Source organism: Sphingobium sp. ZW T5_29, from assembly GCF_044987515.1.
Classification (GTDB): Bacteria; Pseudomonadota; Alphaproteobacteria; order Sphingomonadales; family Sphingomonadaceae; genus Sphingobium.
On sequence record NZ_JBJDRM010000006.1, the window covers coordinates 167,067 to 211,346 of the forward strand.

Annotated in this window: 37 protein-coding genes and 2 tRNA genes; 28 read left to right on the plus strand and 11 right to left on the minus strand. The window is 62.2% G+C overall.

What is annotated here, in order from left to right:
• Positions 1 to 73 precede the first annotated feature (73 nt).
• Positions 74 to 1,120 (plus strand): alanine racemase, encoded by a 1,047-nt coding sequence (gene alr / locus ACI3KQ_RS07120; protein ID WP_404956123.1) that lies wholly within the window; start codon positions 74 to 76, stop codon positions 1,118 to 1,120.
• A 70-nt stretch (positions 1,121 to 1,190) separates the two neighbouring features.
• On the opposite strand, the gene ACI3KQ_RS07125 is transcribed toward alr, so the two are convergent.
• Positions 1,191 to 2,363: an acetyl-CoA C-acetyltransferase gene (locus ACI3KQ_RS07125; protein WP_404956125.1), complete on the minus strand. Its 1,173-nt coding sequence runs from the start codon at positions 2,361 to 2,363 to the stop codon at positions 1,191 to 1,193.
• Positions 2,364 to 2,408: 45 nt separating this feature from the next.
• Positions 2,409 to 3,497, minus strand: coding sequence for an alpha/beta hydrolase (locus ACI3KQ_RS07130; protein WP_404956126.1), 1,089 nt, complete (start codon positions 3,495 to 3,497; stop codon positions 2,409 to 2,411).
• Between ACI3KQ_RS07130 and phaR the strand changes: the two genes are divergently transcribed.
• Together phaR and proS are read left to right on the plus strand one after the other, a co-directional pair.
• On the plus strand, positions 3,496 to 4,086 hold the full coding sequence (gene phaR, locus ACI3KQ_RS07135; protein WP_404956128.1) for a polyhydroxyalkanoate synthesis repressor PhaR: 591 nt from the start codon (positions 3,496 to 3,498) through the stop codon (positions 4,084 to 4,086). The two genes, ACI3KQ_RS07130 and phaR, sit on opposite strands and share 2 nt — an antisense overlap.
• 82 nt (positions 4,087 to 4,168) lie before the next feature.
• Positions 4,169 to 5,695: a proline--tRNA ligase gene (gene proS / locus ACI3KQ_RS07140; RefSeq protein ID WP_404956129.1), complete on the plus strand. Its 1,527-nt coding sequence runs from the start codon at positions 4,169 to 4,171 to the stop codon at positions 5,693 to 5,695.
• Between the two features lie 183 nt (positions 5,696 to 5,878).
• Here proS and hslU read toward each other — a convergent pair whose 3' ends face one another.
• Together hslU and hslV are read right to left on the minus strand one after the other, a co-directional pair.
• Complete coding sequence (gene hslU / locus ACI3KQ_RS07145; protein ID WP_404956131.1) at positions 5,879 to 7,180, minus strand: ATP-dependent protease ATPase subunit HslU; 1,302 nt, start codon at positions 7,178 to 7,180, stop codon at positions 5,879 to 5,881.
• A gap of 81 nt (positions 7,181 to 7,261) precedes the next feature.
• Entirely contained in the window at positions 7,262 to 7,828 is a 567-nt protein-coding gene (gene hslV, locus ACI3KQ_RS07150) for an ATP-dependent protease subunit HslV (protein ID WP_404956132.1), read from the minus strand.
• A gap of 170 nt (positions 7,829 to 7,998) precedes the next feature.
• Here hslV and ACI3KQ_RS07155 point away from each other — a divergent pair, with 170 nt between their 5' ends.
• Entirely contained in the window at positions 7,999 to 8,187 is a 189-nt protein-coding gene (locus ACI3KQ_RS07155) for a hypothetical protein (protein WP_404956134.1), read from the plus strand.
• A 31-nt stretch (positions 8,188 to 8,218) separates the two neighbouring features.
• On the opposite strand, the gene ACI3KQ_RS07160 is transcribed toward ACI3KQ_RS07155, so the two are convergent.
• On the minus strand, positions 8,219 to 8,347 hold the full coding sequence (locus ACI3KQ_RS07160) for an entericidin A/B family lipoprotein (RefSeq protein ID WP_167303222.1): 129 nt from the start codon (positions 8,345 to 8,347) through the stop codon (positions 8,219 to 8,221).
• A gap of 155 nt (positions 8,348 to 8,502) precedes the next feature.
• Between ACI3KQ_RS07160 and ACI3KQ_RS07165 the strand changes: the two genes are divergently transcribed.
• The 5 genes from ACI3KQ_RS07165 (at position 8,503) to ACI3KQ_RS07185 (ending at position 13,532) form a co-directional block, all read left to right on the plus strand.
• Positions 8,503 to 8,577: transfer RNA gene (locus ACI3KQ_RS07165), tRNA-Val, on the plus strand.
• A 121-nt stretch (positions 8,578 to 8,698) separates the two neighbouring features.
• Positions 8,699 to 10,927: a DPP IV N-terminal domain-containing protein gene (locus ACI3KQ_RS07170; protein WP_404956198.1), complete on the plus strand. Its 2,229-nt coding sequence runs from the start codon at positions 8,699 to 8,701 to the stop codon at positions 10,925 to 10,927.
• 116 nt (positions 10,928 to 11,043) lie between these two features.
• On the plus strand, positions 11,044 to 12,069 hold the full coding sequence (locus tag ACI3KQ_RS07175; RefSeq protein ID WP_404956135.1) for an aspartate-semialdehyde dehydrogenase: 1,026 nt from the start codon (positions 11,044 to 11,046) through the stop codon (positions 12,067 to 12,069).
• Positions 12,070 to 12,078: 9 nt separating this feature from the next.
• Positions 12,079 to 12,774 carry a DUF2238 domain-containing protein gene (locus ACI3KQ_RS07180; RefSeq protein WP_404956137.1) on the plus strand — a complete coding sequence of 232 codons (696 nt, stop codon included), beginning with the start codon at positions 12,079 to 12,081 and terminating at the stop codon, positions 12,772 to 12,774.
• Positions 12,771 to 13,532 (plus strand): alpha/beta fold hydrolase, encoded by a 762-nt coding sequence (locus tag ACI3KQ_RS07185; protein WP_404956139.1) that lies wholly within the window; start codon positions 12,771 to 12,773, stop codon positions 13,530 to 13,532. Before ACI3KQ_RS07180 ends, ACI3KQ_RS07185 begins: the two co-directional genes overlap by 4 nt.
• 7 nt (positions 13,533 to 13,539) lie before the next feature.
• Here ACI3KQ_RS07185 and ACI3KQ_RS07190 read toward each other — a convergent pair whose 3' ends face one another.
• Entirely contained in the window at positions 13,540 to 14,994 is a 1,455-nt protein-coding gene (locus ACI3KQ_RS07190; RefSeq protein WP_404956140.1) for an AMP nucleosidase, read from the minus strand.
• Positions 14,995 to 15,147: 153 nt separating this feature from the next.
• Here ACI3KQ_RS07190 and ACI3KQ_RS07195 point away from each other — a divergent pair, with 153 nt between their 5' ends.
• The 9 genes from ACI3KQ_RS07195 (at position 15,148) to trxA (ending at position 28,700) form a co-directional block, all read left to right on the plus strand.
• Positions 15,148 to 15,708 carry a YqgE/AlgH family protein gene (locus ACI3KQ_RS07195; RefSeq protein ID WP_404956142.1) on the plus strand — a complete coding sequence of 187 codons (561 nt, stop codon included), beginning with the start codon at positions 15,148 to 15,150 and terminating at the stop codon, positions 15,706 to 15,708.
• Between the two features lie 165 nt (positions 15,709 to 15,873).
• Positions 15,874 to 17,283, plus strand: a complete 1,410-nt coding sequence (gene ahcY / locus ACI3KQ_RS07200) for an adenosylhomocysteinase (protein WP_404956144.1) — start codon at positions 15,874 to 15,876, stop codon at positions 17,281 to 17,283.
• Between the two features lie 184 nt (positions 17,284 to 17,467).
• Positions 17,468 to 19,816 carry a PAS-domain containing protein gene (locus ACI3KQ_RS07205; protein WP_404956146.1) on the plus strand — a complete coding sequence of 783 codons (2,349 nt, stop codon included), beginning with the start codon at positions 17,468 to 17,470 and terminating at the stop codon, positions 19,814 to 19,816.
• Entirely contained in the window at positions 19,809 to 20,267 is a 459-nt protein-coding gene (gene tsaE / locus ACI3KQ_RS07210; protein ID WP_404956147.1) for a tRNA (adenosine(37)-N6)-threonylcarbamoyltransferase complex ATPase subunit type 1 TsaE, read from the plus strand. The genes ACI3KQ_RS07205 and tsaE overlap by 8 nt, the downstream gene beginning before the upstream one ends.
• Positions 20,264 to 21,253: an aminoglycoside phosphotransferase family protein gene (locus ACI3KQ_RS07215; protein WP_404956149.1), complete on the plus strand. Its 990-nt coding sequence runs from the start codon at positions 20,264 to 20,266 to the stop codon at positions 21,251 to 21,253. The genes tsaE and ACI3KQ_RS07215 overlap by 4 nt, the downstream gene beginning before the upstream one ends.
• Positions 21,250 to 21,960 (plus strand): nucleotidyltransferase family protein, encoded by a 711-nt coding sequence (locus ACI3KQ_RS07220; protein ID WP_404956152.1) that lies wholly within the window; start codon positions 21,250 to 21,252, stop codon positions 21,958 to 21,960. Before ACI3KQ_RS07215 ends, ACI3KQ_RS07220 begins: the two co-directional genes overlap by 4 nt.
• The gene (addB, locus tag ACI3KQ_RS07225) at positions 21,953 to 24,928 is read left to right on the plus strand and encodes a double-strand break repair protein AddB (protein ID WP_404956153.1); all 2,976 of its coding nucleotides are present in this window, start codon (positions 21,953 to 21,955) and stop codon (positions 24,926 to 24,928) included. The genes ACI3KQ_RS07220 and addB overlap by 8 nt, the downstream gene beginning before the upstream one ends.
• Positions 24,909 to 28,349 carry a double-strand break repair helicase AddA gene (gene addA, locus ACI3KQ_RS07230; RefSeq protein WP_404956154.1) on the plus strand — a complete coding sequence of 1,147 codons (3,441 nt, stop codon included), beginning with the start codon at positions 24,909 to 24,911 and terminating at the stop codon, positions 28,347 to 28,349. The genes addB and addA overlap by 20 nt, the downstream gene beginning before the upstream one ends.
• Positions 28,350 to 28,379: 30 nt before the next feature.
• Positions 28,380 to 28,700, plus strand: coding sequence for a thioredoxin TrxA (trxA, locus tag ACI3KQ_RS07235; RefSeq protein WP_167303208.1), 321 nt, complete (start codon positions 28,380 to 28,382; stop codon positions 28,698 to 28,700).
• Between the two features lie 52 nt (positions 28,701 to 28,752).
• Here trxA and ACI3KQ_RS07240 read toward each other — a convergent pair whose 3' ends face one another.
• Together ACI3KQ_RS07240 and argJ are read right to left on the minus strand one after the other, a co-directional pair.
• Positions 28,753 to 29,550, minus strand: coding sequence for an inositol monophosphatase family protein (locus ACI3KQ_RS07240; protein WP_404956156.1), 798 nt, complete (start codon positions 29,548 to 29,550; stop codon positions 28,753 to 28,755).
• The gene (gene argJ, locus ACI3KQ_RS07245; protein WP_404956158.1) at positions 29,550 to 30,776 is read right to left on the minus strand and encodes a bifunctional glutamate N-acetyltransferase/amino-acid acetyltransferase ArgJ; all 1,227 of its coding nucleotides are present in this window, start codon (positions 30,774 to 30,776) and stop codon (positions 29,550 to 29,552) included. Before argJ ends, ACI3KQ_RS07240 begins: the two co-directional genes overlap by 1 nt.
• 151 nt (positions 30,777 to 30,927) lie before the next feature.
• Between argJ and secA the strand changes: the two genes are divergently transcribed.
• Positions 30,928 to 33,660, plus strand: coding sequence for a preprotein translocase subunit SecA (gene secA, locus ACI3KQ_RS07250; RefSeq protein WP_404956160.1), 2,733 nt, complete (start codon positions 30,928 to 30,930; stop codon positions 33,658 to 33,660).
• Between the two features lie 122 nt (positions 33,661 to 33,782).
• Here secA and ACI3KQ_RS07255 read toward each other — a convergent pair whose 3' ends face one another.
• The 3 genes from ACI3KQ_RS07255 to ACI3KQ_RS07265 all read right to left on the minus strand — a co-directional run bounded on the left by ACI3KQ_RS07255 (position 33,783) and on the right by ACI3KQ_RS07265 (position 34,906).
• Entirely contained in the window at positions 33,783 to 34,235 is a 453-nt protein-coding gene (locus ACI3KQ_RS07255; protein ID WP_404956162.1) for a DUF983 domain-containing protein, read from the minus strand.
• A 266-nt stretch (positions 34,236 to 34,501) separates the two neighbouring features.
• Positions 34,502 to 34,738, minus strand: a complete 237-nt coding sequence (locus ACI3KQ_RS07260; protein WP_404956164.1) for a hypothetical protein — start codon at positions 34,736 to 34,738, stop codon at positions 34,502 to 34,504.
• 78 nt (positions 34,739 to 34,816) lie between these two features.
• Positions 34,817 to 34,906, minus strand: a tRNA-Ser gene (locus ACI3KQ_RS07265).
• A gap of 141 nt (positions 34,907 to 35,047) precedes the next feature.
• Between ACI3KQ_RS07265 and ACI3KQ_RS07270 the strand changes: the two genes are divergently transcribed.
• From ACI3KQ_RS07270 to ACI3KQ_RS07310, 9 genes are all read left to right on the plus strand, one after another.
• Positions 35,048 to 36,085 carry a lytic transglycosylase domain-containing protein gene (locus ACI3KQ_RS07270; RefSeq protein ID WP_404956165.1) on the plus strand — a complete coding sequence of 346 codons (1,038 nt, stop codon included), beginning with the start codon at positions 35,048 to 35,050 and terminating at the stop codon, positions 36,083 to 36,085.
• Positions 36,086 to 36,202: 117 nt separating this feature from the next.
• Entirely contained in the window at positions 36,203 to 37,366 is a 1,164-nt protein-coding gene (locus ACI3KQ_RS07275; RefSeq protein ID WP_404956167.1) for a D-alanyl-D-alanine carboxypeptidase family protein, read from the plus strand.
• Positions 37,363 to 37,989: a dTMP kinase gene (gene tmk / locus ACI3KQ_RS07280; RefSeq protein ID WP_404956169.1), complete on the plus strand. Its 627-nt coding sequence runs from the start codon at positions 37,363 to 37,365 to the stop codon at positions 37,987 to 37,989. Before ACI3KQ_RS07275 ends, tmk begins: the two co-directional genes overlap by 4 nt.
• Positions 37,986 to 38,957, plus strand: a complete 972-nt coding sequence (locus ACI3KQ_RS07285) for an AAA family ATPase (RefSeq protein WP_404956170.1) — start codon at positions 37,986 to 37,988, stop codon at positions 38,955 to 38,957. Before tmk ends, ACI3KQ_RS07285 begins: the two co-directional genes overlap by 4 nt.
• Positions 38,958 to 39,012: 55 nt before the next feature.
• Complete coding sequence (gene metG, locus ACI3KQ_RS07290) at positions 39,013 to 40,575, plus strand: methionine--tRNA ligase (RefSeq protein ID WP_404956172.1); 1,563 nt, start codon at positions 39,013 to 39,015, stop codon at positions 40,573 to 40,575.
• A 3-nt stretch (positions 40,576 to 40,578) separates the two neighbouring features.
• Positions 40,579 to 41,361, plus strand: coding sequence for a TatD family hydrolase (locus ACI3KQ_RS07295; RefSeq protein WP_404956174.1), 783 nt, complete (start codon positions 40,579 to 40,581; stop codon positions 41,359 to 41,361).
• Between the two features lie 3 nt (positions 41,362 to 41,364).
• Positions 41,365 to 42,156, plus strand: coding sequence for an MBL fold metallo-hydrolase (locus tag ACI3KQ_RS07300; RefSeq protein WP_404956176.1), 792 nt, complete (start codon positions 41,365 to 41,367; stop codon positions 42,154 to 42,156).
• A gap of 5 nt (positions 42,157 to 42,161) precedes the next feature.
• Positions 42,162 to 42,797, plus strand: a complete 636-nt coding sequence (locus ACI3KQ_RS07305; RefSeq protein ID WP_404956177.1) for a TIGR02281 family clan AA aspartic protease — start codon at positions 42,162 to 42,164, stop codon at positions 42,795 to 42,797.
• Positions 42,794 to 44,095, plus strand: a complete 1,302-nt coding sequence (locus tag ACI3KQ_RS07310; RefSeq protein ID WP_404956179.1) for an MFS transporter — start codon at positions 42,794 to 42,796, stop codon at positions 44,093 to 44,095. The genes ACI3KQ_RS07305 and ACI3KQ_RS07310 overlap by 4 nt, the downstream gene beginning before the upstream one ends.
• Positions 44,096 to 44,280 lie beyond the last annotated feature (185 nt).

Sequence of the window (44,280 nt, forward strand, 5' to 3'; positions counted from 1 at the left end):
TTGCTGTTTGCCCTGCCGCTGGTTCGAGAATGGATGGCTCGACGGGCGGAATGGATAGGGCTATCGCGGCGCGATGACCGTTTTTACTGCTCCGTTGCGCCTCCGTCTGGATGGCGATGCGCTCATATCCAACTGGGCATGGTTGAAACGCCGCAGCGGAGCCGCTGCCTGTGGCGCGGCAATCAAGGCGGACGGCTATGGCGCAGGCGCCGTGGAAGTGATGCGTCGCCTGGTCAAAGCGGGCTGTCGCGATTTTTTCGTGTCCAACTGGGCAGAGGCGGCCATTGTCGAACCGCTGCTGGAACAGGGCATCGCACTGTCGGTGCTGCACGGCGTGCGGGAAGAGGACATGCCCGTGGCGCTACGTTCGCGGGCGCGTCCCGTGCTGAACACGCCGGTCCAGATCGCGCGATGGAAAGCCGCAGGCGGCGGCTCATGCGATGTGATGGTCGATACCGGGATGAACCGGCTTGGTCTCGATTGGCGGGCCGATGTCGCAGCGCAGACTGCGGGGCTGAATGTGGAAACACTCCTCAGCCATCTCGCCTCGGCGGACGATGACACGCCGCTGACCGCCACTCAATTGATCCGGTTCAGGGCGCTGAAAGAGCATGTTCCTGCCGCACGCTACAGCTTGGCCAATAGTGCGGGCATATGTTTGGGCGACAGTTACGCATTCGACCTCACCCGGCCCGGCCTCGCGCTGTATGGCGGCATCCCCCGTCCCGAAGCGCAAGATGCTGTCGCGCAGGTCGTATTTCCCCAGGCGCAGATATTGCAAAGGCGGCGCGTGCTGGCTGGTGACACGATCGGCTACAACGCCACCCACTTGGCCGGGCGTGATATGGAGATCGCTGTGCTGAACCTTGGCTATGCGGATGGATATCTGCGCGGCTTTTCGGCGGGGGGACGAGCGTCATTTGAAGGGGCCGACATGCCAGTCGTGGGGCGAGTGTCGATGGACCTGATCGCCGTGGATGTGAGCGGATCGCCCCATGCCGCAGAGGGGGACTGGATGGAAATCGACTATGCGCTGCCGAAGGCCGCCGCTATTTCCAACCTGTCGCAATATGAGTTGCTGACGGGCCTTGGGTCGCGCTTTGACCGGGTCTGGAGCTAGGCCGAGCGAAAAAGAAAGGCCGCCGATCCCACGGGTGAGAGCGGCGGCCCATTATGCTTAGATAGCAGGATCAGCGCTCAACGCACATGGATACGCCCATGCCGCCGCCGACGCACAGGGTCGCAAGGCCTTTTTTCGCGTCGCGCTTCTGCATTTCATAAAGCAAGGTGGTCAGCACGCGCGCGCCCGATGCGCCCACAGGATGCCCGATGGCGATGGCCCCGCCGTTCACATTGACCTTGTCCGGGTCCCAGCCCAGTTCCTGACCAACCGCCAGTGCCTGCGCCGCGAACGCTTCATTGGCTTCGATAAGGTCAAGGTCGGCGAGTGACCAGCCAGCCTTCGCCAGCGCGTTGCGCGTAGCCGGGGCCGGACCGATGCCCATGATGGCAGGATCGACGCCGCAGGTGGCGAAGCTGGCGATGCGCGCCAGCACAGGCGCGCCGCGCCGGGCCGCTTCTTCCGCGCTCATCACGACCAGCGCAGCGGCCCCGTCGTTGATCCCGCTGGCATTGCCGGCCGTCACGGTGCCATCCTTCTTGAACGCCGGGCGCAGGGCCTGCATCGCGTCATAGGTGGCCCCGGCGCGAATATATTCGTCCGCGTCGACGATGGTGTCGCCCTTGCGACCCTTGACCGTGACGGGCACGATTTCATCTTTGAACCGGCCAGATGCACGGGCGGCTTCGGCCTTGTTCTGGCTGCCGGTAGCGAAACGGTCCTGCGCTTCGCGGCTGATCTGGTATTTTTCCGCCAGATTTTCAGCGGTCACGCCCATATGATAATTGTGGAAGGCGTCGGTCAGGCCATCATGCGTCATTGTGTCGATCAGGGTGATCGGCCCCATTTTCGCGCCGGCGCGCATATATTGGGCGTGCGGGGCCAGCGACATGTTTTCCTGACCGCCTGCAACCATGATGCGCGCGTCGCCAGCCTTGATCGCCTGCGCGGCAAGAGCGACGGCACGCAGGCCCGAACCGCACAACTGATTAAGGCCCATGGCGGTCCGTTCAACGGGAATGCCAGCGTTCACCGCCGCCTGACGCGCGGGGTTCTGACCTTGGCCAGCGGTCAGGATCTGGCCCAGAAGAACTTCGTCCACTTCGTCCGGCGACACACCTGCCTGAGCGAGCGCCGCAACGATGGCGACCCGGCCCAGTTCGTGGGCGGGAGTGGAGCCGAAGGCCCCCATGAAGCTACCTACAGCGGTGCGCTTTGCGGCGGTGATGACGATGTCTGACAAAGTCTCAATCCTTGTTAATGATCCAATTTTGGGGTCGCCTTATCATCATCCCCCATGGGTGGAAAGCCACTCGGAAAGGGGATCCCACAACAGGTTGCGTGCTTTGCTTCCCACGATCATGCCCACATGGCCAAGGTCCAGCGTGAACCCGCCATCAAGAGCCGGAGCGGCGCTGGCAGGCACGATTCGGTCCGTGGATGACCGGATCGAAAGGGTGGGGCAGGCAAGCGCGCCGGGGTCCACGCGCGTGCCGCCGACTCGCCAGTCCAGGCGACCGGGCTGGTTCGCGCCATAGAAGCCTTCAAACAAATCCTGGCCTGCGGCGAAGCTGAGCGGCGCGCCGCCATTGGCCCAATCTTCCACGGCAAGAAACGCATGTTCAGCGTCCGAACCCGCCTCCATTGCGGTAAAGGCGGCATATTTCTGAATTGTGCGTGCTGGGTCGAGCGCCCAAAATCCCGATTGGAGGACTTCCATCGGAACATAACCCAGCCTTTCGCACGTCGGCTTGGCGCTGTTCCAAAGCGAAGCGATCAACTCCCGGTCGGCCGCGGGAAAGCCGTCAAACTGCCATGGCGCGGCAATGGTCGCTACGCCCCGCACCTCCATGACCGCCGCTGCGCCAAGCGCCAGGCTGCCGCCCAGGCAGTAGCCAACCAGGATAGGCGGGCGGGGCAGGGCGGCGAACATGGGGAGCAACCGTTCGGTGATGTGCCCATCTAGTCCCAGAAGCCTGTCGTCCTTCCCCGGACGCCCCCAATCCACCAGATAGGCGTCATGTTTTGCTGCGGCCATATGGCGCAGCATGGACTGCTGCTTCGACAGGTTGAGCACTTGCGGCGGATTGATCAGTGACGGCACGAAAACGACCGGCGCACGGCCATTATCCCGGCCAAAGCGCAGCAATCTGGCACTCCCCGCAGTTGCGAAAGGCGGCGGCGCAGGGGAAGGCGGAGGACGGACTGCCTCCTGATATTTGCGCAGTCCCTGGAACGCCGCACGTCTCAATTCGGGACTCCCCTCGGTTTCGCGCCATAAAATACTGAGAAACAGGGGCAATGGCCGCGGCCCATGTTGCGGCGCGGCAAGGCTATGTGCTAATGCGGAAAGTACAGGTGTGGGAGAGGAATCCATGGCCAAAACCAAGACCGCAAATCTATCAGATCCGGTCATTATCAAGAAATATGCGAACCGACGGCTCTATAACACGGAAACGTCGAGTTACATCACGCTCGATCTGTTGTCACAAATGACTCGTGAGGGGCGCGAGTTCGTGGTCGTGGATGCGAAGAGCGGAGAAGATATTACGCATAATGTCCTGACCCAAATCATCATGGAGGAAGAACAGCGGGGCACGAACATGCTGCCGGTAAATTTCCTGCGCCAGCTGATTTCCATGTATGGCGATTCGATGCAGTCGATGGTGCCGCAATATCTGGAATCGTCGATGGACGCGTTTCGCAAGAACCAGATGCAGTTTCAGGAGGCGATGAAAGGCGCTTTTGGCGGTGGTCCGCTGGCGGAGATTGCAAAGCGGAACATGCAGATGTTCGAAGCGGCGGCGAATGCCTTTGGAAACGCGCCCGGCATGCCCGGCGTTCCGGGCGCTGCCCCTGCGCCAACCCCGGAAGCGACGGCATCGGAAGAGAGCAAGGATGATGAGATCGCTCTGTTGAAAGCACAGCTCGCCGCTCTCAACGCCAAGATCGACAAGCTGAGCTGAGGCGCGCGTTCGGGGTCGACGGGACGGCGCGCTTCGCTTATGGCGCGCCATCCTTTAGAATGAAGATCAAGGTCGGTCCCCATTGAAGCACGCCCTTTCCGTTACCCGCGAACAGGATTTCGCCGCCTGGTATCAGGCCGTTATTTCCGAAGCCGACATGGCGGAGGAAAGCGGCGTGCGCGGGTGCATGGTCATTCGCCCCTGGGGCTATGGCATATGGGAACGCATTCAAAAGCTGCTGGACGATCGCATCAAGGCGACCGGCCATGAAAACTGCTATTTCCCGCTCTTCATCCCGCTTTCCTATTTTGAAAAAGAGGCGGAGCATGTCGATGGCTTTGCCAAGGAAATGGCGGTCGTCACACACCACCGTCTGATCCAGAAGGATGGCAAGCTGGTGCCCGACCCGGACGCCAGGCTGGAAGAACCGCTGGTCGTGCGTCCCACGTCCGAAACGGTCATCGGCGCGGCCTTTTCCCGCTGGGTGCAGAGCTGGCGCGACCTCCCTGTCCTGATCAACCAGTGGGCCAATGTTGTCCGTTGGGAAATGCGCACGCGCATGTTCCTGCGCACCGCCGAGTTCCTCTGGCAGGAAGGGCACACCGCTCATTCCAGCGTCGAAGAGGCGGTGGAAGAGACGATGAAGATGCTGGAAGTCTATCGCAGCTTTGCCGAAGAATGCGTGGCCATGCCTGTCATCGCAGGCGAAAAGCCGGAGAATGAGCGCTTCCCTGGCGCGGTGGCGACCTATTCCATTGAAGCGATGATGCAGGACGGCAAGGCGTTGCAGGCAGGCACGTCCCACTTCCTGGGCACGACCTTTTCATCTGCGCAGAACATCAAGTTCCAGAATGCCGAAGGCGCCCAGGAACTTGCGCAGACGACCAGCTGGGGCATGTCGACCCGCATGATCGGGGGTCTGATCATGGTGCATGGCGATGATGACGGATTGCGCGTGCCGCCGCGTCTGGCGCCCTATCAGATCGTTGTCGTCCCGATGCTGCGCGACAATGACGAAGATGCGGCGATTATCGCCTATTGCCACGATCTGGTCACCGCGCTCAACCAGCAGGATGTGTTTCGCGAACCCGTGCGCGCGCTGCTCGACCGACGCCCGGCCAAGGCTGCGAACAAGCGCTGGGGCTGGGTGAAGAAGGGCGCGCCGATCGTGATCGAAGTGGGTGGTCGGGATGTTGCTGGCGGCAATGTCTCGGTCATCCGGCGCGACCGCCTGTATCGTGAGGACGGCAAGCTCGACAGCCAGGTGGTGGGGAAAGACGCCTTTATCGGTCAGGCTGCATCCATGCTGGAGGAAATCCAGCAGGCGCTTTTTGCCGACGCTCAGGCACGGCTGCATGGCAGCATCGATCGGTCGATCACGTCACTCGATGCGCTCAAAGCCTATTTCGCGGCCAGCAAGAAACAGGGCTGGGCGCTGGTGCAATGGGCAAAACCGACCGGCCCCGCGCTCGACAAGGTCATCGAATGGCTGAAGGGCGAAAAGCTGACGCTGCGTAACGTGCCGGTCGATGCTGAAGCTGCCGATGGCGCATGCATCTTTACAGGTGAGAAGGCGGTGGAACGCGTGCTGGTTGGGCGTTCGTACTGAATTTCGATCGCGGGACGGGAACTGTTAGAGCAACGAGCGCCGGATCGTGATCACTGTTCTCGTTCGCCCTGAGCTTGTCGAAGGGCTCTACTTCTCCAGGTGCTTCGCGTTGGAAGCAAAGAGAAGGACTTCGACAAACTCAGCCCGAACGAGGTGATTCCGGTTAAGCGCACTCCGTCTTAGCTACAGCACATATTTGCTAAGGTCCGTGTTGCGCGCCACGTCGCCCAGCTGCTTTTCGACATAGGCCGGGTCGATGACCAGAGTTTCGCCTGCGCGATCCTCTGCGTCGAAGCTGACATCTTCCAGCAGCTTTTCCATCACGGTCTGAAGCCGCCGGGCGCCGATATTTTCCACTTCCCCATTCACCTCGGCGGCGATCCGGGCGACGGCGCGGATGCCTTCGGGTGTCAGGTCGATGGTGACGCCTTCGGTCGCGAGCAATGCGCGATATTGCGCGACCAGGCTCGCCTTCGTGTCGGACAGGATCGCGACGAAGTCATCTTCGGTCAGCGCCTTTAGTTCCACCCGGATCGGCAATCGCCCCTGAAGCTCTGGCAGCAGGTCGCTAGGCTTTGCCACATGAAATGCGCCTGACGCGATGAACAGGATATGGTCGGTCTTCAACGGGCCATATTTGGTCGAAACCGTCGTCCCTTCGATCAGCGGCAGCAGGTCGCGCTGCACGCCTTCACGGCTGACGGACCCGCCGCGCACGTCGCTGACGGCGATCTTGTCGATTTCGTCCAGGAACACGATGCCATTCTGTTCGGCGCTGGCGATGGCGACGCGGGCGACATCGTCCTGATCCAGGCGCTTGTCCTGCTCCTCCTCGACCAGCTTGTCCCATGCTTCGGCGACGCGCAGTTTGCGACGCTTCTTCTGGGTCTGGCCGAACGCCTTGGACATCATGTCGGACAGGTTGATCATGCCGACCTGACCGCCCATGCCGGGAATTTCCATCGGCATGGAAGGGCTGTCGGCGACCTCCACTTCCACCTCGACATCGTTCATCTGGTTGCCTTCGATCCGCTGGCGGAAGGACAGGCGGGTGGCCTCGCTCGCTTCCTTGCCGGTGAGCGCGTCGAGCAGGCGGCCCATGGCAGCTTCGGACGCGGCTTCGCGCACGGCCTCACGACGGCGATCCTTTTCCAGGCGGACCGCTTCCTCGACCAGATCGCGCACAATCTGTTCCACGTCGCGGCCCACATAGCCGACTTCGGTGAATTTGGTCGCTTCCACCTTCACGAACGGCGCATCCGCCAGCTTGGCCAGACGGCGACTGATTTCGGTCTTGCCGCACCCCGTGGGGCCGATCATCAGGATATTCTTTGGCGTGACCTCATCTCGCAAATCGGGCGAGAGGCGCAGGCGTCGCCAGCGGTTGCGCAGGGCAACGGCGACGGCGCGCTTTGCATCGGCCTGGCCGATGATGTGCGCGTCCAGCGCGGCGACGATGGCTTTCGGGGTCAGATTGTCGTTCATATCTCTGGAAATCCGTTCGCCCTGTGATTGTCGAAGGGCATGGCTTTATTTGAAGAACGGGGGCGCAGCCCCAACCGGGGATCAGGATGCCGATGGCAATTCTTCGACCACCAGCTGGTCGTTGGTGTAGACGCAGATGTCCGCCGCCACCGCCATCGCCTTGCGCGCCAGGGTTTCGGCGTCTTCCTCATATTCCACAAGAGCGCGCGCGGCAGCCAGGGCGAAGTTACCGCCGGACCCAATCGCCGCGACCCCGCCGATCGGTTCCAGCACGTCGCCATTGCCGGTCAGGATCAACGTCACATCCTTGTCAGCGACGATCATCATCGCTTCCAGATTGCGCAGATATTTGTCCGTGCGCCAATCCTTGGCCAGTTCGACGGCGGCGCGCATGAGCTGGCCATTATGCCGCTCCAGCTTCGCTTCCAGCCGTTCAAACAGGGTGAACGCATCGGCGGTTGCGCCCGCGAATCCGCCGATGACCGATCCGTCATGCAGGCGGCGGACCTTCCGCGCGTTGGGCTTCATCACGGTCTGGCCCATGGAAACCTGCCCGTCGCCCGCGACGATCACTTTCCCATTTTTGCGTACCGACATGATGGTGGTCCCGTGCCAGACGGGAAAGCTGCTCGATTGTTGATCGTTCATGGCGCGGCATATGGTGGCGAAGGAGCCGCCGCGCAAGCGTCAGGCGATAGCGCGCCAGGACGTTTCATTTGGCCGATGGAATATGACATTCCATCCAGGAACCAACCCCGGTTAATTGACATTGTGCGATGCGAAACGGATCATGCCCGGGCAATGAAAAGAGGTTGCATATGTCTCTCAAGACCAGAGCCAGGGAGAAGGTCGAGCGGGCGGGGATCTCCAACTATTCTTTTGACCATGACGTGCTGGTGATGTGCGGCACGCGCTATACCCTCGCTCCGTGCCAGTGTGGAGAACCGGACTGCGACGGCGTTCGCCTGGAACGAAGCGCCGGGTTGTCAAACCCTGTGCTTCAATAAAATGATGAGCAGGGCGGGCTGAGCCGCGCCTTTAATGCATCGCGTCTTTACCCGCGCGACCGACCGATTCGATGTCGCGACCGGCGCCCTGCACCATGTTGCAGGCGGTGACTGAGGATAGGATCAACCCTGCGAGCAGCAGGGCAATGGTCTGACGCATGGGTGAAAGCTCCTGTGGGACGCGCCTTCTATAGACAGTGCATAAATGACGAGCAAAGCCATTTTTGCCAGCGGTCCCGGTCGAACTTTGACAGAAACAGAGCTGGGCTTGACAGGAACAAAGCCGGGTGCCAATGGCCGCATCCTCCTTTCAGGGGGCGCGTAGCTCAGCGGTAGAGCACACCCTTCACACGGGTGGGGTCACAGGTTCAATCCCTGTCGCGCCCACCATGGCATGACCGCCATGGCAGGAAATATAATTTCCCCGCATTGATCTTTTCATCCCCGCCGCGTTAATCCTTCACGTCTGGATTTCGGGCTGCCGCCGTGCGGCCAAGGCGAAAGGATGACGATGTCCGCGACTATAAAGAGCGGCGTTGCGGCGGGGGCGATGCTGGCGCTGACCCCGATGTCGGCGCATGCGGATGAAGCGCTGACCTTGGAGCGCGTTTTTGCGAGCCCTGACTTGTCCGGCCCTCAACCCCGTGCCCTGAAGATATCGCCCGATGGCAGTCTTATCACCCTGCTAAAGCCCCGCGTGGATGACAAGGAGCGGCTCGACCTCTGGGCAATCGACAGCAGGACTGGCGCGGAACGGATGCTCGTCGATTCCCGAAAGACGGGCAGCGGCGCCGATCTGTCCGAAGCGGAAAAGATGCAGCGCGAACGCGACCGTTCCGTCGCGGGCAGCACCGGGATCGTCAGTTACGATTGGTCGCCCGACGGAAAGTCGATCCTGGTTCCGGTGGATGGCGATCTGTACCTGGCGGGACTGGATGGCAATGTCACCCGCCTGACCCATACGTCCGACGGGGAACTGAACGGCGTTGTCAGCCCCAAGGGCGGCTTTGTGTCGTTCGTGCGCGGCGGCAACTTGTTCGTCCAGCCAGTCGGCGGACAGGAACGGCAGTTGACGCAAGGCGCCAGCGACACGGTCAGCTGGGGCGTGGCAGAGTTTGTCGCGCAGGAGGAAATGGATCGCCGCACCGGCTATTGGTGGTCACCCGACGACCGGATGATCGCCGTGGCCCGCGTCGATGAAAGCCCGGTCGGCATCGTCACCCGCACCGCCATCGGCGGCGAAGGGACCAGAGTCTATCAGCAACGCTATCCCGCTGCCGGTTCGCCCAACGCATTGGTCGATCTGTATGTGATGAGGCCTGATGGGTCCGGCCAGGTAAAGGTCGACCTGGGCAAGGATGCCGACATATACCTGGCCCGCGTGAACTGGTCGAAGGATGGCAGGACGCTCTATGTCCAGCGCCAGAGCCGGGATCAAAAGACGCTGGACCTGCTGGCGGTCGATCCCCTGACGGGCAAGGCCAGGACCGTGCTGACGGAAAAGGCGAAGAGCTGGATCAACCTGTCCAACAATTTCCACAGCCTTGGCGACGGCAGCTTTATCTGGTGGTCGGAAAAGAGCGGCCATGGCCATCTCTATCATGTCCAGGGGCAGCGATGGACCGCGCTTACCAGTGGCGAATGGGAAGTCCGCGATCTGGTCGGCGTGGATGAGGATAGGGGCATCGCCTATTTCACGGGCAACCGGGAAACGCCACTGGAGCAACAGCTCTATGCCGCGCCCCTCAATGGCCGTGGTCCCGTTCGCCAGCTCACCAGCAATGGCTGGTGGAACGACGCGGTGATGGACGGGGCGGCGACGCGCCTTGTGGTGGCTCGCAGCAATAGTGACCAGCCAAGGCAGCTTTACCTTGCGGACGTGGATGGAAAGCGGGTTCGCTGGCTGTCCGAAAATGCGATCACGGGCGATCACCCCTATGCGCCTTACCTTTCCAGCCATGTTCCCACACGCTTCGGCACGGTGAAGGCGGCGGATGGGTCGACGCTGTACACCCGCATCATGACGCCGCCACTTGAGCCGGGGAAGCGCTATCCCGTGTTCATGATCCATTATGGCGGGCCGGGCGCGGGACGGGTCGTCACCAATCAGTGGAACTCACCCGTCTATCAATATCTGGTCGATCGCGGCTGGATCGTCTTCGCCATCGATAATCGCGGCACGCCTGATCGCGGCAAGGCTTTCGAAGATCATCTGTATCGCGCCATGGGCACTGTCGAAGTCGAGGATCAGTTGAAGGGCGTGGAGTGGCTGAAATCGCAGCCCTATGTCGATCCTGCGCGGATCGCGACCTATGGCTGGTCCTATGGCGGTTATCTGTCGCTCAAACTGCTGGAAAAGGCGCCGGGCGTGTTTTCCGCAGCCGTCGCCGGCGCGCCAGTCACTCGGTGGGAGCTATATGATACCCATTATACCGAACGCTATCTGGGCATGCCGCAGGACAAGCCCAGTGCTTATCCGGCATCGGGCGCGGTGGACGAGGCGGTGAAGATCAAGGATCCGTTGCTGGTCATCCACGGCATGTCGGATGACAATGTCGTGTTCGACAATGCGACCGCGTTGATCGCCAGGATGCAGTCCGCTGCGGTTCCGTTCGAAATGATGGTCTATCCCGGACAAACCCATCGCGTGGGCGGGCCGGGCATCAGCGTTCATCTATGGCGCACGATTGAGGATTTCCTGGCCCGGCATGGGGCGGCGGAGCAAGCGCCGGTCCAATAGTTTGAATGCGCAAAAGTGCCGCTTTGTCGGGACAAAGCCGCTTCATGCTGGACAATTTCGGCTGCATCGCTATGGCGCGCCCTTGCGCAATTTTGCATGGAGTGGAGTCTTTAGTCATGGGTTACAAGGTCGTCGTCGTTGGTGCCACGGGCAATGTGGGCCGCGAAATGCTGACCATTCTCGCCGAGCGCGAGTTCCCGATTGACGAGATCGCGGCGGTTGCATCGCCCCGGTCCCACGGCACCGAAATCGATTTCGGTGACAGCGGCAAGACGCTCAAATGCAAGAATATCGAACATTTCGACTTCACCGGTTGGGACATCGCATTGTTCGCCGCAGGCTCTGGCCCGACGGCTGAATATGCGCCCAAGGCGGCTGCGGCTGGCTGTGTCGTGATCGACAACAGCTCGCTCTATCGCATGGACCCGGACGTGCCGCTGATCGTGCCGGAAGTGAACCCCGACGCGATCGACGGCTATAAGAAGAAGAATATCATCGCCAACCCCAACTGCTCGACCGCGCAGATGGTCGTGGCCCTCAAGCCCCTGCACGACGCCGCGAAGATCAAGCGTGTCGTCGTCGCGACATATCAATCGGTGTCGGGCGCGGGCAAGGAAGGCATGGATGAGCTGTTCGAGCAATCGCGCAACATCTTCGTCGGCGATCCGGCCGTGGCCAAGAAGTTCACCAAGCAGATCGCCTTCAACGTGATCCCGCACATCGATGTCTTCCTGGACGATGGTTCGACCAAGGAAGAATGGAAGATGGTCGCGGAAACCAAGAAGATTCTCGATCCCAAGATCAAGCTGACCGCAACCTGCGTTCGCGTGCCGGTCTTTGTCGGCCATTCCGAAGCGCTGAACATCGAGTTCGAGAACGAGATTTCGGCCAAGGAAGCACAGGACATCCTTCGCGAAGCGCCGGGCGTGATGCTCGTCGACAAGCGTGAGGACGGTGGCTACGTCACGCCGGTCGAATGCGTCGGGGATTACGCCACCTTCATCAGCCGCGTGCGTGAAGATTCAACGGTCGACAACGGCCTGTCGCTTTGGTGCGTCAGCGACAACCTGCGCAAGGGCGCGGCGCTCAACGCGGTGCAGATCGCAGAGCTGCTGGGCCGCCGTCACCTCAAGAAGGGCTAAGTCCTTTCGATGATCTCCGGCGCTGTCGCTGTCTGGAAATCGGTTCCAGTCGCGCAGCGCCGGATGATCCTGTTGCTGGTCGTCGCCATTGGCGCGGCGAACATCGACCAGCCATTCCCGGAACTGGCCCCGTTGCAGCATGGACCGACATTCGTCCTGGCGCTCGTCGCGCCGCGGCTGCTCCGTCGCTGGCCGCTGTCCAACGGTGCGGTCGCCTATATATTGCTGTTCCTGCTGCTGCACACATTGGGTGGGCGCTACATCTATTCCTACGTGCCTTACGACGATTGGGCGCGCGCCATCAGCGGGCATGATATTTCCACCAGTCTGGGCTGGCGGCGCAACGGCTATGACCGGTTCGTCCATTTCGCCTTTGGACTGTTGATGACGGCCCCGTTCGCGCAGATCGTGCGCCGCTATGGGGGCGTGCGCCCTCGCTGGAGCCTGTGCTTCGCCTTCATGGCCGTGGGTTTCATCGGCGCGCTTTACGAAATATTCGAATGGCTGCTGACCCTGCTCGCCGCCGGGGAAACCGCCGACTGGTATAATGGCCAGCAAGGCGATGTCTGGGACCCGCAGAAGGACCTGGCAGCAGCACAGATCGGCGCGGCGATTGCCTTGTTCTTACCGGGTGCGTCCGGGCCTCGACAAGCCGGGGGCGAATCCATATCGGACGCGGACCAGCCAAGGGACCCCAGCCTATGACCGACCTGCAATTTGAAAAGCATGAAATTGAAGGGCTGGGGGGGCTGCCCATAGCCGTGCATATCGCGGGTGAGGGGCGGGACCTGGTGCTGATCCATGGTTATTTTTCCAACGCCGCCACCAACTGGGTGCGTTACGGACATGCGGCGAAGCTGGTCGAGGCGGGGTTCCGCCTGATCCTGCCCGACCTTCGCGGGCATGGCGAAAGTGGGAAACCTCATGACGCCGCTGCCTATCCGCCGGACGCACTGACGGATGACGGACTGGCACTGATCGATCAGCTGGGCCTCAAGGATTATGACCTGGGCGGATATTCATTGGGCGCGCGCACGACGGTACGCATGCTCGCCCGTGGCGCAACGCCACGCCGCGTGATCCTGGCGGGCATGGGATTGCGCGGGCTGGTCCACACGCTGGACAAGGGCGGCTATTATCGCAACGTCCTGACCAATTTGGGGAGTTTCGAACGCGGCACGTCGGAATGGATGACGGAAGCCTTCCTGAAAACGACCAAGGGTGATCCCGTCGCCATGCTCCATATCCTGAACACTTTTGTGGATACGCCAGCTAAGACCATCGGCAGCTTTGGTCAGCCGACGGCCATTATCTGCGGCGCTGACGATCAGGACAATGGCGTCGCGCAGGAACTGGCCGACATTCTGCCAAACGGCCAATATGTCGAAATTCCCGGCAACCACATGAACGCCGTCACCCGCAAGGAGTTGGGGCAGGCGATGGTGGACTTCCTCACCAATTGAGAGGGGCTTAACGGAAGGGCGGCTCGTTGAACGCGCGCAATTTCCGGCTGTGCAGCTTCGGCCCTTCCTGCTGCAGCAGTTCGCACGTCATCAATCCGACGCGCAGATGCCCGGCGATCGCCTCCTCATAAAAGCGGTTGGCCTGTCCCGGCAGTTTCAGCTCGCCATGGATCGGCTTGTCCGACACGCACAGCAGCGTTCCATAAGGCACGCGGAACCGATAGCCCTGCGCGGCGATGGTGGCCGACTCCATGTCGATCCCGACGGCGCGCGACAGGCTGAAGCGCAGGGCGGAGCTGGAATAACGCAGTTCCCAATTGCGGTCGTCGGTGGTGACGACGGTTCCGGTGCGTAAACGGCGCTTGAAATCTTCCTCGCCGCTTCCCCCCAGCACCGCCTGTGCCGCTTTGGCAAAGGCGACCTGGACTTCCGCAATGGCGGGCACTGGAATTTCCGGTGGCAGCATCGCGTCCAGCACCTTGTCATCGCGCAGATAGGCGTGGGCAAGGACATAGTCACCAATTCGCTGGCTGGGCCTCAGGCCACCGCAATGCCCGATCATCAGCCATGCTTCGGGGCGCAACACGGCCAGATGGTCGCAGATCGTCTTTGCATTGGCGGGACCGACGCCGATGTTGACCAGCGTGATGCCGTTACGGTTGGGCGCGATCAGGTGATAGGCCGGCATCTGATGCTTGCGCCAGGCGCTATCGGCGATCATGCGCGCCGGGTCGGCTGTTTCCCGCGTAACATAGACGCCCCCGGCGCCAGAAAGGGCAGTGTAGGGTCTGTCGTCCCGCTGCAATTGCTCGCACGCCCAATGCACGAATTCGTCGACATAGCGATGATAGTTGGTGAACAGGATGTAGCGCTGAACATCCTCCGCAGGCGTGCCGGTATAATGTTTGAGCCGCGCCAGGGAAAAATCGGTGCGCAGACCATCGAACAGGGCGAGCGGTCGCTGGCCATCCGCGTCGGGCATGAACAGCCCATCGGCGATCTCGTCCCCGATCTCCGCCAGTTCGGTTGCCGGAAAATGGCGCGCGAGTTCCGTGGGGGGTATCCCGTCCAGCGCGGTAATGTCCAACCCGTCGAGAACATAGGGGAAGGGGATAAGCTGGTCGCTGATCGCCGTTTCGATCTCCACACCATAATCGCGGACCAGCAGGTCAAGCTGTTCGGCCAGATAGTCGGCGAACATGGCCGGGCGCGTGACCGTGGTCACATAACGCCCCGGCTTTGAAAGACGGGCAAAGGACCGACCGGGCGGCGGCGCATCCGTTTCGGCCTTATGGGTGATGCGCAGTTCGGGATAGCAGAACCGACCGTCCTGCCGGGCTTCTGCCGGGGGCAGGCTGCCATCCTGGGCGTAGGCCTGCATCGCGTCGCGCAGATTTCCGATGGACGCCTGATATATCTGCTCAAGTTGCGCGACCACCGCGCTGCCGATGCTTTTCGTCATCGATCCTTGCTACCGTAGATAGATGAAGGAAGAAAGACGCCCGCCTCTGTTCTGGCGCGATCTTCCTGTCGAAATAGGCGGAACGTGCCGCTCTGCCTCATCCCGGCGACAACCTGCCATTGGCAACGGCGCGAAGGGGCGTATATTCATGTCATGAACCAGCCTCGTTCCTATGTCGGTCAGTTCCTTCTCGCCCTGCCAGGTATGGAGGATACACGCTTTGATCATTCCGTCGTGGCGGTGTGCGTGCATGATGAAAATGGCGCACTGGGCATCGCAGTCAGCGATGAAATTGACGGCGTGGGCCTGCACGACCTGCTCGAAAGTTTCGACATCGACCCCGCCAACGTCCCGGACACCCCGGTCGTGAGAGGGGGGCCGGTGGAGCCGCGGCGGGGGTTCGTGCTCCACTCGCTCGACTGGCAGGAACAGGATATGGTTCAGGTAGGTCCCGACTGGGGGCTGTCGGGATCGCTGGAGATATTGAAAGCCATTGCCGAAGGACGCGGGCCGAGCCGCTACATCGTCGCGCTGGGCTATGTGGGCTGGGGCGCGGGTCAGCTGGACCAGGAAATGACCGGGGAAAGCTGGTTCCCCGTGGACTGCCATGCCGACATATTGTTCGACGTGCCGCCGGAACGGAAATGGGCCGCGGCCTATGCCGCCGCAGGGGTCGATGCGTCCCATCTGGTCAGTGGCGCAGGCTCTGCCTGAATGCGCGCGGGATATCCGAATTGACCGCCCGCGCAATCCGCACATAAAGAAATCTTTATATCGACGTTGCCATTATCGTTGGCGGTTGGTAAAGCGCCGACCATCGCCGCCGTCTCGTCTGGTTCGAGCGGACATGGCACATTCTAGATCGATGGAGACAGGCTCGTGGCCACCGCACCCGCCACCCAGGCGCAGGACTATGTGATCGCAGATATCAACCTTGCCGCTTTTGGCCGCAAGGAAATCGAGATCGCCGAAACCGAAATGCCCGGCCTCATGGCGCTTCGCCAGGAATTCGGCGCGTCGAAGCCGCTGAAGGGCGCACGCATCACCGGGTCGCTGCACATGACGATCCAGACCGCCGTTCTCATCGAGACGCTGGCTGAACTGGGCGCGGAAATCCGTTGGGCCTCGTGCAACATCTTCTCGACCCAGGACCACGCCGCTGCCGCCATCGCTGCCAGCGGGATTCCCGTCTTCGCCGTCAAGGGCGAGACGCTGGAGGAATATTGGGACTATGTCATCCGCATCTTTGACTGGGGTGATACGCCCTGCAACATGATTCTGGATGATGGCGGCGACGCCACCATGTTCGCCCTGTGGGGCGCGCGCGTCGAAGCAGGCGAAGAGCTGTTCACGCCCGGTAATGAGGAAGAGGAAATCTTCGTCGCCACGCTCAAGCGCTTCCTGGCCGATCGTCCGGGCTACCTGACCAAGACGGTCGCCGCCATCAAGGGCGTTTCGGAAGAAACGACCACCGGCGTTCACCGCCTGTATGAGCTGGCGAAGAAGGGCAAGCTCCCCTTCCCGGCGATCAACGTCAACGACAGCGTCACCAAGTCGAAGTTCGACAATCTCTATGGCTGCAAGGAATCGCTGGTCGACGCCATCCGCCGCGCCACCGACGTCATGCTGGCCGGCAAGGTCGCCTGCGTCGCTGGCTTCGGTGACGTTGGCAAGGGTTCGGCGGCATCGCTCCGCAACGGCGGCGCGCGCGTGCTGGTGACCGAAGTCGATCCCATCTGCGCGCTTCAGGCCGCGATGGAAGGCTATGAAGTCGTGACGATGGAAGAAGCGGCGACCCGCGCCGACATCTTCGTCACCGCGACCGGCAATGAAGCCGTCATCACGGTCGATCACATGCGCGCGATGAAGAATATGGCGATCGTCTGCAACATCGGCCATTTCGACAGTGAGATCGAGATTGCCGGTCTCAACAACATGCAGTGGACCGAAATCAAGCCGCAGGTGGACGAAGTGCAGTTCCCCGATGGCAAGAAGATCATCGTCCTTGCCAAGGGCCGCCTGGTGAACCTGGGCTGCGCGACCGGTCACCCCAGCTTCGTCATGTCGTCCAGCTTCACCAACCAGGTGCTGGCGCAGATCGAACTGTGGACCAAGTCGGACACCTACAAAAACGACGTCTACGTCCTGCCAAAGCATCTGGATGAAAAGGTCGCGGCGCTTCACCTCGAAAAGCTGGGCGTGAAGCTTTCGAAGCTGACGCCCAAGCAGGCCGCCTATATCGGCGTGACGCCGGAAGGGCCGTTCAAGCCGGATCATTACCGCTACTGATCGGATGCGAAGGGGAGGCGAAAGCCTCCCCTTTTTCGTGGAGCGGTGCGTTTTTGAAATGGACGCGCCCGCCCGCGCTGAAATTCTTTCCATCTGAACGCTTCCCGCTGGTTTCGACTTGGTCTAGTCCCCTGTTGATCATGATCAGGGGCATGCAGATCGGCAGGGGGACGAAACAGGCGCTATGACGTCGCTGACCCCATTTGCCGCCATCATTCTGGGCGTCGTCCTGGCCGCCTGGCTCGCTGCGGCCATTTGGGCGCTGTACAGCGGCCAGAGGATGCGCCGCGAAGGGATGCAGGCGCAGGGCAAGCTCGACCGGCTGACCAGCCTGCTCGCTTCCGCGCCCGCCGCGCCGATCATCATCCACGCCGACGGACGGCTTGAAGCTGCCGACCGGCTCGCCAAATGGCTGGGCAAGGACCGGGTGCCGTCCTTTGTTTCCGAACTTACCGCGCCCGATGGCGGGCTGGAACAAGCCGACGCCGCGGCACTGGCGCAGGAAATCGCCGCCACCCAGCGCGCGGGCCGCAGTTTCGCACTGCCCATAAGGGGAGAAGGGTCGTCCCGGCTGCTTTTGGTCCGCGGCGCGCCTGCCGGGCCAGTGCTGGCGGAAAGCGGCGGGGTCGTCCTCTGGATATTTGACGCAACCGACAGCCAGTCGGAAATCCAGACGCTCAAGGCGCGGGTCGAACAATTGCGCGACGCGCTGGAGGCTTTGGCCGGGCTGGTGGAGGCCGCACCCTTCCCGATGTGGCACCGTACCGCTGACATGCGCCTTAGCCTGGTAAACGCAGCCTATGTTCGCGCCGTGGATGGCGAAGGCGCGGGCGAGGTGATCGCCAACGGCACCGAACTGGTCGAGACGGTAGGCATATTGACGCCCCAGGCCGCAGCGGAACAGGCGTTGACCGAACGCCGACCGGTCGAGCGCATTGTTCCGGCCACCATAGACGGCGAACGGCGCACCATGCGCGTGGTTGACGTTCCGCTGGGCGACGCTGGCGTCGCCGGTTTTGCAGTGGATCAGAATGAACTGGAGCAGGCCAAGGTCGAATATCGTCGCCTGGAGGCGGCGCAGCGCGACCTGCTGGATCGCCTGTCGGCGGGCGTGGCGCGATTCGGCTCGGACCGGACGCTGCGTTTCTGGAACCAGCCGTTCATGAGCCTTTTCGGCTTGGACCAGGAACATCTGGCTGACCAACCGGTGTTCGAACGGGTGCTCGACCGCATGCGGGAAACCCGACGCTTGCCGGAACATCGTGATTTCCCCGCCTGGCGCGCCGAACGCCGCGACTGGTTCCTTTCGCCCGATCCCCTGGAAGAAAACTGGCTGCTGGCGGACGGCACCCATTTGCGCGTCTATGCCCAGCCGCTGCCCGATGGCGGGCTGCTGCTGATATTCGAGGATCGGACGGAGCAGGTCCAGTTGTCCAGCGCGCGCGATACGCTGCTGCGGGTGCGCACGGCGACGTTCGACAATCTGTTCGAATCGATCGGCGTCTTTTCATCCGACGGTCGGCTGCAACTGTGGAACAGCCGCTTCCGTTCGATCTGGGATATTTCCGACGAACTTCTGGCAAAACATCCGCGCATCGATGAATTGATGCGCGCGGTGCAGTCGCGCCTTGCTAAGCCGCAGCAGGCCAATCTGGTCCGGGAACTGGTGCGCGCCGCGACGGTGGAAAGGAAGCAGCGGGTCGGGCATGTCGGCTTTGCCGATGGGCGCACCTTCGAATTCGCGGCGATTCCCCTGCCCGATGGCAATGCGCTGTTCACCATGCTGGACGTCACCGACAGCCGCCGCGTCGAACAAGTGCTGCGTGATCGCAACGATGCGCTGGAACAGGCGGACAAGATCAAGACCGCGTTCGTCACGAATATGAGCTATGAATTGCGCACGCCGCTGACCACCATCGCCGGTTTCGCCGAGATGATGAGCGCGGGCTATGCGGGCGAACTGGGCGAATCCGCCAGGGATTATGTCGACGGCATCCTGCAAAGCACGAACCGGCTGGCGATGCTGATCGACAATGTGCTGGACCTGACGCAGGGCGAAGCCGGGACATTGTCCATCGAACTCAGCCCCGTCGATCTGGCGGAAGTGGCGCGGGAAAGCATGGACCGGGTCAGGGGCGATGCAACGTCCAAGGGCATCGACCTTGCGCTGTCGCTTCAGGACACGCTGGGAACGGTGCGCGGGGACCGGCGCAGGATCGGCCAGTCGATCGATCAACTGCTGGAAAACGCCGTCTGCTACAGCGGCAAAGGCGCGCGCGTGTTGCTGCATGGCGATGGCAGTTCCGAAAGAGCACGGCTGGTGATATCCGATAACGGCCCCGGTATCAGCGCCCAGCGGCAGGCAACCCTGTTCGATGCAGCCGCCCGCGCACAACAGGCGCGCGGCGGGGAAAAGGCCGGGATCGGCCTGCCGCTCGCCAGACAGTTTGCACAGGCCCATGGCGGCAGCCTCCAACTTGTGTCGGAACCGGGGCAGGGGACCATGGCGATCATCGAACTGCCCCGTGGCTGAAGCTACGCTCCTGCTGAAGGATGAGCCTGCCATGATCGCGCTGGGCCACCAACTCGCCGGACTTGCCCGGATCGGCGATGTGATCGCGCTGGAAGGTGGCCTGGGCGCGGGCAAGACCACGCTCGCGCGCGGAATATTGGAAGGGTTAGGGCTGGAAGAAGAAGCGCCCAGTCCCAGTTTCGCTATCGTTCAGCCCTATGACGTGCCCGACGTTCGCCTGCCGGTCGCCCATGTCGATCTGTACCGGATAGACAGCCCGGATGAGGCGGAGGAACTGGCGCTGGACGAATATCTGATGGACAGCCTGCTCATCGTCGAATGGCCGGACCGGCTGGGTGACGACGCATGGCCCGACGCGCTGCGGCTCCACATCGACATTGAACCCGACGGCGCTAGGCGCTTGACAGCGTGCGTGCCGGACGCTTGGACGGATCGATGGTCGCAAATATGATCCCACCCGCCGATGCTCCCGCCTTCCTTGCGCGCGCGGGATGGGAACATGCGGCGATCCTGCCCCTTGCCGGGGACGCCTCTTTCCGGCGCTATTTCCGTGTCGTTGATGGCGCGCGGCGGGCCGTGCTGATGGATGCGCCGCCACCGCATGAAGATCCGCGCCCCTTCATCCTGATCGCGGAACATCTCCAGACGCAGGGCTTTGCCACGCCCCATATTCTGGCGCGTGACCTGGACCAAGGGCTGGTCCTGATCGAGGATTTCGGCGACCTGCGCGTCAAGGAACATCTGGAAGAATCGCCCGCGCAAGAGATTGATGTCTACACGCGCGCCGTCGATCTGCTCGCCGATTTGCACCGGCTGCCCGCCGCCAGCACCCTGTCGCCCTATGATCGCGCGGTGTACCAGCGCGAAGCAGGCTTGCTGACCGAATATTATTGCCCCGCAATCGGCCTGTCGGTCGATGAGCAAGCCTATGCGAAAGCATGGGATGCGGTGCTGCCTATCGTGGAACAATCCGCCAGCCCCGCCGTGACGGTGCTGCGGGATTATCACGCTGAAAATATCATGCTGATTGATCGGCCTGATGCGCACGGCCTGGGTTTGCTCGACTTCCAGGATGCGCTGGCGGGTCACCCCGCTTACGATCTGGTTTCGCTGCTGCAGGATGCGCGGCGCGACGTTTCCCCTGCGCTGGAAGCCGCCATGCTGGAACATTACCGCGCGGTCGCCAGCCCGCCCGCCGATTTCGACGCGGCCTATGCGGTGCTGGGCGCTCAGCGCAATGCGAAGATCATCGGCATCTTCACGCGCCTTTGGAAACGGGACGGAAAGCCGCGCTACCTGTCATTTCTGCCACGCATGTGGGGTTTGCTGGAACGCGACCTGGCCCATCCCGCGCTCGCTCCGGTGGCGCTATGGTTTGCCGCTAATATTCCCGCCGAAATGCGGCACGACGCTCTGCAGGACCATGTGCCCGCATGATCGACACGGCGATGCTGATGGCGGCCGGATTGGGCAAAAGGATGCGGCCGCTAACCGCGACCCGCCCTAAACCGCTGGTGAAGGTCGCTGGGAAGGCGCTGATGGATCATGCGCTGGACCGACTGGTGGCAGGTGGCATCAGGAAGGTGGTCGTCAATGTCCACTATCTGGCCGACACCGTGGAAGCGCATCTGCAGGCCGATGGTCGCGGCATTGAATTTCTGATGTCGGATGAACGTGCCAAGCTGCTGGAGACCGGTGGCGGGTTGATTCATGCGCGTGAATTGCTGGGCGACCGACCCTTTTTTTGCGCGAACAGCGACAATCTGTGGATCGATGGAACGCAGGAAACGCTGGGCATGATGCAGCGCATCTGGGACCCGGATCGGATGGACGCGCTGCTCCTGCTCGTGCCGCTGGCCCGCGCTCATTGTCATAGCGGGCAGGGGGATTTTCACATGGGACCGTGCGGCCAGCTTAGTCGTCGCAAGGCCGCCCATGTCGCGCCCTTCGTCTTTACCGGGGTCCAGATCATGTCGCCCACGCTGCTGGTCGATCCGCCTGCCGAGTCATTTTCCACCAACATCTTCTGGAATCGGGCGATTGAGGCTGGGCGGCTTTTTGGCGTTTCTCATCCGGGCCTCTGGTTCGATGTGGGCACGCCTCGCGCGATTCCGGTAGTGGAGGCCATGCTCGCTCATGGGTGAGCGCGGCCGCCCAGCCCTATATAATATTCCCGCCCATCGCGCATTTTCCGATGCGCTGGTGACTGGCATCCTGGCGCAACTTGGCGGGGACATCATCCGGCTTGCGCAGGGTATGATCCTGTTGCCCAGCAATCGCGCGATTCGTGCGGTCAGTGACGCCTTCGTGCGGAAATCGGGCGGCGGCCTGCTCCTGCCGCGTCTGGTGGCGATCGGCGACCCGGACCTTGGGGAACAGGCTGGCGGCGCGCTCGATCCACTAGGCGAAGGCGATTCAATTCCGCCCGCTATCGCTCCGGTACGACGGCAGATGATCCTGGCCCGCATGGTCCAGCAGGCGTCCGGTCACCCAGTCGATGCTGGGCAGGCGCTGAAACTGGGGCAGGCTCTGGGCATGGTGCTGGACCAGATGCAGGTGGAGCGCGTGCCGGTCACCGCGCTGGCTGACCTGTCCCTGCCGGATGAGCTTTCCGCGCATTGGCAAAGGTCGCTCGACCTGTTTTCCATCCTGATGCGGCGATGGCCCGATGAACTGGCGCGGCTGGGGGTAATCGATGTCGCCGATCGTCGCAATCGGCTGTTCGACCGGATCACGGATCGATGGGGCAGGGACGCGCCTTCGGGTTTCGTCATCGCCGCCGGGATTTCGACCACGGCCCCCGCTATCGCCAACCTGCTCCGCCGCATCGCGACCATGCAGCAAGGCTGCGTGGTCTTTGCCGGTCTTGATCAGGAAATGGACGAGGAAGCCTGGGACGCGATCGGCCCGTTCGATCCCGACCCGGTGACTGGCAGGGCGCCCGCAGGCCATGAAAGCCATCCCCAATATGCGCTGAAGCAGTTGCTCGACCGCATGAGCGCAACGCGCGACGACGTGGCGGCGTGGCGTTGGGGCAGCGAGCATGATGCGCGCGCTGTCCGGGGACGGAACATCTCAAACGCCATGCTGCCGCCCCGCCTGACCAGCCGCTGGCGGGACCTGAAATCCGCCGACCGTTCGCTCGCCGGGGTCGAAGCACTGGAAGTCGCCACGCCCGGTGAAGAGGCTCAGGCGATTGCCCTCGCGCTGCGTGAAGCTCTTGAGGAACCGGGCCGTACCGCAGCGTTGATCACGCCAGATCGGCAACTGGCTACCCGCGTGTCCGCGCATCTCGCCCGATGGGGGATAGAAGCGGATGATTCGGCTGGCCAGCCGCTATCCCGCCTGCCGCCAGGAACGCTGCTGATCGCCATGGCGGAGGCGGTGGCGGAACGATTTGCACCCGTGGCGCTGCTGACCTTGCTTAAACATCCGCTGGTGATGCGTGGCGAAGGGCGCGTCGCATGGCTGGATGGGGTCCGATCGCTGGATCTTTTGCTGCGCGGCCCGCGACCTCCTGCCGGTTTGCAGGGGATCGACATGCTGTTGGCCGCCCGCGACGACGAAGATCGGCAGGCCACGCTACGCATGTCTGCCCGGCAATGGTGGCCACAGGCCCGCGCGCTGCTGGAGCCACTGGAGCGGGTTTTCGCGGGCGCGCCGACGCTCGCGCAGCAGTTCGCCGTCATTCGCGAACAGGCCGGCGCGCTCACGGGCGATGCACTATGGGCAGGGCATCAGGGCCATGCCGCCGCCGACCTGTTCGCCGAAATCGAAGCGGCGGCGGAGGAGGGGCCGCAACAGGCCGATGTCCGCGCGCTCCCCCCATTGTTCGACCATATGCTGGGCGGTGTGGCTGTGCGCCCCCCGCAGGGCGGCCACCCGCGTATCGCGATATTGGGCCTGATCGAAGCACAGCTGGTCCAGGCTGACGTCATGATATTAAGCGGCCTCAATGAAGGCACATGGCCGGGCCTGCCCGCCGCCGATCCCTGGCTTGCCCCACGGATTCGGCGAGAGCTGGGGCTGCCCGGCCTGGAAACGCGCATTGGCCTTGCCGCGCATGATTTTGCAAGCGCGCTCGGCGCGCCCCAGGTGCTGATAACACGCGCGCGCCGTGGCGCCGGGGGACCAGCGGTCGCTTCCCGCTTCTGGTTGCGGCTGAAAGCGATGGCTGGCGGCCACTGGAAAACGGCGGACCGCTACGCCGCGCTCGCCCAGGCATTGGATCGCCCCCCCGCGCACAGCCCGTCACCCCGCCCTGCGCCAGTCCCACCGGCAGCGGTCCGTCCCAAATTGATCCCCGTCACCGACGTCGATCGCCTGAAGGCCGATCCCTACGCTTTCTACGCCAAGCGCATTCTACGCCTTGCCCGGCTCGATCCCGTCGATGCGGATGCTGGCCCCGCATGGCGCGGCACGGCGGTCCATGAAATCCTGCAACATTGGGCGGAGTCCTCCGCGCGTGATCCGGCTGGACTGGAAGAACGGGCGCGCGCCATGTTCGACCGGCCGGACGTTCATCCGCTGCTGAAAGCGCTCTGGCAGCCAAGGCTGATCGAAGCCATCCGCTGGATCGCGGCGGAGGTGGCGGCCGACAGGGCGGCGGGCCGATCCATATTGGCGGTGGAGGCGGATGGCCGGGCCGACGTCGCGGGCGTCACCCTGACCGGCAAGGCTGACCGCATCGACCGCATGCCCGACGGATCACTGGGTATCGTGGATTACAAAACAGGAAAGCCGCCCAGCGCGAAGCAGGTCCGCGCGGGCTATTCCCTGCAACTTGGCCTGCTGGGCCTGATTGCGGAGCAGGGCGGTTTCCCCGGCATCGCCCCTCCGTTGGAGGCAGGTTGTTTTGAATATTGGTCCCTCGCAAAAAAGAATGACGCGTTCGGCTATCGCGACAGCCCCGTCGATCCGCTGGGCAAGCGCGACAAGATCGTGACCGCCGACTTCACCGATTGGGTCCATGCCCAATTCGAGCAGGTGGCGTCCGCCTACCTGACCGGCAACGCCCCCTTCGATGCTCAGGTGAACCCGGAAGTCGCCAGCTATGGCGATTATGACCAGCTGATGCGGCTGGAGGAATGGTATGGCCGCGACGATGCCTAGGAAGGCCAACCCTTTGCAAAAGCTGCTGGGCGACCAGGCGCGCGCGTCTCAGCCGGATGCGCATGTCTGGCTGTCGGCATCGGCGGGCACCGGCAAGACCCATGTGCTGACCGCCCGCGTCTTCCGGCTGCTGCTGCAAGGCGTCCGACCGGAAAATATCCTTTGCCTCACCTTTACGAAGGCCGGGGCGGCGGAAATGTCCAACCGCATCCATGACCGGCTCGCGGCGTGGGTGCAGATGGACGAAAAGGACCTGTTTGAGGATCTGGAGGCGCTGGGCGAAGAGTCCGGCCCTGATGCACGCGACCGGGCGCGACGCCTGTTCGCGGAGGTGCTGGAATCCACCGGCGGCGGCCTTCGCATTCAGACGATCCATGGATTTTGCCAGCAATTGCTGACCACCTTCCCACTGGAAGCGGATTTGCCGCCCGGCTTCCGCCCACTCGACCAGCGTGAACAGGCCGTGCTGGCCCGGCAGACGCTGGCGGACATGGTGGTGCGGGCGCAGGAGCGCGGCGACGACGCGTTGATGGATGGGCTTCAGGCGCTCAGCCTGCGGTTGGGCGAAGGGGGAGCGGAACAGTTTCTGCTGCGCTGCGCGTCGCAACTGGCCGCGCTGGAGCAGCTTCCCGACGACATAGCGCCTTGGCTGCGCCGCGAATTGGGCCTGCCCGACGGGGACATTGCCGACCATATCGCGGAACAATGTGGCGACGCGATTTTCGATATGCGCTCGCTGGCGTGGATTGCTCAGGCCAATGCCGACTGGGGCACGGGCCGCGCCCTGGAACGCTGCGACAGGATCGCACGGTGGCGCGCGCTCGACCCTTCCGCGCGATCCGCGATGCTGGGCGATTTGCACCTGGCGTGGTGCAAGTCTGACGGCACGATCATCTCGGCCAAGGGATGGGTTCCGCCGGTGGACGGATATGCCGAAGCCTCGGCGCGCCTGCATGGCCGTTGCGCTGAACTGCTGGGGCTGCAGGCGATGGCGTCCTATGCGGATTTGCTGGGGCAGGCGCTTCACGCCGGGCGGACCTATGCACGCGCCTACCAGGAGGCCAAGCAGCTGGCGGGGTCGGTCGATTTCAACGACCTGATCGCGCGCACGGCGTCTCTGCTCGCGCAGCCAGGCATCGCCGACTGGATCCGTTACAAGCTGGATCAGCGAATCGATCATATCATGGTGGACGAAGCGCAGGACACCAATGTCAGCCAATGGCAGATTGTCGGTGCTCTGGCGGCGGAGTTCTTCGCGGGCGAGGGGGCAAAGGGCGACCGCGTGCGCACCATCTTCACCGTGGGCGATTTCAAGCAGGCGATCTTCGGTTTTCAGGGCACCAGCCCGCAAGCCTTCGCGGCGGCCCAGACCGTGTTCCAGCGCCATGCCGACGATGCCCAGCATCCGTTTCACGACCTGTCGCTGGAGCGCAGCTTTCGTTCGACGCCCGCCGTGCTGGATGTCGTAGACCAGACCATCGCGACGCTGAGTGCGCAGCGGCTGGGCCTGCCCTCCGGCGCGGTTCGCCATGTCAGCGCCAACCGCTTTCCCGGCGAAGTCCTGCTGTGGAAGCCCATCGTCGCGGGCCTTTCCGATGAGGCTGAGGGCGAAGAGGATTGGGCCGCCGACCAGGAACGTGTGCTGGCCCAGAATATCGCCCGGCAGATCCGTCAGTGGATCGATGACGGGATGATGCTGGAAAGCAGGGGACGCCCGGTCACCGCAGGCGACATCATGATCCTGGTCCGACGCCGCAGCGAATTGGCGCGGCTGATCGTGGCGCGGCTGTATGAAGAAGGGGTGGCGGTCGCCGGTATCGACCGGCTGCGCCTGAACGCGCCGCTGGCGGTGCGCGACCTGCTTTCCGCGCTGCGTTTCGCGGTCCAGCCGGAAGATGACCTGAACCTTGCGTCGCTGCTGGTTTCCCCCCTGATCGGCTGGTCGCAGGATCAGTTGATGACGCGCCTGATCGGGCGGCGTACCGGGCTGTGGCGACATCTGAACGCGACATTGGATCAGGCCGAACTGGCGCCCCTTCGCGGGCTGTTGGCGCGGGCCGATTTGACCACCCCCTATCGCTATCTGGAGGCGATCCTGTCCGGCCCGGCGCAGGGCCGACGCCGCCTGATAGAGCGGCTGGGCACGGAGGCGCTGGACCCGATCGAGGAACTGCTGAACGCCGCCCTAACGTTCGAAAGCGATGATCAGCCTTCGCTCCAACGCTTTATCGATTGGTTCGATCGGGGAGAGGTGGAGATTGTCCGCGATGCGGCCGCGCAGGGCGATTCCTTGCGTCTGCTGACGGTCCACGGGGCCAAGGGGCTGCAAGCGCCTATCGTGATCCTGGCTGACGCCTGCCTTGACCCCGACGCAGGCGCGCGGACCGGCTCGCTTGAATGGAACGGCCTGCCCATCGTCCCCCCGCGCAAGCCGGAACGGCAAGGCCCGATTGGCGAGGCGCTGGAACAATCGCGCGTTGCTGAGCGCGAGGAACATTGGCGGCTGCTATACGTCGCATTGACGCGGGCTGAGGAAAGGCTGGTCGTCACCGGCTCGCTCGGCCCACGGGCGAAGGGTGAGGCTCAACCGGAAAGCTGGTTCACGGCGGTCGAAAACGCGCTGACTGTGCTCGGCGCTGACTGGGATGCGGATCCGCTATGGGGCGCGCGGCGCAGTTGGCGCGGGACTGAGGTGCTGCCGCCGCGCCGCCCCGAATCTGGCGGGGTGATCGAACGCGTCGCTCACGCCGAACCGGCGTGGCTTCGTCAGCCTGCTCCAGCAGAAGCGCGCCCGCCGCGTCCGCTCGCCCCGTCGGCCCCCGTTGAAGACGATGTTCCTTATCCACCGCCCACGCCTGCCATGCGACAGGCGGCGGATCGGGGCCGCTGGCTCCATGCGCTGTTTGAAAAATTGCCCGATATTGCGCCGGACCAGCGGCGCAACCGGGCGGATATATGGTTGCAGGAGCAGGGGGTGACCGATCTTCCCTTGCGGGATGATGTGATCGGCCAGGCCATGCGCGTGATCGACGATCCTCAGTTCGCCGGACTATTCGCGCCAGGCGGGCTGGCCGAAGCACCCATCGCCGCCGTCGTGGGCGACATGGTGATTGCCGGAACCGTAGACCGGCTTTGCGTCAGCGATGACCGGGTCCAGCTGGTCGACTTCAAGACCGGGCGTGTCGCGCCCATGTCCGTTGATGAAGTGCCGACAGCCCATGTCCGGCAGATGGCTGCCTATGCCGCCGCGCTGGAGGTGATCTTTCCGGGACGACGGATTGATGTAGGCCTGCTTTACACCAGCGCGCCGCGCCTCATCCCGCTATCCGCTGATCTGCTTGCGCCGCACAAGCCCGGCTTTGCACCCGCGCAGGAGAATTTGCCGCACTCGACCGTTGAGACAGACGCGTCGCGGCCCTAGATACGCGTCCAACTGAAGGAGATAATCAAAATGGCTACCAAGGCAGTCACCGACCTCAGCTTCAAGGCGGACGTGATCGACGCTGACAAGCCCGTGCTCGTGGATTTCTGGGCGGAATGGTGCGGTCCCTGCAAGATGATCGGTCCCGCTTTGGAAGAAATCTCCGAGGAACTGGCTGACAAGCTGATCATCGCCAAGATCAATATCGACGAAAATCCCGATGCGCCGGGGCAATATGGCGTTCGCGGTATTCCGACGATGATCCTGTTTAAAAATGGCGAAGCGGCCGCGACCAAGGTCGGCGCCGCGCCCAAGAGCGCGCTCAAGGGCTGGATCGAAAGCGTCCTCTAAAGGACTCATTCGTCCCCCTCTTCGGTGGCGAGGAGGGGGATCGCCCTATGGCTTACCGAAACAGTTTTTCCGCTGCCAGGTCCCAGAGCCGTGGCGACGACGCGCCCAACAGGCCCCGGCGAAGGTCGCCTATGCGATAGGGTGATCCGTCCAGCCTTTGACAGCATCCGCCAGCTTCGTTCAGGAACAACGTACCTGCAGCATGGTCCCACGGCAGGGTCCGCGCGAACACGGATATGTCATTCTGTCCCAGCACCAGCCGGGGATATTGTTCTGCAGCACAGCGCGGAATATCGACCAGCGCGAACTGCCCTGACGACCTTTGCTGAATGTCGGCGCGTTCTTCAGGCGTCATGAAATAGACGGCCAGCGCGGCCACCGGCAGCGGATCGCCGCTTTCCCGCGCCTGCACCCTCTCTCCATCGATATGGCTGCCCGTGCCCAAGGTGGCATGGCACAGTCGCCCGGTCAGCGGGTCCAATATCCACCCCGCTAGCGTCGTTCCCGCGTCCGCCAGCGCAATCATGATGCCAAAGGGCGCGCGCCCGGCCGCGAAATTGCCGGTGCCGTCGATCGGGTCGATGATCCAGTTCAGCCCTTCGCCAGCCCGGTCCAGGATCGCGGGGTTCGCAGCGCAGGCTTCCTCTCCGATGACCCCGGCTTCGGGAAGGATGCGGCTCAGGCCCTCCGCCAGCCGGATTTCGCTTTCCTTGTCGGCGATGGTGACAAAATCATCGACGGCCTTTTCGCTGATCTCTTCCGCGCGCAGATTCTGGTAGCGCGGCATGACTACGTCGCGCGCCACTTCGCGCATCAACGCGACGACAGGATCGTGTAATTCAATGGGCATCAGCTGCGATAATCCGCGTTGATTGAGATATATCCATGCGTCAGGTCGCAGGTCCAGACCGTTGCGCGTCCTTCGCCCAGGCCCAGGTCGACTCCGATCTGGATATCCTGCCCTTTAAGATGCGCGGTGACCGGGCCTTCATCATAACCGTCGACCGCCAGCCCCCCTGAAGCGACCTGCGTCGCGCCGAAACGGATCGACAGCTTGTCGCGGTCAGCCGGTTCGCCCGCCTTGCCCACCGCCATGACGACACGGCCCCAATTGGCGTCTTCGCCAGCAATGGCGGTCTTCACCAGCGGAGAGTTGGCGATGGAAAGGGCGATTTTGCGGGCGCTGGCGTCACTGTCGGCGCCCGCCACGCTGACCTCGATAAACTTGGATGCGCCTTCGCCGTCCCGCACGACAAGATGCGCCAGTTGACGGCACAGATCGCCAAGCGCGGCACGGAAAGCATCCGCGCCCGCATCGTCCATCGACGTCAGAATGGCATTGCCCGCCTTGCCCGTGGCAAAGGCCAGGACCGTGTCGCTGGTCGACGTATCGCTATCCACCGTGATGCAGGAAAAGGTCTGCCGGTTGGCCGCGGACAGCATCTGCTGCAACAGCGCCGGTTCAATCGCGGCGTCGGTGAAGATATAGCCCAGCATCGTCGCCATATCCGGCGCGATCATGCCCGAACCCTTGATAATGCCGACCAGTTCGACGCGCGTCGCGCCGATCATGGCGCTGGCATGGCCGCCCTTGGCGAAAGTATCCGTTGTGCCGATCGTGGTAGCCACATCCTCCCAGCCGCAGGGGGAGGCTGCAAATGCAGCTTCCAGTCCCGCTTCGGCCTTGTCTACCGGCAATGGTACGCCGATCACGCCCGTGGACGATGTAAAGACATCCGAAGGCAGGCAGCCCAGATGGTTGGCAACTTTCGCGGCGATCGCCTCCACGGCGGCGCGTCCCCTGTGGCCCGTAAACGCATTGGCATTGCCGGCATTCACCACCAGAGCGCGCGCCGAACCCAGGGGGATGGCGTCCCTGCACCATTCCACTTCGGGCGAAGGACATTTGCTTTGCGTGGTCACGCCCGCGACCGCTGTCCCCTCACTCAATTCGACATAGGTCAGGTCGCAACGATCCCAATTCTTGTACCCCGCACGCGCCACGCGCGCCGTGACGCCTGCAATCGGCGGAAGGTCAGGAAATGTGGCGGGTGCGAGGGGAGAGCGCTGAGTCATCCCTGTCGCTTAGCGCAATATGGCAGCCGGTCAATCGTCGGAACAGACCGCCCCGTCTGATTGACTAACGGACGCCTGCCCCCTAAATCGCGGCGCATGTCTGTGCGTGTTGCCTTCAGCGGCGCACGTTTCCCTTTTGTCAGGAACTTGCATGTTCGGCGCACTCGCCAAATCCCTCTTCGGATCGTCCAACGATCGCTATGTAAAGTCACTGGGCAAGATCGTCGACCGGATCGCGTCTTTCGAACCCGCGATTTCCGCGATGAGCGAAGATGAACTCGCCGGACAGACGGCCCGCTTCCGCGATCGGTTGAGCCAGGGGGAAACACTGGACGACCTGCTGCCCGAAGCCTTCGCGACCGTGCGCGAAGCCGCCAAGCGGACGCTGGGCCAGCGCCATTATGATGTGCAGATGGTGGGCGGCATCGTCCTGCATCGCGGCGAAATCGCCGAAATGCGCACGGGTGAGGGCAAGACGCTGGTGGCGACGCTCGCCACCTACCTGAACGCGCTGGAAGGGAAGGGCGTTCACGTCGTCACGGTCAACGACTATCTGGCGTCGCGCGACTGCGAATGGATGGGCCAGGTCTATCGCTTCCTGGGCCTGACCACCGGCGTCATCGTGCCGAACCTGAGCGAGGATCAGCGCCGCGAAGCCTATAACGCCGACATCACCTACGCGACGAATAACGAACTCGGCTTCGACTATCTGCGCGACAATATGAAATATGATCGCGCGTCGATGGTGCAGCGGCCCTTCAACTTCGCCATCGTCGATGAAGTGGACTCGATCCTCATCGACGAAGCCCGCACCCCGCTGATCATCTCAGGCCCGACCGACGACAAGTCGGAACTTTATGTCTCCGTCGATGCCATCGTGAAGCGGCTGGACGAGTCCGATTATGAGAAGGATGAAAAGCAGCGCACCGTCACCCTGACGGAGGACGGCACCGAAAAGATCGAACGCATGCTGGAGGAAGCGGGCCTGTTGCAGGGCGCGAACCTTTATGACTTCGAAAATACCGCCGTCGTCCACCATGTGAACCAGGCTTTGCGCGCGAACGCCATGTTCCGCCGCGACATCGATTACATCGTGAAAGATGGCAAGGTCATCATCATCGATGAGTTCACCGGGCGCATGATGGACGGTCGCCGCTGGTCGGACGGCCTGCACCAGGCGGTGGAGGCCAAGGAAGGCGTCCAGATCGAGCCGGAAAACCAGACGCTCGCATCCATCACCTTCCAGAATTATTTCCGCATGTATCCCAAGCTGGGCGGCATGACCGGCACGGCCGCCACGGAAGCGACCGAATTCTACGAAATCTACAAGATGAACGTCGTCACTATACCGACCAACCGGCCGGTGCAGCGCGTCGATGAAGAAGACAGCTTCTACAAAAATCTGGAGGATAAATTCCGCGGCATCGCCAAGACCATCAAGGTCCATGCGGAGCAGGGCCAGCCCGTCCTCGTCGGCACAGTGTCGATTGAAAAGTCGGAAATGCTGTCTGAATTCCTCAATCAGGAAGGCGTCCCGCACGCCGTCCTCAACGCCCGCTTCCATGAAAGCGAAGCGCATATCGTGGCGCAAGCGGGCCGTAGGGGCGCCGTCACCATCGCCACCAACATGGCCGGTCGCGGCACCGACATCAAACTGGGCGGCAACCTGGAAATGCGCGTCGAGGACGAACTGCGCGACATGCCCGAAGGGCCGGAGCGCGAAGCGGCCATCGCCCGCATCAATGCCGAGATCGAAGCGGAAAAGGCCGAAGTGCTGGCCGCAGGCGGCCTGTTCGTCCTGGCCACCGAACGCCATGAAAGCCGCCGCATCGACAATCAGTTGCGCGGCCGTTCAGGGCGTCAGGGCGATCCCGGCCTTTCTCGCTTCTACCTCAGCCTCGACGATGACCTGATGCGCATCTTTGGCCCGGACACGATGTTCGCCAAGATGATCCGCTCCAACCTGGAAGATGGCGAGGCGCTGCCCCCGTCCAAATGGCTGAGCAAGGCGATCGAGACCGCCCAGAAGAAGGTCGAAGCGCGCAACTACGATATTCGCAAGCAGGTCGTCGAATATGATGACGTGATGAATGACCAGCGCAAGGTCATCTACGAACAACGCTCCGACATCATGGATGCCGATACTGTCGACGATGTCGTCACCGACATGCGGCATGAAACCGTCAATGACCTGGTCGGCGCCTCCTGCCCGCCCGGCACCTATCCCGAACAGTGGGATATTGAGAGGCTGAAGGCCCGCACGTCCGAAATCCTGGGCCTGGAACCCGATTTCGACGCCTGGCTGGCGGAAGACGCCGTCGATCCCGAAATGATCGAGGAACGGCTAAAGGCGCTCGCGGATCAGGCCGTGGCGGACAAGGTTGGGCAGATCGATTCCGAAAACTGGCACATGATCGAAAAGTCGATCCTGCTCCAGAGCCTGGATCATCATTGGAAAGAGCATCTGTCGACCCTCGACGCGCTGCGTCAGGTCGTGCATCTGCGCGCCTACGCCCAAAAGACGCCAATCAACGAATATAAGCAGGAATCCTTCGCATTGTTCGAGCGTATGCTTGGCAATATCCGGGAGGATGTGACCGGCTCCATCGCACGTGTTCAGTTCCGCATGGAAGAACCGCTGCCCGAATTCGACCTGCCGGTATTGCCCGATTTCATCACCACGCACATCGATCCGTTCTCAGGAGAGGATAATAGCGGGGACATCGACGCGGGAAGTCTTGGCGGCATCACCACGACCTTGCCGCGCCCGCCGATCGGCAACGCGGCACCCGGCGAGTTCGCCAATCTCGACATCAGCCGGAACGCGCCTTGCCCTTGCGGATCGGGCCAGAAATACAAGCACTGCCACGGCGCGCTGTCCTGACCAGCGGTCTTGGGGAGCGTCCGCTGGGCGCTGCCCCAGACGCTGAAGTCAGTAGCTAAGGCATTTGGCGCGCATAGCCTCGTTGGCTACATGCGGCGGCATCGCCAGCAGCCGCGCCCGGTTCAGCCGCCGCGCTTCCTGTCCGCTGCCTCACCGTGCAGCTTCGCCCATAGCGCCGCGGTGCCCGCTTCCTGCGCCTTGTTCACATATTGAGCAGCGATGAGCCATCCCTTGATCGGGCGCAACGGAAGCACGGTCGTCAGGATCAGCACCGGAATTCCGACGGCGACATGCACCCATAGCCCCGGTCTCGCCAATATCTCCAGCATCACGATGAAGACCACGCCGGGCACACAGGCGAACAGTTGCACGAACACCGCGGGGCCGTCAGCCGGATCAGCAAAGGAATAATCCAGGCCGCAGACCTCACAATGGTCGCGCACCGTCAGAAACCCGTGGAAGATATGACCTTCGCCACATCGGGGGCAACGGCCCATGACGCCAGTTTCCACAGAGGATCGGGGCTGCCACCCATCCTGGCCTTGCGGCACGATCACCTTGTCCTGATTGTCCATGCCACAGCCCTTCTTGGTGCCCGGCTGATGTGATGGCTCCCCAACAAAATGCAATTGGACGTTTCGTCCCACCACTGCAAAATGCGGGCCTCTCGCAGCTCAAAATGTGCGATATCACGGCCTTGCCGTAGCGGCATTGCGGGGCGCTGCGTCACCTGCTAAATGGCTCATGATTTGATTGCCCGACAGCAAACAGATCACGCCCCCGGCATCCCTTGCTCGGGGGCGTTTCCTTTTCTTCAGCGATTGCTTTTGGTCTCCACGACCTAGTGAGCGATAGTCCCGGCGCCAGCATGGCCTGAGGAATTGAATTTCTCCATGGCGTCACACAACACCTGTTCGGGCGCCGAAGCGGCCAGTGCCCTGACCTTGTATCGCAACGCAAGTTCGCGATGCGCCGCAATCTCCGCTTCGGAAGCGTGGCGCGCAACAGCAGCGTCTGCTTTCTCGGCTTCTTCCCGCGCGCGTCGGAAAAGATAACGTGCATCTGTATCGGCTGACATCGCAACCTCCCATAAGAGAGCCTTGCTTCTAGCACTCCCGACGGGAACATACTTTGATGCGGATTAAAGTTGCAAAAATGGCGGACAGGGTGGGATTCGAACCCACGGTGAGCGTAAACCCACGGCGGTTTTCAAGACCGCTGCCTTAAACCACTCGGCCACCTGTCCGTTGCTGGCTTCCTAGCGAACCTTGCGGCCAAGCCAAGCCTAAAATGTAATGCGCGCGTTCCCATGATGGAGCTTTGGGCGGATTAGGGGATTTCATGACCTGCTGTCCCTGTGCCACAATCGGGGGAGGGAGATTCTTCAATGCGTTCAATCATTCTCTTGCTGTTCCTGGGCCTTGGCGCCGTTGTATCGGCTGTCCTGCCCAATGAACCGGCCAGAGCGCAGGAGGATGTTGCCTTCCGCAGCTATCTGGAATCGCTTCGGCCCAAGGCTCGATCGATGGGGATCAGGGATGCCACGCTGAATTCGGTATTCCCCACGCTCACCCCGAACCCGCGCGTGATCCAGCTTGACCAGAATCAGCCCGGCGGCGGTGCATATGCGCCGATCCCCAATTTCGAACCTTATCGGCTGCGCCATGTCGACGCCGCCCGCATCAGCCGGGGACGCGTGGCCTATCAGTCCAACCGTTCCCGTCTGGCACGGATCGAAGCGGAAACGGGCGTGCCTGAGGAAATCATGGTCGCGATCTATGGCCATGAAACCAATTATGGGTCCTACACCGGCGACTTCGACCTGATCCGATCCCTGGCCACGCTGGCCTATGAAGGACGGCGTCGCACCCTGTTCGAACCGGAACTGCTCGCCACGCTCAAAATGCTGGACAACGGCGTGCCGCGCAGCCGTCTGGTCGGAAGCTGGGCCGGGGCGACCGGATATCCCCAATTCCTGCCCAGCGTCTATTTGCGTCTGGGCAAGGATGGCGATGGCGATGGCCGCGTCGATATCTGGAACAGCGAAGCCGATGCGCTGGCATCCATCGCCAACTATTTCGTCAAAGCCGGATGGCGGCGGGACCAGCCATGGGGCGTAGCCGTTTCAGTGCCTTCCGGCCTTGATCGCGCAAGCATTGGCGCCCGCACGGCTCCGGCCCGCTGCCCGCGCGTCTTCAACCGGCACAGCCGCTGGCTCACCATGGCGGAATGGCGACGTCTGGGCGTCACCAGCGCAAATGGCAACTGGCCGGCCGACACGGTCATGGCGACCCTGTTGGAACCCGACGGGCCGGGCAAGACCGCCTATCTACTCACCAGCAATTATCGGGCGATCCTGGATTATAACTGTTCGAATTTCTACGCTCTTTCGGTCGGGCTGCTGGCCGATGCCGTAAAGCGTTAACGGTCCCACGCAGGCTGCGTTGTCCTTTGTGGGGCCTTGTGAATGTTGCCGTCATGACTAATGACTGGCGAAGGCATATTTCCCCACCCGAATCCATATAGTTCGAAGGCAGACCATATGAAAAAGTCCGTAGGCGCCATTCTTTTCATCGGGCTGCTGGCGCAACCGCTCACTGCCGCCGCGCCGCCTTATACCAGTGAAGCGCCTATCGCTTATATGAAGGACCTGGCATCGGGCGCCGTTCTTTACAACAAGGGCGGCCAGACGCGGATTCCGCCTGCCTCCATGGCCAAGATGATGACCGCGCACGTCGCCTTCCGCCTGATCCAGACCGGTGACCTGAAACTCGATACCAAATTCACGGTGCGGCCCGAAACCTGGCAGAAATGGCATGGCCCGTCCGCTGGTTCCACCATGTTCCTGTCTGCCGGGGAGCAGGTGTCGGTCGAAAACCTCCTCCATGGCATCGTGACATTGTCGGGCAATGACGCGTGCGTGGTGCTGGCCGAAGGGATCGCCGGAACGGAGCAGGCCTTCGTCGCCCTGATGAACGAGGAAGCCAAACGGCTTGGCCTGAAAAACAGCAATTTCGGCAACAGCAACGGCTGGCCTGATGAAGGCGTGACATATGTGACCGCCGAAGACCTGGCCAGCCTGGCCGAAGCGACGGTCGAGGAAACGCCCGATCTTTACAAGCGTTTCTATGCCGCCCGGTCCTTCACCTGGGGCAAGACCATGGGTGGCCAGGACATCCAGCAGGGCAACCGCAACCCCATTCTGGGCCGCATCGCGGGGGCCGACGGCCTGAAGACCGGACATACGCAAGAGGCCGGATATGGCTTCACCGGTTCAGCCGAACAGGATGGGCGACGCCTGGTGATGGTCGTCGCTGGTCTGTCCTCCTTCAACGGTCGCATATCGGAATCCGTCCGCTTCATGGACTGGGGTTTCAAAGCGTGGAAGGCGCAGCCCCTGTTCAAAAAGGGGCAGACGGTCGAAACCGCCGAAGTGCAGTTGGGCAGCGCCACCAGCGTTCCGCTCGTCGCGCCGCGGGATATGGCCGTCACCCTGCCGCGTACGGCTTCCACCAATATCTCGGTGAAGGTGGTCTATAAGGGTCCCATAAAGGCCCCGATCGCCAAGGGGCAGCGGATCGCCCAGTTGATCGTCTCCACCCCCGATACCCCGCCGCAGATCCTGCCCCTGGTCGCCGGTGAGACCGTGGACGAGGCCGGCATCTTCGGCCGGATGTGGAATGGGCTGAAGTCCTTCTTCGGGTGACACGCGGTCGCTTCATCACCTTGGAAGGCGGGGAGGGCGCGGGCAAGTCTACCCAGATAAGGGCGCTTGCCACGGCCCTGCGCGCGCGCGGGGTGCAGGTCGTCGAAACGCGCGAACCCGGCGGCAGCGACGGCGCGGAAGCCATCCGATCACTACTGCTGACGGGCGAGGCGGATCGGTGGAACCCGCGCGCCGAAGCCTTGCTCTTCGCCGCCGCTCGTTCCGATCATATCGACAAGACCATCAGGCCCGCGCTTGAAGCAGGATCGTGGGTGCTTTCCGACCGCTTCCTCGACAGCAGCCGCGCCTATCAGGGGATGGGCGACCTGAGCGACGCAGATATATTGACGCTTCACCGTATCGGCAGCGGCGATTTCGCACCCGACCGCACATTCTTCCTGACCCTGCCGGACGGCGAAGCCGAACGCCGGGCACATGCGCGCGATGGCGACGCGGCGGATCGCATCGGCGCGCGCGATCCGGCCTTTCACCGGGCCGTGGCGGATTGCTTTGCCCGGATCGCGGCGCAGGAGTCCGATCGCGTCCGCCGTATCGATGCGACTGGCGAGCCTTCCCATGTCACCGGGCGTTTGATGGAATCTTTGGAAGACCTTCTGCCATGACAACCATCATCGGCCATGACAGTCAGGCCGGAATATTGCAGGCCGCCGCGCGCAGCGGGCGCATGCATCATGGCTGGATATTGGCCGGACCACGCGGCATCGGCAAGGCGACCTTCGCCCGCAACATGGCGATGCACTTGCTGGCGGAGGCAGCCGGACAGCCGTTGCCAGGCGACGGCCTTGCCGTGCCATCGGACAACCCCACCCGCAAATTGATCGAAGCGGACGCTCATCCCGATTATGTCGAACTATATTGCCTGGAAAAGGAAAGCGGGACCGCGCGCAACATCACCGTCGATCAGGTCCGCGGCCTTCAACGGCTGATCCAGTCCGCCCCGACCTTTTCCTCGCGCCGGATCGTCGTGATCGACAGCGCCGACGATCTGGAGCGCGGAGCGGCCAACGCCCTGCTTAAAAATCTGGAGGAGCCGCCGCCGGGCATGCTGTTCCTGCTCGTCAGCCACGCGCCCGGCCGCCTGCTACCCACGATCCGGTCGCGCTGCCGGACGCTGCGCTTCGATCCGCTGAGCGATGATGCGGTCCGCGCCGTGCTGCGCATGCAGGAACCTGCCATCCCAACCGACGAAATCGAACCGCTGGTGCAGGCAGGCGAAGGCGCCCCCGGTCGGGCGCTGCGCTACGCCGGGCTTAACATCGCCGAAATCGAGCGCACCCTGGCTTCGATCTGTGCGGATGGCGATCCCGGCAACCGGCAATGCCTGGCTTTGGCCAAAGCCCTGTCCACCAAAAGCGCCCGCCCGCGTTATGAGGCCTTTCTCGAACGCGTCCCTGCCTTCATCGCGGAAGCCGCCCGGCACCGCAGCGGCCCGGCTCTGGGCGCGGCGATCGAACATTGGGAAGCGGCCCGTAAATTGGCCAGCGGGGCCATCATCCTGTCGCTCGAGCCGGGATCGGTGGCCTTCGAACTCGCCGGGCACGTTGCGGCTCTGTCCCCCCGCCATCCCTGACCGATCGATAAAAGCGGGCTTTGCCTTGCGATGAACAGCGGCTAGGGAAGGGGCCATGTCGCGACCCTATACCATCACCACCGCCATCAGCTATCCCAACGGCCGCCCCCATATCGGCCATGCCTATGAAGTGGTGGCGACCGACGCGATCGCTCGTTTCCAACGGATCATGGGCCGGGACGTTTTCTTTCAAACCGGAACGGACGAACATGGCCTGAAAATGGCGCAGGCGGCACGCGGCAGGGACTTGGAACCACGCGCTCTCGCCGATGAAATGTCAGGATATTTCAATCAGATGAACGACAGGCTGAATATCAGCTATGATCGTTTCATCCGCACCAGCGAGCCCGACCATCATCGCGCCAGCCAGGCAATCTGGCAGGCAATGGAAGCCAATGGCGACCTGTATCTGGGCCGTTACGAAGGCTGGTATTCGGTCCGGGACGAAGCCTTTTACGACGAAAAGGAATTGATAGAGGGAGAGGGCGGTCAAAAACTGTCCCCCCAGGCAACGCCTGTGGAATGGACGGTCGAAGAAAGCTGGTTCTTCCGTCTGTCAAACTATCAGGAAAAACTGCTCGATCTCTACAATAGCCAGCCCGATTTCATCCAGCCTGACAGCCGCCGCAATGAAATCATGCGTTTCGTCGAAGGCGGGCTTAGCGACCTCAGCATATCCCGGACCAGCTTCGATTGGGGGGTGAAAGTGCCGGGTAGCGAAGGCCATGTCATGTATGTGTGGGTGGACGCGCTGACCAATTACCTCACCGGCTGCGGCTATCCCGACGATGCCAACCGGATGGCGCGCTATTGGTCGGAAGGCGGCGACATCACGCATATTATCGGCAAAGATATCGTGCGTTTTCATGCCGTTTACTGGCCAGCGTTCCTGATGAGTGCAAAGCTGCCTTTGCCCCGCCAGATATTCGGACACGGATTCCTCCTCAATCGTGGGGAAAAAATGTCGAAGTCGGTCGGCAATGTCGCGGACCCGATGGAACTGGCCGATCGCTTCGGTGTCGATCAACTACGCTATTTCCTCTTGTCGGAAGTCACATTCGGCAATGACGGCAGCTACAGCGCGGAAGCCATCGTCGCCCGGTCCAACAGCGACCTTGCCAACAGCTTTGGCAACCTCGCGCAACGGACCCTCAGCTTCATTGCGAAAAATCTGGATGGCCGCCTGCCCGAACCTGCCGCTCAGGATGCGGACAGCGAATTGCTCTCCGCCGTCCGGGATGCTGCCGGGACGTTTGAAAAGGCCATGGCCGACCTGGCGCCATCGGTCGCGATTGAGGCATGGATGCGGGCCGTCTTTGCCTGTAATGCCTATATCGACGCGCAGGCGCCATGGGCGTTGCGCAAGACCGATCCGGTCCGGATGGAAGCTGTCCTGGCGACGCTCTATGACGCCATCGCCAGCCTGGCCATCATGATCCAGCCGGTGATCCCGGCCAGCGCGGCTGCGCTGCTGGACCAGATGGGCATCAAGAGCGATACGCGCGGATATGACGTCATCGGAACGGATTGGTACGCACGGCTGCGCGCCGACGGCTTCATATTGAGCGCGCCCAAACCGCTCTTCCCGCGCCTGGAACTGACAGAGGCGGATGCCTGACCGATGCTGATCGACAGCCATTGTCACTTGAATTACAAAGGCTTGATCGAAGATCAGCACAATGTGCTTGAACGCGCCCGTGCGGCGGGCGTCGGCCTGATGCTGAACATAGCCACGCGCGAAAGCGAATGGGACGCCGTTCTGACCACCGCATTGAATGCGCCGGACGTCTGGGCGACGGTGGGCATCCACCCCCATGAAGCGGACGAACATCCCCATGTCGATACCGCCAAGCTGATCGAACGCGCCGCTCATCCGCGCGTCGTGGGGATCGGCGAAACCGGCCTCGATTATTATTATGACCACAGCGACCGTCAACGGCAGCAGCGCAGTTTCCGGTCGCACATCGCCGCTTCACGGGACACGGGCCTGCCGTTGATCGTCCATACCCGCGATGCGGAGGATGACACGATCGCCATCCTGCGAGATGAGATGACGCACGGCGCCTTTAGCGGCGTCATCCATTGTTTCACCGCCAGCGGAGCCTTTGCCGACACGGCCATGGAACTGGGATTCTACATCAGCATTTCTGGCATCGTCACATTCAAAAATGCCAGGGATCTTCAGGCAACCGCGGCCCGCCTGCCGCTCGATCGCCTTTTGATCGAAACGGACTCGCCCTTTCTCGCGCCCGTGCCGCACCGGGGAAAGCCATGTGAACCCGCCTATGTGGCTGACACGGCCCATTTTCTCGCCAATCTGCGCGGCGAAACCGTCGATCAGCTGGCGCAAGCGACATCGGCCAATTTCCGCACGCTGTTCAGCAAGGTCGAAGGCGCGTCCTGATCCATGGGGCTTAAGGTCACCATCCTGGGCTGCGGCACATCTTCGGGGGTGCCCCGGATTGGCAATGATTGGGGGAGCTGCGATCCCGACGAACCGAAAAATCGCCGCACTCGCGTATCAATACTCGTCGAAAGCCCGACCACGCGCCTGTTGATCGACACGTCACCCGACATGCGCGCGCAACTGCTCGCCGCCGATGTCGTTGACATCGATGCCATCCTCTGGACCCATGATCACGCCGACCATTGCCACGGTATAGATGATGTGCGGCAGCTCTATCATCACCGGCGTAGTCCCGTGCCCGGCTATGCCCGCCGCCAGACGCTCAAATTGCTCGGTGAACGCTTTGCCTATGCGTTCGAAGGACGTCAGGGCTATCATGCCACGATAGAGGGGCGCGTCCTGCCCGACGGGCTTCGGATTGGTGACATAGACGTCGCTTGCACCGATCAGCCGCATGGCGAAATTTATTCGACCGGCTTTCGCTTCAGTCACGATGGCCATTCAGTCGGCTATGCCACTGATTTTCATGCACTTACCCCTGAAATGGCCGCCCTTTATGACGGTTTGGATATTTGGGTGGTCGATGCGTTGCGCGAAAAGCCGCATCCTACCCATCCGCATCTGGCGCTGACGCTGGACGGTATCGCCGCATTGGCGCCCCAGCGGGCGGTCCTGACCCATATGGACCAGAGCATGGATTATGCCACGCTGTGCAACATGCTTCCCGATGGCGTGGAGCCGGCCTATGACGGCATGGTGATAGTGCTGGGCGGTGAGGGGCGGCAGGGCTGATGGACATGAGCGGCGATCAGGCAATGTCCAGCCTCTGGTATGTGCTGGCGCTGGTCCTGGTCGGTTCCGCCCTGCTTGCCCGGCGCGTGCCGATGGCCGGGCTGCTGCGCATGGCTTTGTTCTGGGTCGTCATATTCGCGGTGCTGCTGATGCTGTTCAAACTGGGTGAACAGCAGGGTCTTTTCTCCGCGCAAATGGCCGGGGAAGGGGGATCATCTTCCGCCCGGCCCGAAAGCTCCGCGCCCGCTTCCGTGCCAACTGCGCAGGTCGAAGGGCAGGCGCTGCGCATCCCCATGGCCTCCGATGGTCATTTCTGGGTGGAAGGCACCGTCAACGGCACGCCCACGCGGTTCCTGATCGACAGCGGCGCCAGCATCACCGCGCTTTCGGCGCAATCGGCGCGCGCCGCAGGACTGAATTTCGATCTCAATGCGCCGGGCGTATCCATGATGACCGCCAATGGCAGGATAGCCGTCCAACGTGCCTCTGTTTCCACGCTCGCTATCGGCCCCATCCGGGCGAGCGACCTGGACATTGTGGTTTCACCCGCCTTTGGGGAAGTGAATGTGATCGGCATGAATATGTTGTCGCGCCTCAAAAGCTGGGGCGTTCAGAATAGCGAAATGGTGTTGACGCCATGACCGCACCGCTGGCCCATCGCCCGCCGACCCAGCGGGAACGGATGAAGGCGATTATCGGCGGTTCGGCAGGCAATCTGGTCGAATGGTATGACTGGTACGCCTATGCGGCCTTCACCCTCTATTTCGCACCCCATTTTTTCCCCAGCGATGATCGGACCGCCCAGTTGTTGGGCGCAGCTGGGATTTTCGCCGTTGGCTTCCTGATGCGGCCCATCGGGGCATGGATGATGGGCGTCTATGCCGACCGCCACGGTCGCAAAAGCGGACTGACATTGTCGGTGGCGCTAATGTGCGCAGGCTCCTTGCTGATCGCAATCATACCGGGATATTCGACCATCGGCATTGGCGCGCCGCTGCTGCTGGTCTTGGCCCGCCTGATGCAGGGGCTGTCGATCGGCGGCGAATATGGCGCCAGCGCGACCTATCTGTCGGAAATGGCAGGGCGCAAAAGGCGCGGTTTATTTTCCAGTTTTCAATATGTTACGTTAATCGCCGGACAACTTGTCGCAATCTGTGTCCTGCTCATTCTCCAGGCGCTGCTCAGCGAACCGCAGCTTGAAGCGTGGGGATGGCGGATTCCCTTTCTGATTGGCGGCGCACTGGCGGTCGTCGTGTTCTGGCTCCGCCGGGGCCTTAGCGAAACGCAAAGCTACTCCATCGCGAAAGCGGAAAATGCACCGAAGTCCGGCTTCATTGAGCTGATCACCAAACATCCGCGTGAAACGCTGACAGTGATGCTGCTGACCGCGGGTGGCACCATCGCATTCTACGCATATTCGATCTACATGCAGAAATTCCTGGTCAACACCAGCGGGTTCAGCCGTGAATCTTCATCCCAAATCAATGGGATAACGCTGTTCATTTTCATGATGTTGCAACCACTGGCGGGCATGTTGTCCGACCGCGTCGGTCGCAAGCCGCTAATGATCGGCTTCGGCGTCGCGGGTGTCGTCTGCACCTATCCCATCTTTGCGACATTGGCGGTAACCCGCGACCCGCTGGTCGCCGGGATCCTGGTCATGGCCGGTTTGATCATCGTCACGGGATATACCTCCATCAACGCAGTGGTGAAGGCGGAACTGTTTCCCGCACATATCCGCGCGCTCGGCGTAGCGCTGCCTTATGCGCTGGCCAACACGCTGTTCGGCGGCACCGCGGAATTTGTCGCGCTATATTTCAAGCATCTGGGCATTGAGCACGCATTCTACATTTACGTCACGATCATGATCGCAATTTCACTCATCATGTACGTCCGCATGCGCGACACCCAAAAGCACAGCCGCATCCTGGAAGACTGATCCAAAGCCTCGATATGCATATTTGTTTAACATAATATATATTATCGATTATATTAGCTGTAGGCGCCGGATAGAAATGACACCCCTCTGCTAGATAGAAATGACACCCTCAGGCGTCCTTAGCAGAGTCCGGTGGTATGGTCCTCCTGGCAGTTCGGGAGGACGCGCTTATGACGGTGGTGGCG

Bases quoted from the DNA above. Each gene is read 5' to 3' on its own strand.
- ACI3KQ_RS07285 (WP_404956170.1), top strand. From the start codon at position 37,986: ATGACAACCATCATCGGCCATGACAGTCAGGCCGGAATATTGCAGGCC.
- ACI3KQ_RS07185 (WP_404956139.1), top strand. From the start codon at position 12,771: ATGACCGACCTGCAATTTGAAAAGCATGAAATTGAAGGGCTGGGGGGG.
- ACI3KQ_RS07300 (WP_404956176.1), top strand. From the start codon at position 41,365: ATGGGGCTTAAGGTCACCATCCTGGGCTGCGGCACATCTTCGGGGGTG.
- ACI3KQ_RS07160 (WP_167303222.1), bottom strand. From the start codon at position 8,347: ATGCGTCAGACCATTGCCCTGCTGCTCGCAGGGTTGATCCTATCCTCA.
- addB (WP_404956153.1), top strand. From the start codon at position 21,953: ATGGGTGAGCGCGGCCGCCCAGCCCTATATAATATTCCCGCCCATCGC.
- argJ (WP_404956158.1), bottom strand. From the start codon at position 30,776: ATGACTCAGCGCTCTCCCCTCGCACCCGCCACATTTCCTGACCTTCCG.
- hslV (WP_404956132.1), bottom strand. From the start codon at position 7,828: ATGAACGATCAACAATCGAGCAGCTTTCCCGTCTGGCACGGGACCACC.
- trxA (WP_167303208.1), top strand. From the start codon at position 28,380: ATGGCTACCAAGGCAGTCACCGACCTCAGCTTCAAGGCGGACGTGATC.
- ACI3KQ_RS07260 (WP_404956164.1), bottom strand. From the start codon at position 34,738: ATGTCAGCCGATACAGATGCACGTTATCTTTTCCGACGCGCGCGGGAA.
- secA (WP_404956160.1), top strand. From the start codon at position 30,928: ATGTTCGGCGCACTCGCCAAATCCCTCTTCGGATCGTCCAACGATCGC.
- ACI3KQ_RS07270 (WP_404956165.1), top strand. From the start codon at position 35,048: ATGCGTTCAATCATTCTCTTGCTGTTCCTGGGCCTTGGCGCCGTTGTA.
- ACI3KQ_RS07130 (WP_404956126.1), bottom strand. From the start codon at position 3,497: ATGGATTCCTCTCCCACACCTGTACTTTCCGCATTAGCACATAGCCTT.
- ACI3KQ_RS07175 (WP_404956135.1), top strand. From the start codon at position 11,044: ATGGGTTACAAGGTCGTCGTCGTTGGTGCCACGGGCAATGTGGGCCGC.
- ACI3KQ_RS07215 (WP_404956149.1), top strand. From the start codon at position 20,264: ATGATCCCACCCGCCGATGCTCCCGCCTTCCTTGCGCGCGCGGGATGG.
- hslU (WP_404956131.1), bottom strand. From the start codon at position 7,180: ATGAACGACAATCTGACCCCGAAAGCCATCGTCGCCGCGCTGGACGCG.
- ACI3KQ_RS07205 (WP_404956146.1), top strand. From the start codon at position 17,468: ATGACGTCGCTGACCCCATTTGCCGCCATCATTCTGGGCGTCGTCCTG.
- alr (WP_404956123.1), top strand. From the start codon at position 74: ATGACCGTTTTTACTGCTCCGTTGCGCCTCCGTCTGGATGGCGATGCG.
- addA (WP_404956154.1), top strand. From the start codon at position 24,909: ATGGCCGCGACGATGCCTAGGAAGGCCAACCCTTTGCAAAAGCTGCTG.
- ACI3KQ_RS07275 (WP_404956167.1), top strand. From the start codon at position 36,203: ATGAAAAAGTCCGTAGGCGCCATTCTTTTCATCGGGCTGCTGGCGCAA.
- ACI3KQ_RS07170 (WP_404956198.1), top strand. From the start codon at position 8,699: ATGTCCGCGACTATAAAGAGCGGCGTTGCGGCGGGGGCGATGCTGGCG.
- metG (WP_404956172.1), top strand. From the start codon at position 39,013: ATGTCGCGACCCTATACCATCACCACCGCCATCAGCTATCCCAACGGC.
- ACI3KQ_RS07155 (WP_404956134.1), top strand. From the start codon at position 7,999: ATGTCTCTCAAGACCAGAGCCAGGGAGAAGGTCGAGCGGGCGGGGATC.
- ACI3KQ_RS07220 (WP_404956152.1), top strand. From the start codon at position 21,250: ATGATCGACACGGCGATGCTGATGGCGGCCGGATTGGGCAAAAGGATG.
- ACI3KQ_RS07295 (WP_404956174.1), top strand. From the start codon at position 40,579: ATGCTGATCGACAGCCATTGTCACTTGAATTACAAAGGCTTGATCGAA.
- ACI3KQ_RS07305 (WP_404956177.1), top strand. From the start codon at position 42,162: ATGAGCGGCGATCAGGCAATGTCCAGCCTCTGGTATGTGCTGGCGCTG.
- ACI3KQ_RS07180 (WP_404956137.1), top strand. From the start codon at position 12,079: ATGATCTCCGGCGCTGTCGCTGTCTGGAAATCGGTTCCAGTCGCGCAG.
- ACI3KQ_RS07190 (WP_404956140.1), bottom strand. From the start codon at position 14,994: ATGACGAAAAGCATCGGCAGCGCGGTGGTCGCGCAACTTGAGCAGATA.
- ACI3KQ_RS07240 (WP_404956156.1), bottom strand. From the start codon at position 29,550: ATGCCCATTGAATTACACGATCCTGTCGTCGCGTTGATGCGCGAAGTG.
- ACI3KQ_RS07310 (WP_404956179.1), top strand. From the start codon at position 42,794: ATGACCGCACCGCTGGCCCATCGCCCGCCGACCCAGCGGGAACGGATG.
- ACI3KQ_RS07255 (WP_404956162.1), bottom strand. From the start codon at position 34,235: ATGGACAATCAGGACAAGGTGATCGTGCCGCAAGGCCAGGATGGGTGG.
- ACI3KQ_RS07195 (WP_404956142.1), top strand. From the start codon at position 15,148: ATGAACCAGCCTCGTTCCTATGTCGGTCAGTTCCTTCTCGCCCTGCCA.
- phaR (WP_404956128.1), top strand. From the start codon at position 3,496: ATGGCCAAAACCAAGACCGCAAATCTATCAGATCCGGTCATTATCAAG.